The sequence below is a fragment of the Nonlabens sp. MB-3u-79 genome (assembly GCF_002831625.1).
In the GTDB taxonomy this organism is placed as follows: Bacteria; Bacteroidota; Bacteroidia; order Flavobacteriales; family Flavobacteriaceae; genus Nonlabens.
The window spans coordinates 1,095,756-1,153,426 of the sequence record NZ_CP025116.1; the positions used below are offsets into that span (position 1 = coordinate 1,095,756).

44 protein-coding genes and 3 tRNA genes (2 of these 47 cut by a window edge) are annotated in these 57,671 nt (G+C 37.9%); 26 read left to right on the top strand and 21 right to left on the bottom strand.

The features are described from left to right. From CW736_RS04940 to murI, 5 genes are all read left to right on the top strand, one after another. Positions 1–98 carry the 3' portion of a FeoB-associated Cys-rich membrane protein gene (locus tag CW736_RS04940; protein ID WP_101012850.1) on the top strand. The gene continues 34 nt to the left of window position 1, outside the view, so 98 of the gene's 132 nt are visible here — the last part of the coding sequence; its start codon lies off the left edge, out of view; its stop codon occupies positions 96–98. Between the two features lie 277 nt (positions 99–375). Further along, complete coding sequence (locus tag CW736_RS04945) at positions 376–1,038, top strand: succinate dehydrogenase cytochrome b subunit (RefSeq protein ID WP_101012851.1); 663 nt, start codon at positions 376–378, stop codon at positions 1,036–1,038. Between the two features lie 7 nt (positions 1,039–1,045). After that, positions 1,046–2,956: a fumarate reductase/succinate dehydrogenase flavoprotein subunit gene (locus CW736_RS04950; protein ID WP_101012852.1), complete on the top strand. Its 1,911-nt coding sequence runs from the start codon at positions 1,046–1,048 to the stop codon at positions 2,954–2,956. Positions 2,957–3,093: 137 nt separating this feature from the next. Continuing rightward, a complete protein-coding gene (locus tag CW736_RS04955) occupies positions 3,094–3,837 on the top strand; it encodes a succinate dehydrogenase/fumarate reductase iron-sulfur subunit (protein WP_101012853.1) in 744 nt (247 codons plus the stop codon). Between the two features lie 97 nt (positions 3,838–3,934). Continuing rightward, on the top strand, positions 3,935–4,720 hold the full coding sequence (gene murI / locus CW736_RS04960; protein ID WP_101012854.1) for a glutamate racemase: 786 nt from the start codon (positions 3,935–3,937) through the stop codon (positions 4,718–4,720). A gap of 212 nt (positions 4,721–4,932) precedes the next feature. Here murI and CW736_RS04965 read toward each other — a convergent pair whose 3' ends face one another. From CW736_RS04965 to CW736_RS04975, 3 genes are all read right to left on the bottom strand, one after another. After that, entirely contained in the window at positions 4,933–5,667 is a 735-nt protein-coding gene (locus CW736_RS04965; RefSeq protein ID WP_101012855.1) for a LytR/AlgR family response regulator transcription factor, read from the bottom strand. A gap of 4 nt (positions 5,668–5,671) precedes the next feature. After that, positions 5,672–6,286: a hypothetical protein gene (locus CW736_RS04970; RefSeq protein WP_101012856.1), complete on the bottom strand. Its 615-nt coding sequence runs from the start codon at positions 6,284–6,286 to the stop codon at positions 5,672–5,674. A gap of 68 nt (positions 6,287–6,354) precedes the next feature. Further along, a complete protein-coding gene (locus CW736_RS04975; protein WP_101012857.1) occupies positions 6,355–8,667 on the bottom strand; it encodes a histidine kinase in 2,313 nt (770 codons plus the stop codon). 200 nt (positions 8,668–8,867) lie between these two features. On the opposite strand from CW736_RS04975, the gene CW736_RS04980 reads away from it, so the two are divergent. From CW736_RS04980 to CW736_RS05005, 5 genes are all read left to right on the top strand, one after another. Next, positions 8,868–9,899: an SIMPL domain-containing protein gene (locus CW736_RS04980; protein ID WP_101012858.1), complete on the top strand. Its 1,032-nt coding sequence runs from the start codon at positions 8,868–8,870 to the stop codon at positions 9,897–9,899. Positions 9,900–10,505: 606 nt separating this feature from the next. Next, complete coding sequence (locus tag CW736_RS04990; RefSeq protein WP_232735424.1) at positions 10,506–11,699, top strand: hypothetical protein; 1,194 nt, start codon at positions 10,506–10,508, stop codon at positions 11,697–11,699. Between the two features lie 96 nt (positions 11,700–11,795). After that, positions 11,796–14,414: a DNA mismatch repair protein MutS gene (mutS, locus tag CW736_RS04995; protein ID WP_101012861.1), complete on the top strand. Its 2,619-nt coding sequence runs from the start codon at positions 11,796–11,798 to the stop codon at positions 14,412–14,414. 80 nt (positions 14,415–14,494) lie between these two features. Beyond that, positions 14,495–14,566: transfer RNA gene (locus CW736_RS05000), tRNA-Gly, on the top strand. A gap of 59 nt (positions 14,567–14,625) precedes the next feature. Next, positions 14,626–14,711, top strand: a tRNA-Leu gene (locus CW736_RS05005). A gap of 151 nt (positions 14,712–14,862) precedes the next feature. Here the strand turns inward: CW736_RS05005 and CW736_RS05010 are convergent. Genes CW736_RS05010 through ricT form a run of 5 tightly spaced genes read right to left on the bottom strand, consistent with a single transcriptional unit; the run spans position 14,863 to position 21,489 of the window. After that, a complete protein-coding gene (locus CW736_RS05010) occupies positions 14,863–16,560 on the bottom strand; it encodes an ABC transporter ATP-binding protein (protein ID WP_101012862.1) in 1,698 nt (565 codons plus the stop codon). Beyond that, positions 16,538–17,248, bottom strand: a complete 711-nt coding sequence (locus tag CW736_RS05015; protein WP_101012863.1) for a 3'-5' exonuclease — start codon at positions 17,246–17,248, stop codon at positions 16,538–16,540. The genes CW736_RS05010 and CW736_RS05015 overlap by 23 nt, the downstream gene beginning before the upstream one ends. Further along, positions 17,248–19,608, bottom strand: a complete 2,361-nt coding sequence (locus CW736_RS05020; protein WP_101012864.1) for a penicillin-binding protein 1A — start codon at positions 19,606–19,608, stop codon at positions 17,248–17,250. Before CW736_RS05020 ends, CW736_RS05015 begins: the two co-directional genes overlap by 1 nt. Beyond that, positions 19,595–20,092 (bottom strand): gliding motility lipoprotein GldH, encoded by a 498-nt coding sequence (locus CW736_RS05025; RefSeq protein ID WP_232735425.1) that lies wholly within the window; start codon positions 20,090–20,092, stop codon positions 19,595–19,597. The genes CW736_RS05020 and CW736_RS05025 overlap by 14 nt, the downstream gene beginning before the upstream one ends. Next, complete coding sequence (gene ricT / locus CW736_RS05030) at positions 20,092–21,489, bottom strand: regulatory iron-sulfur-containing complex subunit RicT (RefSeq protein ID WP_101012866.1); 1,398 nt, start codon at positions 21,487–21,489, stop codon at positions 20,092–20,094. Before ricT ends, CW736_RS05025 begins: the two co-directional genes overlap by 1 nt. 311 nt (positions 21,490–21,800) lie before the next feature. On the opposite strand from ricT, the gene CW736_RS05035 reads away from it, so the two are divergent. Next, a complete protein-coding gene (locus tag CW736_RS05035) occupies positions 21,801–22,556 on the top strand; it encodes a universal stress protein (protein WP_101012867.1) in 756 nt (251 codons plus the stop codon). A 265-nt stretch (positions 22,557–22,821) separates the two neighbouring features. Here CW736_RS05035 and CW736_RS05040 read toward each other — a convergent pair whose 3' ends face one another. From CW736_RS05040 to CW736_RS05065, 6 genes are all read right to left on the bottom strand, one after another. Beyond that, positions 22,822–23,325, bottom strand: coding sequence for a YceI family protein (locus tag CW736_RS05040; protein ID WP_101012868.1), 504 nt, complete (start codon positions 23,323–23,325; stop codon positions 22,822–22,824). Between the two features lie 513 nt (positions 23,326–23,838). Next, a complete protein-coding gene (locus CW736_RS05045) occupies positions 23,839–24,540 on the bottom strand; it encodes a hypothetical protein (protein ID WP_101012869.1) in 702 nt (233 codons plus the stop codon). 172 nt (positions 24,541–24,712) lie between these two features. After that, positions 24,713–25,588 (bottom strand): hypothetical protein, encoded by an 876-nt coding sequence (locus CW736_RS05050; protein ID WP_157810884.1) that lies wholly within the window; start codon positions 25,586–25,588, stop codon positions 24,713–24,715. Positions 25,589–26,096: 508 nt separating this feature from the next. Next, a tRNA-Asn gene (locus CW736_RS05055) sits at positions 26,097–26,170 on the bottom strand. A gap of 108 nt (positions 26,171–26,278) precedes the next feature. Beyond that, positions 26,279–27,580, bottom strand: a complete 1,302-nt coding sequence (rseP, locus tag CW736_RS05060) for an RIP metalloprotease RseP (RefSeq protein ID WP_198519344.1) — start codon at positions 27,578–27,580, stop codon at positions 26,279–26,281. A gap of 102 nt (positions 27,581–27,682) precedes the next feature. Next, positions 27,683–29,629 carry a M1 family aminopeptidase gene (locus tag CW736_RS05065; RefSeq protein ID WP_101012872.1) on the bottom strand — a complete coding sequence of 649 codons (1,947 nt, stop codon included), beginning with the start codon at positions 29,627–29,629 and terminating at the stop codon, positions 27,683–27,685. 85 nt (positions 29,630–29,714) lie between these two features. Between CW736_RS05065 and CW736_RS05070 the strand changes: the two genes are divergently transcribed. Continuing rightward, positions 29,715–30,401 (top strand): SCO family protein, encoded by a 687-nt coding sequence (locus tag CW736_RS05070; protein WP_101012873.1) that lies wholly within the window; start codon positions 29,715–29,717, stop codon positions 30,399–30,401. Between the two features lie 101 nt (positions 30,402–30,502). Beyond that, positions 30,503–31,435: a DUF3078 domain-containing protein gene (locus tag CW736_RS05075; RefSeq protein WP_101012874.1), complete on the top strand. Its 933-nt coding sequence runs from the start codon at positions 30,503–30,505 to the stop codon at positions 31,433–31,435. A 164-nt stretch (positions 31,436–31,599) separates the two neighbouring features. Here CW736_RS05075 and CW736_RS05080 read toward each other — a convergent pair whose 3' ends face one another. Next, positions 31,600–34,011 (bottom strand): outer membrane beta-barrel family protein, encoded by a 2,412-nt coding sequence (locus CW736_RS05080; RefSeq protein ID WP_101012875.1) that lies wholly within the window; start codon positions 34,009–34,011, stop codon positions 31,600–31,602. Between the two features lie 91 nt (positions 34,012–34,102). Between CW736_RS05080 and lepA the strand changes: the two genes are divergently transcribed. After that, the gene (lepA, locus tag CW736_RS05085; protein ID WP_101012876.1) at positions 34,103–35,902 is read left to right on the top strand and encodes a translation elongation factor 4; all 1,800 of its coding nucleotides are present in this window, start codon (positions 34,103–34,105) and stop codon (positions 35,900–35,902) included. A gap of 164 nt (positions 35,903–36,066) precedes the next feature. On the opposite strand, the gene CW736_RS05090 is transcribed toward lepA, so the two are convergent. Further along, positions 36,067–37,917 carry a cation:proton antiporter gene (locus tag CW736_RS05090; RefSeq protein WP_101012877.1) on the bottom strand — a complete coding sequence of 617 codons (1,851 nt, stop codon included), beginning with the start codon at positions 37,915–37,917 and terminating at the stop codon, positions 36,067–36,069. A 117-nt stretch (positions 37,918–38,034) separates the two neighbouring features. Between CW736_RS05090 and CW736_RS05095 the strand changes: the two genes are divergently transcribed. From CW736_RS05095 to CW736_RS14030, 5 genes are all read left to right on the top strand, one after another. Then, positions 38,035–38,886, top strand: coding sequence for a universal stress protein (locus tag CW736_RS05095; protein WP_317044417.1), 852 nt, complete (start codon positions 38,035–38,037; stop codon positions 38,884–38,886). Next, on the top strand, positions 38,883–41,099 hold the full coding sequence (locus tag CW736_RS05100; protein ID WP_101012878.1) for a SulP family inorganic anion transporter: 2,217 nt from the start codon (positions 38,883–38,885) through the stop codon (positions 41,097–41,099). Before CW736_RS05095 ends, CW736_RS05100 begins: the two co-directional genes overlap by 4 nt. 75 nt (positions 41,100–41,174) lie before the next feature. Continuing rightward, entirely contained in the window at positions 41,175–42,029 is an 855-nt protein-coding gene (locus CW736_RS05105; RefSeq protein ID WP_101012879.1) for an MBL fold metallo-hydrolase, read from the top strand. Between the two features lie 25 nt (positions 42,030–42,054). Then, entirely contained in the window at positions 42,055–43,680 is a 1,626-nt protein-coding gene (locus tag CW736_RS05110; RefSeq protein WP_198519345.1) for a S8 family peptidase, read from the top strand. A gap of 332 nt (positions 43,681–44,012) precedes the next feature. Next, complete coding sequence (locus CW736_RS14030) at positions 44,013–44,210, top strand: hypothetical protein (protein WP_157810885.1); 198 nt, start codon at positions 44,013–44,015, stop codon at positions 44,208–44,210. Here the strand turns inward: CW736_RS14030 and CW736_RS05115 are convergent. Beyond that, positions 44,207–44,791, bottom strand: a complete 585-nt coding sequence (locus tag CW736_RS05115; RefSeq protein WP_101012880.1) for a riboflavin synthase — start codon at positions 44,789–44,791, stop codon at positions 44,207–44,209. The two genes, CW736_RS14030 and CW736_RS05115, sit on opposite strands and share 4 nt — an antisense overlap. A 59-nt stretch (positions 44,792–44,850) precedes the next feature. Here CW736_RS05115 and pdxA point away from each other — a divergent pair, with 59 nt between their 5' ends. The 7 genes from pdxA to CW736_RS05150 all read left to right on the top strand — a co-directional run bounded on the left by pdxA (position 44,851) and on the right by CW736_RS05150 (position 53,409). Then, on the top strand, positions 44,851–45,900 hold the full coding sequence (gene pdxA / locus CW736_RS05120) for a 4-hydroxythreonine-4-phosphate dehydrogenase PdxA (RefSeq protein WP_101012881.1): 1,050 nt from the start codon (positions 44,851–44,853) through the stop codon (positions 45,898–45,900). Between the two features lie 62 nt (positions 45,901–45,962). After that, positions 45,963–46,505 (top strand): YceD family protein, encoded by a 543-nt coding sequence (locus CW736_RS05125; protein WP_198519346.1) that lies wholly within the window; start codon positions 45,963–45,965, stop codon positions 46,503–46,505. Positions 46,506–46,507: 2 nt separating this feature from the next. Next, a complete protein-coding gene (rpmF, locus tag CW736_RS05130) occupies positions 46,508–46,705 on the top strand; it encodes a 50S ribosomal protein L32 (RefSeq protein WP_101012882.1) in 198 nt (65 codons plus the stop codon). A 151-nt stretch (positions 46,706–46,856) separates the two neighbouring features. After that, positions 46,857–47,852, top strand: coding sequence for a beta-ketoacyl-ACP synthase III (locus CW736_RS05135; RefSeq protein ID WP_101012883.1), 996 nt, complete (start codon positions 46,857–46,859; stop codon positions 47,850–47,852). A 20-nt stretch (positions 47,853–47,872) separates the two neighbouring features. Next, the gene (accB, locus tag CW736_RS05140) at positions 47,873–48,352 is read left to right on the top strand and encodes an acetyl-CoA carboxylase biotin carboxyl carrier protein (protein ID WP_101012884.1); all 480 of its coding nucleotides are present in this window, start codon (positions 47,873–47,875) and stop codon (positions 48,350–48,352) included. Positions 48,353–48,498: 146 nt separating this feature from the next. Then, positions 48,499–49,848 carry an acetyl-CoA carboxylase biotin carboxylase subunit gene (gene accC, locus CW736_RS05145; protein ID WP_101015036.1) on the top strand — a complete coding sequence of 450 codons (1,350 nt, stop codon included), beginning with the start codon at positions 48,499–48,501 and terminating at the stop codon, positions 49,846–49,848. 153 nt (positions 49,849–50,001) lie between these two features. After that, complete coding sequence (locus tag CW736_RS05150) at positions 50,002–53,409, top strand: hypothetical protein (protein ID WP_198519347.1); 3,408 nt, start codon at positions 50,002–50,004, stop codon at positions 53,407–53,409. Between the two features lie 34 nt (positions 53,410–53,443). On the opposite strand, the gene CW736_RS05155 is transcribed toward CW736_RS05150, so the two are convergent. The 4 genes from CW736_RS05155 to CW736_RS05170 all read right to left on the bottom strand — a co-directional run. Continuing rightward, positions 53,444–53,986, bottom strand: a complete 543-nt coding sequence (locus CW736_RS05155) for a TlpA family protein disulfide reductase (RefSeq protein ID WP_101012885.1) — start codon at positions 53,984–53,986, stop codon at positions 53,444–53,446. Between the two features lie 864 nt (positions 53,987–54,850). Further along, on the bottom strand, positions 54,851–56,221 hold the full coding sequence (gene radA / locus CW736_RS05160; RefSeq protein WP_101012886.1) for a DNA repair protein RadA: 1,371 nt from the start codon (positions 56,219–56,221) through the stop codon (positions 54,851–54,853). Next, a complete protein-coding gene (locus tag CW736_RS05165; RefSeq protein ID WP_101012887.1) occupies positions 56,222–57,397 on the bottom strand; it encodes an alpha/beta hydrolase in 1,176 nt (391 codons plus the stop codon). A 30-nt stretch (positions 57,398–57,427) separates the two neighbouring features. After that, positions 57,428–57,671, bottom strand: partial view of a YbhN family protein gene (locus CW736_RS05170; protein WP_101012888.1) — the 3' end only. It continues 740 nt past the right edge of the window; the window shows 244 of its 984 coding nt (coding positions 741–984); its start codon lies off the right edge, out of view; the stop codon is at positions 57,428–57,430.

The window sequence follows — 57,671 nt, forward strand, 5'->3', positions numbered from 1 at the left end:
TTGCTGTAGCAGCAGTGCTTTGGCTTTTTAGAAAATCATTTTTCCCTAAAAAATTCAAATCTTCTGATTGTGGTGATGGAGATTGTGGTTGTCATTAAAATTTAGTATTGTTAGACTTGATACCTATAGATTGCTATAAAATTTATAAGGAACTTGTAGAGATGCCATAGTGGACTAAAACGCCGGTTTTTCTTTTCTAATAAATTCAAAGACAAATTGTTATAATTGTTTATTTTTGATATGATAGGAACGTATTTCTAGCGTATTCTAGTTTCTTTAAGACTAGTGTGTTCTACGATTAGGAAAATGATTCTGTTGTCATAACCAATTAGCAGATTTCTTTTAAATAATAATTGGTATTAAATAATAGTATCAATGAATGTACTCTTCTGTAGAAAAAACATTATTGCTGTTACAGGATTATTTTTATGTATTTTTTTAATCGTCCACCTCAGTGCCAATGCGATCCTTATTTTTCCTAAAGAAGTCGCTCGAGGATGGTACAATTCCTATTCCACAACCTTAAGAGAAAGTCCCTTAATTAAGATCGTAGCTTATCTCTTATACCTGTCTATTGTTCTTCACGCTCTATATGCCTTATTGATTACCATAAGAAATAGAAAAGCAAAACCACAGAAATATGTTATGGATCATAGTTCAGAAAACAGTACTTGGGCCTCTAAAAACATGGGATTCCTTGGGGTACTAATTTTGGTTTTTATCATGATACACTTGGCTAATTTCTGGGCACGTATCAAATTAGGCTTAGGGGAATCAGTAGGCGTTGATGCAAAGGGGAATAAGGATGTTTATGAAGTCACTTATTCCTTGTTCCACAACATCTATTTTGTGTTATTTTATGCTATATGTGCTGTACCACTAGCTTACCACTTGCATCACGGGTTTAAAAGCAGCTTTAAAACCTTGGGGTTTTACCATAAAAAAGGTACTGCAATTATTGCCAAAGCATCTTTAGTATACGCTATCATTATGGGGGTAGGATTTGGTCTCATTCCAATTATTGTTTACTTTAAATAATTAGAAAATGAAATTGGACGCAAAAATCCCTAAAGGAAAACTGGAAGATAAATGGAGTAATTATTTAATGACTTCTAGACTCATCAACCCAACAAATAAGAAAAAACTCCATGTCATTGTCGTTGGTTCTGGATTATCTGGAGCCGGTGCGGCAGCTACTCTAGCAGAATTGGGTTATGAGGTAAAATGCTTTTGCTATCAAGATTCTGCCAGACGAGCACATTCTGTAGCCGCTCAAGGAGGAATCAATGCTTCAAAGAATTATCAGCACGATGGAGATAGTGTGTACCGCATGTTTTATGACACACTTAAAGGCGGCGATTTTAGATCCAGAGAAGCAAACACTTATAGACTCGCTGAGCTTTCAGCCCCATTGATAGATCACTATGTGCAGCAAGGAGTCCCTTTTGCTCGAGAATACGGAGGCACTTTAGTTAATAGAAGTTTTGGAGGCGTACAAGTACAGCGCACTTTTTATGCAAGAGGGCAAACCGGCCAACAGCTGTTACTGGCAGCTTACTCGCAATTGTACAAAATGATACGAGCTAAAAAAGTAGAAATGTTTCCTCGTAGTGAGATGTTGGATCTGGTGGTTATTGATGGAAAAGCAAAAGGTATTATCATACGGGACTTAGTCACTGGTGAATTAAAACGCTATGCAGCAGATGCTGTGGTACTGGCTACTGGTGGCTATTCTCGTGTTTTCAGATTGTCAACCCTAGCAATAGGCTGTAACGGAAGTGCTTTGTGGAAAGCGCATAAAAAAGGGGCTTATTTTGGTGCGCCTAGTTTTACACAGATACACCCTACTGCTTTGCCGCAGTCCAGTGATGCCCAATCTAAGCTTACCTTAATGTCGGAGTCTTTGAGAAATGATGGGCGTATTTGGGTTCCCAAAGTTAAAGGAAACACAACCGAAGCAAATGCTATTCCTGAGGAAGAGCGCGACTATTATTTAGAGCGTCGGTATCCAACTTTTGGAAATCTAGCTCCGCGAGATATCGCCTCGAGAGCCGCTAAAGAGCGTTTGGACGCCGGTTATGGCGTAGGACGCTTAAAGAATGCCGTCTACCTTGATTTTAAACACGCCATTGATAAACTCGGGTTGGAGACCATCAAAGATCGCTACGGGAATCTCTTTAAGATGTATAAAAAAATTACCGGCATCGATGCGTATACTACGCCAATGCTCATCTCGCCAGCAGCTCATTTTTCAATGGGCGGGCTCTGGGTAGATTATGAATTAATGACGACCATTCCAGGCTTGTATGCTATAGGAGAATGTAATTATTCTGATCATGGGGCTAACCGTTTGGGGGCAAATTCATTGCTTCAAGCAAGTGTAGACGGTTACTTTATATTACCCAATACCATTAATAATTACCTAGCAGGAGAGATCAAAAAGGAGCAGCCTACTGTAAACGATCCCGCTTTCGCGAAAGCGGAACAACAAACTCAAGAACATATAGATCAACTACTAGCAGTTCAAGGAACTAAAACCGTGGATCATTTTCATAGAGAACTAGGTCAAGTGATGTGGCAAGAATGTGCCATGAGTAGAAATCAAGATGGGCTTATAAAAGCCATTGCTCAAATCAAAAACATTAGAAAGGAGTTTTGGAAGGATGTCAAAGTTACGGGTCATGATAAAGAAATGAATACAGAGCTAGAAAAAGCCTTGCGCCTTGCTGATTTTATAGAGTTGGGAATATTAATGTGTACCGATGCATTGCAACGTGAAGAATCTTGTGGAGCACATTTTAGAGAAGAATATCAAACGGAAGAAGGAGAAGCAGTGCGTGTAGATAAGGATTACAGTTATGTTTCTGCTTGGGAATACGATCAGGGCAACTTTAAATTACATAAAGAATCCCTAGAATTTGAATTTGTAACAGCTTCATTGAGAAGCTATAAGTAATAGGTTTTTTAGTCATAGCAGACAAGTTGTTAGCTTAAGGATGACACCAATTACTTAAAACAGTAAAAATAAATTTATAGTTGTAGCTTAAAGAGCTCTATTACACAGCTCATCAGTCAACCAATAACTAAGCAGTTATGAAAGTAACATTCAAAATATGGAGGCAGGAAGGACCTCAAGATAAAGGCGCTATAAGAGACTATGTGGTGGATGGCCTCACGGAGGATATGTCTTTTTTGGAAGCTTTAGACCACCTTAATGAGTTGTTAGTCCTCCAAGATGAAAAGGTGATTGCGTTTGAATACGATTGTCGAGAAGGTATTTGTGGACAGTGCGGGGTGTTTATAAATGGACGTGCTCATGGACCTCATGATCATATGACGACTTGCCAATTGCATATGCGTAGTTTTAAAGATGGCGACAGCATTGTCGTAGAGCCCTGGCGAGCAGCTTCATTTCCAGTCATTAAAGACTTGATTGTTGACCGCTCTTCTTTGGATAGAATTATAGAACAAGGGGCATTTATTAGTTCCAAAACAGGAACAGCTCCAGAGGCAAACACGATCCTTATCTCTAAAGAAGTGTCAGATAGAGCCATGGATGCCGCGGCTTGTATAGGTTGCGGTGCTTGTGTAGCCACTTGTAAAAACTCCTCTGCTGCTCTGTTTACATCAGCAAAAATCAATCATTTAAACAGTTTACCACAAGGTAAGGTTGAAGAACATCAACGCGTCCAGCAAATGACCTATCAAATGGAAAAAGAAGGCTTTGGGAGTTGCACGTTTACAGGTGCTTGCGAGGTGGAATGTCCAGAAGGTATCTCCCTACTAAATATTGCCGAAATGAATGCAAGACTAATTAAATCTAAGGTATTGGGGTAAGGTGAGTCCTGACCAGTAGGGTTTTTTAAAAAACCTACTGGTATTTTTTGAGGGTCAAAGATACTTTGCTCTAGTAAAACCACTACTTTTATGCCTTATGAACAGCAATCCAATAGGTTTTTTTGACTCTGGTGTGGGAGGAACAAGTGTATGGAAGGAAGTAATTGAATTATTGCCTCACGAAAACACCATCTACCTAGCCGACTCAAAATATGCGCCTTATGGTCGTAAATCTAAGGAGGAGATTATCAAGCTCTGTATTAAAAACACCGAGTTTTTATTAAGCCTAAACTGCAAACTTATCGCAGTTCCCTGCAATACAGCCACTACTAATGCTATTTCTTATTTGCGCGCTCATTACGACGTACCTTTTATAGGGATTGAGCCGGCTATAAAAACTGCAGCGCTTAAAAGCGACACTAAAAAAATAGGTATTCTGGCTACTAAAGGAACCCTGTCGAGCAAACTTTTTAATGATACCCAAAGAGAATTTACGCAACATGTCAATACTATTGAAATAGTAGGAACTGGAATCGTAGAGTTAATAGAAGCAGGTAAAAAAGACAGTGAAGAGATGCGAGATCTTTTGGTAAGTATTACGGAGCCGTTCATGATCTCTGGGATCGACTATTTGGTTTTAGGCTGCAGCCATTATCCTTATGTAAAAGAAATGCTTCAAGAACTTCTTCCTATACGAGTGCGCATCATTGATTCTGGAGCCGCAGTGGCAAGACAGACGGTAAATATTTTAAAGTCAGAAAGCTTATTGAATCCAAGTGATAAAGCTGGAAAGCACTTGCTATATTCTAATCTACAAACAGAAACTCTAGATTATTTAACTAGAGAAATAGCAAATAGAGAGGTGTCGTTATTGGATTTTTAAACCTATTTCTAAAAGGTTTATAGAAGTCAACATGCCAAGCATTTGTATTGAAAGCTATGATTTCATAAAGGATCAAAAGCTCTTTTCCTTTTTTACTAGCATCCCACGAGTGTAGTTTGCAAAAGGAGAGGAATCCTAGGGCGCGCAAATTGGAACTTGCAGAAATTTAGCCGAAAAGATGAAGCTGTTTGATCCAAAGAAAGCATTTTTTTCTAACTAAAATACCGGAACAAACCCAGCTTTTTACTCGGACTTACAGGAAGTTCTACTGTTCCTAGTATCACACTACCACCTTTGCCTTTTTTATAAGCGGTAACATGAGAAACATTGATGAGGTGGGATTTATGAATACGAGCAAAACCTTTATCAGACAGCATGTCGTCAAAGTGTTTTAAGGTTTTAGAAACCAGTTTTTTGTCATTTTCCAGATAGATATGCGTGTAATTGTCGTCTGCACTGCAATAGATGATGTCTTTTATAGGCAGTACTTCAAAACCTTCTTGGGTAGGAATAGTGATTTTATCAGTGAGCTGTGAACTGTTTTGTTCTTTGATGCTGAGGTCCACATTTACTTCGTTTTCACGTTCTTTGATGGCCCTAACTATTTCTGTTGCTTTGATCAGTTCATCGATATCAAGAGGCTTGGTCAGGTAATAAGCCGCTTGCTGATTCAGCGCATCTTTTGCATATTGATCGTAGGCCGTTACAAAAACAGTTTCAAAAGTGCGGTTGGGTAATTTATCTAGTAAATCAAAGGCAGTTCCATAAGGCATTTCTACATCTAGAAACACCAAATCTACCTCTGTTTTTTGAAGCAATTCAAAAGCCTCTTCTACATTAGTTGCTTCGTGAAGTACTTCCACTTGCATACAGTATTTTGATATATAGTTCTTTAAGATCTCTCTCGAGATCTGCTCGTCTTCTACTATGATGGCGGTTAGTTTCATGGCTTTATTCTTTTTTCCAAATGTTGAACTCGCTCCTAACGATATCTAATATTTCACACATAAATTGCAACTCATCTACTTCTGGGTATTTTTCTAAATAGTAATCTGGATTAGCATAACTAAAAGAATTAGTCTTGTTGTAAGCCCTAATTTCAATGTAGAAAGATTCTCCATCTACTGCATAGAAATGTGAGCTTGAAGTATAATATTCTTTATAAGACTTTCCTCTTTTATCAATTCCTTCATCAATCTCGATATCATTCCTTTTCTCTAATTTCCAGCCTATTTTACTCATGGTTGGTAAATCAAGAGCATAACTTCTTAGAAAATTTTGGAACACAAAATCAGAATCGCTTTTTGGTTTTATTTCCTTTTTAATAATTTGAGGTTCCACAGCATTAAAATGTTCAAAAAATTCAGAATTCCATTTTTTGGAATTATCCTGAAACATTCTGAGCATAGAAGAATAATTCGTGATTCCACCGCCTTGATAAATACGAATTTCAGTATCATAAGAAAGGGAATCAGGTAATTTTAAACCTGAATTGATTTCAGAAATATTTTGTGCCTTCAATCCAATAGAGAATAATAGAAGTATTAAAAAGTATACAATTTTCATAATCAAAGCTTGTAAGTAATCTGATGAAATTCAATTTTCCTCATTCCTCATTCCTCATTCCTCATTCCTCATCCCCTAATCCTCACAACAACCTCAGTTCCTACATCTGGAATTAATCCAGCATTTTTTACTTCCATATCGATCTTACAATCATGCAACTCGTTTAATAGCGCCACACGGTTTTTGATATTGCCCAACCCTTTAGAATCTCGTTTCTTTTGATGCTCTGTTTTTATGGCCTTGGATTTTTCTCGACCGATTCCATTATCGGTTATGGTGACTGTAATTCCTTGTTCCGCTTTCGCGAAAGCAACATTTAAAAAACCTTTTTCTTTTTTATAACGCAATCCATGCCAAACCGCATTTTCTATGATAGGTTGCAGCAACATAGGCGGCACTTGTATTTTAGTATCTTTTAAAGAAGGGTCGACATCTAAAGTAAAGTCAAATTTATCTTTAAAACGTTCGTGCTCCAGCTTTAAATACAAGCCCAAAAGATCTATTTCCTTTTCTAGCGGTATAAAGTCCAGCTCGCTATTTTCTAAAACGCTACGCATCAATTTAGAAAAATCTGCCAGGTATTTGTTGGCCGCACGTTCGTCATTTTGTGCGATATAGTTATTTACAGAATTGAGCGCATTAAAAATAAAATGCGGATTCATCTGACTGCGCAATGATTTTAAAGCGAGTAAATGGTTGTTGATTTTTTGCTGCTTGTTGTTGCGGTACATAAAATACGCCAGCGTGAGCAACAAAAGACTCAAGGCAACAAGCGAATAAATGATCCAGCGTTGTCGCTGGTTCATTTCCTGTGTAAGCTTGCGCTCGGTATTGATCAAGGCAATTTTATTCTCGGTAAGCTCGCGATCTTTTTCTAAAGTAAGGATCCTGGTCTGTTTAGAAACCAGTTCTTTGGTTTTTCTAGAGCTTTCTTCTAATTCATTTTCTTTCTCTAGGTACAAGGCATCAACCGTGTTGATATACAATTCATTATAAGCCAGTGCTGTTTTAGTATTTCCCGCTTTTTTATTGAGTTCATACAGACTTTTTGCAGCGTCCTTTTTTACTTCTAAGTCGTTATTTTCTGTTGCTTCGTCCAGACTGGATTCATAATAGGTGATCGCCTCTTTAATCTTGTTTTGGGACTTTAAAGCTTCGGCAATGTTGAGTTGTTCTTTTTGTTTGGACAAGCGATTTATTCCATTTGAGGTGGAAGGCTCATAAGAATTTCCTGTAACTCTTTCTTCTATCTCATCCTCAGCTATCGCCACCTCGTTTAAAAAACCCTCTTTATTGGCAATTTTTTGTGGAGCTTTAGCTTCGTCGCTTTTAATATCATCCAGGATTTCAATATTATTCTTACGCAAGGCAATTTCCTTGTCAAACTGAGAGTTGCTTCGGTAAAAGTCGGCTGTTTGTGATTGGGCAACAACATTAGCCGTACGGCCTTCTTTTTTAGATTCTTGAATAGCTCTATTGTAATAGGCCTCTGCTTTATCCACCTGACCTATTTCATTTAATAGCGCAGCGATTTTTGAATTGATGGAAGTCACTTGTATGTTTAAACTGGCGTTTTGAGCAAGTTGCAGCGCCTGTTTATAGATTTGCAATGCCTTGTCGCTATCGTTTGTTTTAGCGTAAGCAGCAGCGAGACCCGTCAGTCTTTTTATTTCTAAAGTATTAGAACCTCCCGTGCTTTGCTTCTTTTTTGATCTACTAGTATTGGAAACATCTGCAGCTAAATAAGCGGCAATGGCTTCTTGGTAATTACCATTGAGACGCAGCATGTCTGCTTTTTTTATGACAAGAGAAAGGCTGCTGTTGAGCTCCTCTGCCTGTGTATAATTAGCAATAGCTAGATCGTATTGTTTATTAAAGCTATAAAGGTCGCCTAGTTTTTCATAAGCCGCACTTTCTTGGGTTTTGGTAAGTGATTTAGGGTTGTTAGATAAAGCAGCAATAAGGAAATCGGCTGATTTTTGTGCGTCTTTTTTCAGAAAGATTTGTGCGCTATCCATGGCCACTTGATAAGGAATAGGGCTGCGCTTTTTTTGATCTTGCTCATCACTTTGCACGCGTATTTCTATATCGTCATTACTTCTGATACGGTAATAAACGGTCTCAAAATTAAGACCTCTGATAACAATTTCTTCGCCCATATTTGCTGGTAAACTAAATTTACCGAGAGCATCTGTAGTTGCATAACGGCCCATTTTCCCTTCTATATTCACTCCAGAAATAGGCGCTCCGCTTTCACTCAATACACGTCCCTGCAGTACCATATTGGTCTCTGCAGTTCGCGGCGTTGCGAACTCCTTGTTTTGTGCCACTGCTATTTGAAAAGTAAAAAGCAGGAATAATAAAGTGATTGTGTGTTTCATCAGGCTGTAAACTTAGTCATAAAAAAATATATGATTCCTTTCAAAACCCTTCTTTAGGTCGGTATAGACGGTGTTTTGCACGCTTTCGCGAAAGCGGACTCATCAAGAACAACTCTACACTCATTCAAAGGCTATTTTCACTCATTGGGCCTATGTAAAGGTTTTTTATACCAATAGATTTGATTCAAAATCAACAGAAAATGAAAACGATCATCACCTCTATTCTCTTGTTTGCCGTACTTGTTACGAATGCACAACACATGGGGAATTTTAACAACATGGCAGAAGACATGAGTATTTCTAGAGCAAATATTGTAACGAGTATGGTCAATGGCGCTGCTTATGGAAATCCGTATGCTCCACAATATGTAGCTCCTCAACCTAGTAATATGCTCCATATCAATTTGAGATCGCTATACAATGTAGAAGCTACCGATTATACGGCTGTATTTAATATCGTTCAAGTAGGTAAAACTGCCGAAGAAACCACCCAATTGATGAACGATAAAATCGATCTGATTAAAGAAGAGTTGCGTGCCCAAGGTTTTCAGGGACAGTTTGCCCTGGACATGATTTCTTTTGTTCCTCAATACGAGATTGAAGTCACTAAAAAGCTGTTTTCCAAAACCTATACAGAAGTGCCTGTAGGATTTGAATTGCAACAAAACTTATTGATCAGTTATAGAAAAGACAGCGAATTTCAAAAGATCCTTACCGCCTGTGGAAAAGCGGAAGTGTACAATCTGGTAAAAGTAGATTACTATGTAAAAAACCTAGAAGAGGTCTATGAAGATCTTCAAAATAAGCTACTCGCTGAGGTGGCTAAAAAGAAATTATACTACAAAGAATTAGGATTTGATATGAGCGATTACAACGTCATGATGGCCGATAAGAAATATTACCACACGCCTAAAGATTTTTATAAAAGTTACCTGGCTGCCGAAAATGTAAGTATGGAGGCCCTTAAAAATCAAAAAAGTGTGACTACCGTAAGAAAACCTACTTCTTATTATTACGACCCTATTCCGTATAACGGGTATGACGTAGTTGTAAATGCATCGATTACGAAGCCGGTTATCCAATTAGGGATGGATTTGAGTTTGCAATACACCCTCAAACCAGTGGAGAAAAAACCAGAGCCAAAACCAGAGCCTGTAAAAATACCCAATCCTAAAGTCTATGTAGTAAGTCCGAGTGGACCTATTGATATTAAAGAAATACCTAATAATTAATGGAAGCAAAAATAAAATCAAAATCAAAATCAAAACCAAAACCAAAACCAAAACAAAAGACAAAATCAAAAGCTTTTTCTAGTCCTGAAGGGTAGGTTTTAAAAGGGAGGTAAAACTGAAGATCTATTGTTTCCGCACCCTTTAGGGATGGGGAACGGAAACAAAAAATCAAATCAAAAATCAAAACCATTCCCTAGCCCTGAAGGGTAGGTTTTTAAAAGGGAGGTACAACTGAAGATATTTTGTTTCCGCATTCTTTAGGGATGGAAATCAAAAATCAAAAACAAAAGACAAAATCAAAAGCTTTTTCTAGTCCTGAAGGGTTGGTTTTAAAAGGGAGGTAAAACTGAAGATATTTTGTTTCTGCACCCTTTAGGGTTGGGGAACGGAAATAAAAAATCAAAATCAAAATCAAAACCATTCCCTGGCCCTGAAGGGTAGGTTTTTTAAAAGGGAGGTAAAACTGAAGATATTTTGTTTCCGCACCCTTTAGGGATGGGGAACGGACACAAAAAATCAAAATCAAAACCAAAATCAAAATCAAAAACCCTTTCCCTAGCCCTAAAGGGTAGGTTTTTAAAAGGAAACAAAAACTAAAATTTAAACATGATGAAAAATTTAAAAACAATTGCTTTTACATTAAGTGTTACCGCATTAATGGCCTGCAAAGGGACTACGGCTGATAACGGATTAGAAATCGCAACAAACAGGATAGAAGCCCCACAAACTGCTGCCAACATCGCAACAGTAGTAGAAGAGCCGGTAACCATTCAAATAGCCTTACTTCTAGACACCAGTAATAGTATGGATGGGTTGATTGATCAGGCCAAAACCCAGCTTTGGGACGTGGTCAACAAAATGTCTGGGGCGCATTGCAATGAGCAACAAGCTTTATTAGAAATCGCACTTTATGAGTACGGTAACAGCAGATTAAATTCAGAAGAAGGTTTTGTGCGTCAAGTACTCTCCTTCTCCACCGACCTAGACCTGATCAGCAAAGAACTATTTAGCTTAAGGACCAATGGAGGAGAAGAGTATTGCGGTACTGTAATTGGTGCCTCTTTAAAACAATTGGAGTGGAAAAAAGGAAAAAACGATCTTAAAATGATTTTTATAGCTGGAAATGAAGGCTTTAATCAAGGGGCTGTACCTTTTTCTTCGAGTATTGCTCAAGCTATAGAAAAAGACGTGGTGGTCAACACCATTTTTTGTGGAGACTGGAATACGGGGGCACAATTGAAGTGGAAAGAAGGCGCGACTTTAGGAAAAGGACAATACATGAACCTGGATCACAACCAGAAATCTGCCTACGTCGCTACTCCTTATGACGATCAGATTTTGAATTACAACCATCTGCTTAATGATACTTATATAGCTTTTGGCCGTCAGGGGTATGAAAATAAAGCCGTTCAAATGCTTATGGACGAAGCGGTTCAAGAAGTATCTGCACAGGCAAATGTGAAGCGTACCTTAGCCAAGTCCTCTGCAAATTATCGCAATTCCAGCTGGGATCTTGTTGATGCTTTAGATGATGAAGACATGAAGGGAAAAGTGCTTACTGAAGATAATATAAAGACCTTACCAGACAGTATTCGCACTAAAAGTAAGAAGGATATTACCGCTTTCGCGAAAGCGAAAAAACAAGAGCGCATCTCCATACAAAACAAGATCAAAGAACTCAATCAAAAAAGAGATCAATATATCGCGACACAAGCACTCACCGAGACTAACGGATTAGAGTCGGCTATGTTTAAGGCGATCAAGAAGCAATCGGTCTCAAAAAACTACAAATGGGAATAGTGATAAGTAGCTGTTCACTGTTGAAAAATGTTGAGTGGTTTTAGATTGATCACAGTGGCTAAATCGTATTTTTGATATTCATATAAAAGTATAAATTTGGCCACTAATTCAAAGAAGGTAACTCCTTTAATGCAGCAATACAATAAGATCAAGACCAAGTATCCTGATGCCTTGTTGTTGTTTAGAGTGGGCGATTTTTATGAAACCTTCGGAGAAGACGCGATTAAAACAGCACGTATTCTCAATATTGTATTGACCAGCCGTAACAATGGCGGTGATCATGTAGAACTAGCTGGATTTCCATATCATTCCTTAAACAATTACTTGCCTAAGCTGGTAAAAGCAGGGGAACGCGTTGCCATTTGTGATCAGTTAGAAGATCCTAAACAGACTAAAAACATTGTAAAACGCGGGGTAACCGAGTTGATTACGCCAGGAGTTTCTCTCAACGATGAGGTGCTGAGTTCTAAAACAAATAATTTTCTTGCCGCACTTTCTGTCAACAGGAATTTATATGGTGTGGCGTTTTTAGATATTTCTACAGGGGAGTTTTTAGTTTCTCAAGGCTCTAAAGAAGAAGTAGATAAGTTATTGCAAAATTTTAATCCTAGCGAGCTTTTAGTAACTCGAAGCGATAAAAAAACACTGGCAAAAGAATTCCCGTATGATTTACCTTTCTTCCATTTAGACGATTGGGTATTTCAAATTGACTTTGCTACAGAGTCACTTCTCAAGCATTTTAAAGTCAATTCTTTAAAAGGTTTTGGAGTAGAAAAGTTGGATCAGGCGCTTATTTCGGCGGGTTCGATTTTGTATTATCTAGAAGAAACCCAACACGATAAACTGGATCACGTCTCGCATATCTCCCGTATTGAAGATGATAATTTTGTGTGGATGGACCGTTTTACGGTGCGCAACCTGGAATTATACACCCCGTTAAGTCAAGGTGCGGTAACCTTAATTGACGTGATAGATCAGACCACTACTGCAATGGGTGGACGCATGCTCAAACGCTGGATGGCCTTCCCATTAAAAGATGCAGCACAAATCAAAAAGCGGCATGATGTCGTGGAGTTTTTTACCAACTCACAAGAACAACAAGAAGAAATCAGATCCTACCTAAAACGCATGAGCGACTTGGAGCGATTGATTTCAAAAGTTGCAGTAGGTAAAATTTGCCCTAGAGAAGTCGTACAGCTTAAAAACAGTCTGGAAGCTATTATTCCCGTAAAAGAAAAAGCACTGGCTTCAGATAATAAAGCTTTGAATATTATAGGAGAAAGCTTGAATCCTTGTAGTCATTTAATAGCCCTGTTCAAACAAGCTATTGATGAGCAGGCGCCGGTAAATATTTTAAAAGGAAACACTATTGCTCCTGGATACCATTCAGAATTAGATGAGCTAAGAGGCTTAGCGACTTCAGGAAAGGATTACCTGGATAAGATGCTTGCCAGACACGCAAAAGAAACTGGTATTAGCAGTTTGAAGATTTCTAGTAACAATGTATTCGGATATTATATAGAAGTGCGCAACACGCATAAAGATAAAGTTCCAGCAGAATGGACGAGAAAGCAAACTTTAGTCAATGCAGAGCGTTACATCACAGAAGAACTCAAAGAATACGAAGGCAAAATATTAGGTGCTGAGGACCGCATCAACGCTTTACAACAAGAACTTTTTGATACTATAGTTCGGGAGATTATGCCCTCTATTAAAACCATTCAGAACAATTCCCAGTTAATAGGGCAGTTGGACTGTTTGATTTCTTTTGCATCTCATGCCGTGAAGTCTAATTACATCAGGCCAGAACTATTAGACAACGACGAGTTGATCATCAAAAACGGTCGTCATCCAGTCATAGAAAAAATGCTCCCAGCAGACTTGCCTTACATTCCTAACGATCTACAGCTGGATAGAGACAGCCAGCAAATCATCATGATTACTGGCCCTAACATGAGTGGTAAAAGTGCCATTTTAAGGCAAACGGCGTTGATTGTTCTTTTAGCGCAAATAGGAAGCTTTGTTCCTGCCGAAGAGGTCAAGATGGGAGTTGTAGATAAAATATTTACCAGAGTAGGAGCCAGCGATAACATTTCTCAAGGGGAATCTACCTTTATGACAGAGATGAATGAAAGTGCGAGTATCTTAAATAATATCAGTGAGAAAAGTTTGGTACTGCTCGATGAAATAGGTCGTGGGACAAGTACTTATGATGGTATTTCTATCGCATGGGCCATTACCGAATACTTACACGAGCACCCTTCTAGTCCAAAAACGTTGTTTGCCACTCATTATCATGAGCTCAACGATATGACCTCACAATTTGACCGTATTAAAAACTTTAATGTAGAAGTCAAAGAATTAAAAGATAAAGTGCTCTTCATGCGCAAATTAGTTCCTGGGGGTAGTCATCACAGTTTTGGAATTCATGTGGCAAAAATGGCAGGAATGCCACAGCAAGTCATTTCAAAAGCAAATAAAATACTTAAAAGACTGGAAAAGAGTCATAAACAAGAAGATTCTATAGAGGCTATGAAAGCTATTCAGGAAGAAGAAATGCAATTGAGCTTCTTCAACCTAGATGATCCCTTGTTAGAAAATATCAAACAAGAAATTTTACAGGTAGACATAAACACCTTAACACCAGTAGAGGCTTTGATGAAATTGAATGAGATCAAACGCATGCTGGTAAAAAAAGAGAAAGCAAGCTCATAATTTTTCATTTTTTCCTTTGCAGTATAAGGAAAGTTGTTAAATTTGCAACCGCTTTGAAAAGTTTTATACTTTTTAACTTTGCGAAAGTAGCTCAGGGGTAGAGCATCACCTTGCCAAGGTGGGGGTCGCGGGTTCAAATCCCGTCTTTCGCTCTAAAATTTGTTCTTAAAATAAGTTTTTATAATACCAATGATGTGTCGCTGACACAATCGCTCGAGTGGTGGAATTGGTAGACACGTTGGACTTAAAATCCAATGGGTAGTAATGCCCGTACGGGTTCAAGTCCCGTCTCGAGTACTAAAGGCTCCTCTTAATTGAGGGGCCTTTTTTATTTACACCCAAAATTTTTATAAGCTGTTTTGCGGCACTTGACGTGTAACTCTTATCTCGAGCAATTGTGATACGAGTTTATAGGTTGCGCATTTGCAATGCTCGGTAAAAAACAAAATCACCCAGGAATAGCAGCAATCAACTTCTTGGTATAAGCACTCTGCGGATTTTCATACAAGGCATCGGCTTCGTTTTTTTCTTCTATTTTTCCTTGGTTCATGACGATGACCTGATCGCAAAAGTATTTGACTACCGCCAGATCGTGAGAGATGAATAAATAAGAGAATCCAAAATCTTCTTTGAATTCGTTGAGCAGATTCAACACTTGGGCCTGTACCGAAATGTCCAGCGCACTGACGCTTTCATCACAAACGATCAGCTTGGGTTCTAAAGCCACAGTTCTTGCGATTCCTATACGTTGTCGCTGCCCACCACTAAATTCATGCGGATACCTGTTGTAGTGCTCTTCGGTAAGTCCTACGCGTTTTAATAAATGCAGCACTTTTTCCTTTCTATCAGCGTTGTCGGCACCTATTCCATGCCATTTCATAGGTTCTATAATCGCTTGTCCTACGGTAAGCCGTGGATTCAACGAAGCAAATGGGTCTTGAAAGATGATCTGGATTTCCTTTCTCAATTGGCGCATGGCCGCAGCTTTTAAATGGGTAATATCTTGACCTCGATACATAATAGTACCGCTGCTGACGTCCTTCAAACGCAGAATCAGATTTCCTAAGGTGCTTTTTCCACAACCACTTTCTCCTACCAGACCTAGGCTTTCGCCTGGGTAGATATTAAAACTTACTCCATCCACAGCTCTAAAATACTCTTGTTTAGAGAACAGCTTTTTTTGTAATGGAAAATCTTTGACGACATCGATCACTTGTAATAAAGGGGTCTTGTTGTAGATGTTCTTATGCAATTCTTCTCGTTGCTCTTTAGTCACTAACTCGTCAGACACGCTCTGTTCTACAAAATCTTTGATGGTCGGTAAGTTGCGTAGCCGCGTTTTGGTGCTCGGTCGGGAGGCAATCAGCGCTCTTGTATAGGCTTCTTTTGGGTGTTCAAAAATGTCATTTGCCGCTCCTTGTTCTACAATTCGGCCTTGATACATCACTATGATCCTGTCGGCTATGGAGTGCACCAGGGAAAGATCGTGAGAGATAAAAAGAATGCTCATGCCGTATTCCTTTTGAAGCGCTTTAAGCAGTAGTATAATTTCTTTTTGAACCGTTACGTCAAGTGCGGTTGTAGGTTCGTCTGCAATGAGTAATATAGGTTTACAGGCTATTGCCATAGCAATCATCACACGTTGCATCTGTCCACCACTGATCTCATGAGGAAATTTTGAAAAGGTAATTTTGGGTGTAGGAAGTTTTACTTTTTCAAAAAGCTGCAGGACTTCTTTTTGAGCAGCAGCTGCACTCATTTTTTGATGTTGTAGCAGTACTTCCACGACTTGATTTCCACAAGAGATGGTAGGATTCAGGGAACTCATAGGTTCTTGGAAGATCATGCTGATCTCGCTTCCGCGAAAGCGGGACCATTCTCCATCTTCTAGTTCTAATAAATCTTTTCCTTGCAAGGAGAGTTCTTGAGCCGTTATTTGTGCGGTTGTTGAAGGCAAAAGTCCCATAAGAGCTTTGCTGGTAACCGACTTGCCGCTTCCAGATTCTCCTACTACAGCGAGAATCTCATTTTTATAAATATCAAATCCGATGTCGTGCAAGACTTGAACGCGTTGTTTTCCATTAGAAAAACTTACGTTGAGGGCTCTTATAGAGGCTATGGTTTTATTTGGAGATGATTTGCTCATCTGTGAGTATCGATTCTTTGCGTAATTTAAGTATAATTTGTGCTACAGCCACCACGTCTTTTTCACAGTAGGTAGCAATGCGTTGGAGGTCGTGATCTTGGTAATACACATCTCTAACTTGTGAGCCGTCGATGTCATCTTTAGGCGATGGTATTCCTAATATACGGGTCAATAACTTAAGGCTGGTATAATGTTTATAGTCTCCAAACTTCCACAGTTCCAAGGTATCTAAATGCGGGACCTCCCAAGGTTTCTTTCCAAACAGATTCAGCTTTGAAGGGATCTCTATTCCTAGAATTACCATGCGTCTAGCGATATAAGGAAAGTCAAATTCCTTACCATTATGAGCACACATCAAATGATTTCTTCCTGAAAAGTGTTCATTGAGTAATGCCGCAAACTCTTCTATCAACTCTTTTTCTTCTCCCACAAAGCTGCGGGTTCTAAACTGCTGTCCATCGCGATTCACAAAATAACCAACAGAGATGCACACGATCTTACCAAACTCTGCCCAGATACCAGCACGATCATAAAATTCTGCTGGGGTGAACTCTTCCTTGCGCTGGTATTTTGTCTTATCAGCATACAATTGCTGGTCGATTTCTTCCAACTGGTCAAAACGCTCCTGCAGCGGTACGGTTTCTATATCAAGAAACAAGATGTTTGCTAAGGAGAGTTTCGAAATCATTACAGCATGTCTAATTCGTTACTACTACTATTAGGTTGATTAGTTCCTTTTAGAGGATCGTTACCTTGACTTTTTTCATATTCATCGCAGTCTATTTCAATCGAGAGATTTTCTGGCTTTTTAAAAGGCTCTTTAGAAATCTCTAGGGTTTCGTCTGCATACATACGTTTCATATAACTTCCCCAAATAGGAAGGGCCATAGTAGCTCCTTGACCGTATTTAGTGCTTCCAAAATGTACAGATCTATCATCAGCGCCAACCCAAACACCGGTGACTAAATTAGGAACCATTCCCATAAACCATCCATCAGAATTGTTTTGTGTGGTTCCTGTTTTACCAGCTATATCATTCTTAAAATCATATGGGTAATCGGTAATGACTTCTTTATAAAAGTCGGTATTTGCAGCCCAAGAGCTGTTTCCTCTTAGTTTTGCTCCACTACCTATTTTGGTAACACCTTCCATAAGATTTACGGTTACGTAGGCGGTTTCTGGATTCAATACATCCTTGCTTTCTGGCACGTATTGATAGAGTACCGTACCGTTTTTATCTTCAATACTGGTTACCAAAACAGGTTTGTTGTAAATCCCACCGTTTGCAAACACCCCATAGGCAGCCACCATTTCATACAGACTTACATCTGCTGTTCCTAATGCAAGTGAAGGAACTGCCACCATGTTATCAGTGTTTATTCCTAGTTGGCCTGCGCGATCTACCACTGGTTGAGGTCCTACTTCGTCCATTAAACGTGCTGAAATGGTGTTTTTAGATTTTGCCAAGGCCTCTTGTAAGGTCATGACATTACCATAATCACCATTAGAATCTACAGGTGTCCAGTCGTTCATGTTGCCGTGTTTACCTGCAGGAATGGTATACTCTCCATCAGGATATTTTTTACAGGGGCTGTATTTCAATAAATCTATCGCAGCAGAATATAAGAAAGGTTTAAAGGTAGATCCCGCTTGACGTTTACCTAATTCTACATGATCGTACTTAAAATACTTGTGATTGATACCACCTACCCATGCTTTTACATGTCCGGTTTGTGGTTCTAAAGACATCAATCCAGTGTGTAAAAACTGCTTGTAATAACGTATGGAGTCCATAGGGGTCATGATCGTATCTCGTTCTCTAAACTTTGATTTCCAATCAAAAATAGTCATGTCGGTCTTCTCACTAAAGCTCTTGATAATAGCAGCTTCGGCGATTCCTTTTTTCTTCATTTCCTTCCATCGTACCGATCTTTTCATGGCAGAGTTGAGGTTGCTTTCAATTTGTGTTACCGTTAGATCTGTATACGGAGCTGTTTTATTGCGCTTTTGCTGGTGATCAAACTCTGCTTGCAGACGTTCCATATGCGCATAAACAGCTTCTTCGGCCATTTTTTGCATTCTATAGTCTATGGTAACGTTAACTTTAAGTCCATCATTGTAGAGGTTAAAGGGCTCTCCAGTTTCTGGATTGATATGATCTTTAGTCCAAACGGTTAGCCAGGACCTTAGGTTTTCGCGGAAATAAGTCCCCATACCTTCATTATGACTAGCGGAGTTGTAGTTTAATTTTATAGGAATTTCTCTAAGGCTGTCTTTTACCGCCGCTGTCATTTTGTTGTTACGCACCATTTGTACAAATACTTGGTTGCGTCTGTTAAATGATTTTTCTTTAGAAATTTCACGATGCGGATTGTATTGTCTAGGGTTTTTAAGCATAGCAACAAATACAGCACTTTCAGAAACATTTAGTTGACTAGGCTCTTTGTCAAAATAAATATTAGAGGCACTTCTTATTCCTATAGCTTGATATAAAAAATCAAACTCGTTTAAGTATTGAGTGATGATTTCTTCTTTAGTGTATTGTTTTTCTAATCTTGAAGTAATGATCCATTCCCGTATTTTTTGAATCAATCGCTCTAATTTATTGCTACTGGCTTGTTCTGTAAAATAGAGTTTTGCCAGTTGTTGGGTAATGGTACTCGCACCACCTTTAGTTCCTAAAAAGGCAGCTGCTCTTGCGGTTCCAAAACCATCAATACCACTGTGATCCCAAAAACGCTCATCTTCTGTAGATACTAAAGCGTCTACAAGGTTTTTAGGTAAATCATCAAATTTTATGGGTTTTCTATTTTCATTATAGAAACTTCCTAGTGTTTTCCCATCTGCAGTTAGGATTTCTGTTGCCAGTTCTGTCTGCGGATTTTCTAATACGGTGTGGTCTGGTAAATCACCAAAGACTTCCCATGCGGCTAATAAAAACAGAAGAATTACAAATCCTATGCCTACCGCATACATCTTCCAGAAGAGTGAAATATTCTTCTTATTTCCTTCTTTTTCTTGAGCTATTTGTGCTTTAGTTGCTGCCATTTTGCACTTGTTTTTCTATACTATATCCTACTTCGAGTATGCCTTTGAGTTGTGCATCTCCATTTACTTCCCCTGTTTTTCTCATCGCGTGTTTTAAAGCTAGCTGATAAGTTCCGCTTTCGCGAAAGCGGATGCCTTCTTTTAACCACAGCTTATTTTCATATACATCGTTAGAGCCTGACCCTAAAAAGCTGCCGTCAGTCTTTGTCATGCGGTACTCTAATGTATCTGTAACGACTTTTCCTTGCGGAAATTTCATTTGTGAGATCAACCAGAGGTTATTGTATTCATAATCGTGCGTATTGCGCAGGTTAATAAAGAGATTATAGCTTGCTAGGCTGTCTTGAGGGGGGATTTGAAATGTGGCTACGTCTTCAATCGACCAGCCAGTTTGCGGCAAGTCATGGTACTCTGCATTTACTAACTGCTCATCACAGGAGGTGATCAAGGTCATAACTGCCAGAAAAAATAGGTATCTGTTCACTAATCTTCCTTTTTAGGTGGATTGTTGCCATCGTTTTTGCGATTGCGACTTTTATTCTGGTTGGGTCTGGACTTTTTAGGCCTAGAACTCTTGTTCACATCGGTATTTGGATTGGGCTGATCTGTTTTGTTTTCAGAAGCGCCGGGTTTATTTGCACTTCTGTTTTTATGTTGAGGTCTTGGCTTACGCTTTTGAGTTCCTTCTTTAGTTGCAGGAGGATTTGCGGTAGCTGTAGACGTATTAGAGTCTGCTTTGTTAGGATTGTTACTGCTTTTAGTGCGGCGCTTTTTTGTGTGTTTGTTGCGTGATTTAGGTTGGTCAAAACGAGTTAAACTATCCTGTCCTACCACATTTTCAAAGTTCATTTCTTCTTCAACGATGAGCTCGCTAGCATATTCTTCTATGCTGCCAACGGTTTCTTTGGCTTTGTTTTTAGCAACGATTTCATGAACCTGCTCGGTAGTAAGTGCATGCCAGTTCATCCACTCGCCATCGTAACAAAACCACATCAGTCCTTTGAAAATATCTACTTTTTGACAGATAGCGGTTCCTTTTTCTGTATAAAGCTTTTGATTTTGTTTTGGGAAATTACTCAAAGCATCCATATAAGAATCCAGCTCAAAATTGAGACAGCATTTGAGTTTACCACATTGTCCAGCAAGCTTCTGCGGATTGAGCGATAAGTTTTGATAACGTGCTGCTCCAGTGGTAACCGACCTAAAGTCTGTCAACCAAGTGCTGCAACACAATTCACGACCACAAGAACCTATACCTCCTAGACGCGCTGCTTCTTGACGCAAGCCTATCTGACGCATTTCGATTCTAGTTTTGAATTCAGTGGCATATTCTCTGATGAGATCACGGAAATCTACACGTTCATCTGCAGTGTAATAAAAGGTGGCTTTAGACCCATCTCCTTGAAATTCAATATCAGAGATTTTCATTTTGAGTTGAAGACGTATGGCGATCTGACGAGCACGTATTTTCATAGGATCTTCTTTCTCTCGAGCAGCTACCCATTTTTCTACGTCTTTTTCGCTGGCAATGCGGTACACTTGCGGTATCTCGTCATCTATTTTAACGCGTTTGCGTTTCATTTGTACACGCACTAATTCTCCAGTAATGGTGACGCCACCTATATCGTGGCCACTCTCTGTTTGTGTAGCGACAATATCTCCTATTTTGAGTTGTAGGTCATCCTTATTGAGAAAGAATTCTTTACGGCCGTTTTTAAAGCGCACTTCAACGTAAGGAAACTGTTTTTGACCATTGGGCAACTCCATGTTTGCTAACCAGTCAAAAACGGTTAATTTATTACATCCACTTGTTCCACAGGTGCCATTATTTTTACATCCGCCAGGGGCGCTATCACTCGTTCCACAACTATTACAGCTCATTCTTTTATTCTCTATATATTGAAATTGAAACGATTAACTCGTCCAATTGAAGTCATTCCTTGAACCGTAAATATAACAATTAAAAATGTGGGAATATGGTACCTAGCATGCTTGTGAAAAAGATAATAGGAATGGATATATTTTATATATGGTGGCACATCTGATTTAAAATGATTTGAAAACCGATAGAATAATTTGTTTAAGTACTAATTAATCAATAAAATACACCTTCAAAAAGGTCTTTTAGATTAGTTTTACAAGCTCAAAAGAATAGTTAAACCATTTAGTTAATTAGATTTAAAACTTCTTAAATGAAAAACATTTTAGTCCCTATTGGGACAAGAGAAAAAGGTATTAATAATTTAACCTACGCAGTTAATTTTGCTTCGATCACTCAGGCTAGAGTTTATGTGACCTGTATCAATTCTGACGGCACTGCTGAGCAAGTTTTGAGAGATGTTCTTGAAGCTGTCCCAGTGGTAAAAAGTGTGCAAGTAGTTTCAAAAGTTCTTTCTGGTGATATTTTTGAAGGAATACAAGAATTGTCTAGAACGTTAAAAATTGATTTAATAATTCTATCTCCAAAGAGTATTGATATAAGTGACAAGCTTTATTTAGGAAAAGTAACAGGTAAAATTGTGAAGCAAAACGATATCCCGTTACTGATTGTGCCGGCTAATTTCTTGTTTAGAAAACTAGACAAGGTTCTTATGGCGTTTAAAAACGCTAATTATAAGAATGACGATAACTTCTTGATGTTAGAAGATTTTTTAAACATATTTAACTCGCAACTGCATTTACTTCATGTCAACACCCCAGATGCTCCCGAGGAGGCAAAAGTAATATCTAAAGGCTTGATGGGCCGCAGCTCTTCTTTAACGGAGTCTGATAATGCGACGGTTTTTCAAGGTATTCTAGAGCATTATCAGCATATTAATCCAGATATGATTTGTCTACTGCGCAGAAGAAAGCAAAATATTTTTGAGAAAATATGGCAACGTAATGAAATTTTCAAAGAAGAATTTCACACTACAAAGCCATTATTAATATTGAAGGAAAGAGAGTAATCTTTTTAAGTGTGTCTTAGGTACCCAGTTGTTGCTTATGGCTTCCTTACACTTTGTTTTGGTGTGAATCTATTTCAGGACTACACAAAAATATAAATAGAAAAGCCTTTATAGCAATGTGAGGGCTTTTTTAATTTTCAGAGTGTCACTTTCCTGATAAAGTAGAACGTTTTAATCTCTGGTTAAGAAGATTCCATAGACTTTTTGATTTATGCTGATTGTCCATGGTATTATAAAGGGTATCTTATGTGTAAACACTTTAAAGTCATTCAATCTTAAGTTTCATAGCTATAGTCGCTTTGTTTTTCTTTCTCTCCTTTTGAATATTGATATTCCAATCACTCGTATAAATGTTGCCTGTAATATTTATGAAATTGTCCTTTTTTACCGCCATAAAAGTAACCGGTTTTGAAATTCCTTTGATGGTAAGATTGCCTTCTACCTTGTAAGTCCTGTCTTTGTTTTCTTTAATACTGTTGCTCTCAAAATAAATTCGAGGATAGTCACTTCTGTTAAAGTACTTTTCCCACATTAGGTGTCCATCTCGTAAAAAGTTACCCGTTTCTATACTACCGACACTTACGGAGCCTTTAATGATGGATTCTTCAATCTGGGTGAGATCGATTTCAGATTGGGACTGAATATCGCCTATGGTTCCAGCAACACCTTCGCTGTCGAAAGTAAATGTTATTTTAGAATCTGTAGTGTTAATCTTGTTGTTCAATAAAAGTGATGCGCAAACAAGGAGTAGTGCTATTGTTGTTTTCATAGGAGTAGTACGGTTGTTAATGAAATTTTAAAAAAGTCCTCTAAAGAATCACCTGTTCAAAGATTTATTGAGAGGGTTTTGGTCCTCACCTTCGGTAACCTCTTATAGCATCTGTCGTTTTAATCCTTCTTTTACTTTCATTGAATTGCAAGTAAATGAAACCTTTAGAAATTCTTTTATGGTTCAAAACCTTTTTTGTTTGCCTATCTAGGTCAATAGTTTGTGATTAAGGTAAAACCAAAAAATCCCAATCATGGCTGATTGGGATTTTGCTCCTCTTTTCTGATATAAAATCGGAACAGCCATTGGGCTTCTGGCCCATAGACTACGTGGTATAAAAAAACCTAATCATTAACCAAACTACAAAAGGCTATGTAGCACTCAAGTTTAAACCTTAGTTTAACCTACTTGCGGGGTTTTGAAATAGCTGAATGGAAGGAAGACGATATTCCTATGGTATGAAAAAAGCCCCCAGAAGGAGGCTTTTAGTTGTCTTAAGTTGGTGAAATTAATTTACCATTTACCAACCACAGTTCTTGTTTTAGTTTTTACCATTTCGGCATTACCATCAAACTCCTCAATAAATTTATTCCAAGCAGTATTTTTAGCTGACGAAATACGGTCCCTAAATTTCCCCATACTAAATGCGTCTTTAAAAGAATTTACTTCAGATAATACATAATGCGTTTCTCCATTTGTACTTCTTCCAAGATTAAATTGTCCAAATGTCACTCTTCTGTCTTCAGGGTTAGCCTTAGTGTTGTAGTTTTCCCAAGCCGCTGCAAACTTTTGTCCATTTTTTACTTTTAGAATATAAAGATTTTGAACTGGGTAATTTCCAGGTTCTCCAAAAGAAATTAGGCTTCTTCCTGCTGCTGACGAGTGAGTTGTAGTGTATCTATTCAATTTAGAGAGGAACAAGTCCCAACTTAAATCATCTTCTTGAGAATATTGATTACCCATAGCATCTAATGTTCCTGTAAAAGCTATAGTATGCGAAGCATTATTTGAAATATCCTTAAAATGATTTTCAAATAAGAAAACTGTTACTCCCTCTGCTTTGGAATTTGGCGAACTGAAATAATCATTAGTAAGTTTAGCAACGATTTCTTCATCTTCTACGTCTACATTAAAACTGTAACTTGTCCAATAGTTTTCTTGAGCAAATAAATTTAATGTTGTAAGCAGTAAAAGGGATAAAATAATTTTTTTCATTTTAATTGTTTTATGTTTATTTAACAAATGTAAAGTATCTAGACGTCAAAAGTCATACACATAAAAATTAATTAGGATATTCTTTAGCCCTCAGTTTAACCAGCATAAGAGGGCTTGAAACAAATAAGTTAGACCAAGAAGATATGCCTACGGTTTAGAATACTTATATATGTTATAAAGATTCAAGCCATATATTACCAAAATATTCATTAGGCAACCATATTGTTAGATAATCTGTTTCACCTAATTCTTTTAAAGAGCGAATAATTTTTTTTTCAGGGACCCCAAGCAAGCTGCTTCCTCTATTAATATCTAATAATGAATTAGTGTTAGATAACCTTTGGGGTAAAATACTTTCAAAAAAAGCGATAGATAAAATTTTTGAGTTTTTTATTGAATGCTTTGTATTCTTCTCAATTATCAGAGTCCAATTAGCTCCCAAATTTCTATTGACAGAATAAATACCTTGAATCATATCATTCCTATAATATTTGTCATCTTCTCCGATGAAAAATATCCCTGGAACTTTATGTGTTTTAATTGGTGCTATCCCAGTTTGGTAGTACCCACCTTTATTTACGACAAAAGAAAGAACTTTTTCCGGCTTCCAACAAGCAAACTCATAATTATATTGCCCCCCTGCAGACATACCAAAAAACAGTAATGGTAAATCGTTAATATATTTTTTTGAAACAGTTGTACTATAACTTTTAATGGCTGTCAAAAGAACCTCCCCACTTCCTTTAGAAACTTCTCTATATTTAGGTTTGCCTTTTGATACTTCATAATCTTTAAAATGACAAGCAGCTATTAAGAAGTTATGTTTAGTTGCAAAACTCTGCCAAACTGAATCTAGAACAGCTTTTCTACCATCCCAATTAAACCCAGGAACAATAACTAAGACACCTTTATAATCATTATTTGAACTTGGTTTCCAAAATCGAAACTCAGCCAATTCAAAGTTTTGTCCATCGGAATAACTATAATCAAATGTCTGTCCAAAAGAAAAAAGAGGAATAAATAATAATAGTAGAAGTAGTTTTTTCATAACATATTTTAAACCAAATATAGTCAATTTTAGGGTTGTTATTCTGCGCATAATCACCTCCGCTAATCTCTAACAACTGAACTTATAGGAAAAATGAGGTTAAGTGTTTTTACTTGTGCCACCTCATTATAATCCATTGCATTTGTAAGGTTGTGTAGGAAATATTTTAAAAAAATAACAACCGAATGTTGCTGTTTTAAATTTAAGATTTAAATAATTTTTGGCAGGTTTAAATGGAGTAATAGCAATAACCTCTTTTTTAGTTTTACTTCGATTGTTTTACCGACCTTTAACTCTTTCAGATAATTCTTGAAATGTTGTATGAAGTATATCTGAATATATTAAGCTTTTATCAGGAATCAAGAGTTCTCTAAAAAATCATTGTAATTCTACTGCACTACTTATATTTTAAGCCTTCTTGGGCTTATTGCATCAAGTGTAGCGCCTGCTTCTGGCCCATAGACTTAATACCATAAAAAAATCCCAACCATTGCTGATTGGGATTTTGCTCCTCTTCTTGGACTCGAACCAAGGACCCTCTGATTAACAGTCAGATGCTCTAACCAACTGAGCTAAAGAGGACTGTGATATACACAAACTCAAGCTATTTACTTAAGCGATGGCAAATTTACTACGTTTTTTATTTGTGGCAAACTTTTATATAAGAAATATCATTATTTCTTATATAATTTAACCGAACAACGCCTTAAACAAGTCATTTCCATTGGCATACAGCATCAAGGCTAATAAAATAACGATCCCTATGATCTGTGCTTTCTCTAAAAATTTATCTCCTGGCTTGCGGCCAGTAATCATTTCATAAAGTAAAAAAGTCACATGACCACCGTCTAGTGCAGGAATAGGTAATATATTCATGATAGCTAAAACAAAGGAAATCCAAGCAGTACGCTCCCAAAATTTAGTCCAGTCCCAGGTATCAGGATACAGCTTTGCAATGGTTCCAAAACCACCTAACTGACTGGCGCCTTTTTTAGTAAACACATACTTGAACTGTACCACATAATCGTGCATGGTCCAGTACCCATGAGAAACACCAACGCTAACACTCTCAGCAAAATTATAGTCTATATCAGTGGTGGTTAGAAAGTCAGCTGTGGGTTTTATTCTAAACCCTAGGATCCTTTCTTTATTATTTTTAAAATCAATCGTTTTACTCTCTACCACTCCATTTTTATCTTGATATTTAATCTCGAATGGAAGACTATCTGTTATTTTATGGTTGATGGCATAGGTGTAATCTGAATTGTAGGCAATAGGGTAGCCTGCCATTTCAATAATGGTCATCCCTGATTGTAAGCCTATAGAATCGGCTTTAGTTCCTTTTGTTATCTCGCCCACTTCAAAAGGGAATCTAGGTTCTAACGGCCCCATAATATCTGCCTGAAAAACAATATTTCCTATATCTTCTGGGATATTGATGTTTACTGGGTCCCCATTTCTCAACACCGTAACGGTTTCTACATCTCTAAAAACCATTCTATGGATGAGGTTCTGAGCAATGTTTAGGGTGTCACCATTAACTAATAAAACCTGATCCCCCTGTTCAAAACCTATTTCTTCAAGAACTGGAGGTATTCCAAAACCGTATTTATAATCTGCTCCAGTGGCTGTATTAGAACCATTTGCATAAAACAACATGATGTAAATAAAGAATCCCACTACCACATTAACAAAAACACCACCTAACATGATGATGAGTCGCTGCCATGCCGGCTTGGATCTAAATTCCCATTCTTTAGGTTCTTGAGCCATTTGCTCTTTGTCCATGCTCTCATCGATCATTCCAGAGATCTTTACATAACCACCTAGAGGCAACCAGCCTATACCGTATACGGTATCACCTATTTTCTTTTTAAATAGAGAATATTTGATGTCAAAGAATAAATAGAATTTTTCTACTCGTATTTTAAAAAGTCGAGCAGGAATAAAATGCCCCAACTCATGTAAAACAATAAGCAGGGAAAGACTCATTAAGAAATTTATAATCAGAACAACCGTAGGATGCATATATTTTTAATTTAAGAGCCGCAAAAATAGGTCATTCAGCACAGTTGGCATAATGCTATTATAGATTTAGCGTACCATTAGCTTCTTGGTGACCGCACCTTTTTCTGAGGTAAGTTTAATAAAGTAGATACCACTGATTTGTGGCGCAGTAAAAACCATCGCAGGACGAGCCTCCAGTTGGTCTTTATAGTCCAGGATCAATCTTCCATGAAGGTCATATATTTTAAGATCTGTCAAAACACTAGTGTCTGTAATAATTTGAAAAGTATTGGAAGTAGGGTTGGGAAATAGTTGAAATTCCGCTTTCGCGAAAGCGTCACCTATACCAAGTGTAGCCGTATTATTCTTGCTTATAGTGGCAACATCTGGATCTATTTCTACCGTAGCAACGTTAAAAGGAACGCTGATGCTAAAATTTTCATTCAAATTATTGATGTTCAATACCTCCCATTGTTCTTGACCAGTGACTCCAGTAATTTTAACAGGAAGCGCTACTTCAAATAAACTCACAGAGCTATGGCTGGGCAGCTGCTGGTAGTTCATTGTGATTCCAGTAGGTGTTGCTGACCAGTTGATCGTATGCTGCGGATAGCCTTCTCCGTAAATCCAGTCGGCAAAAAATTCGGTCAGATTTTGCCCACTAGTAGCTGCTGCTATAGCTTTAAAATCAGGTGTTTTGGCATAATTAAAAGAAAGTTGTGGGTCGTTCAAGTAGTTTTGAAGGGTTTGTTGGAAATCGGTGTTCCCTATTTTTTCACGCAACATATGCAATACCATGCTGCCTTTATAATAAGATAGATTGCTATTAAACACACGTCCTACACTTAAGGTGTCTTGTGCGGGAACATAAACACTGCCGTTAGTAGAAGTGGTGGCTCTATTATTTGCATTCATACGCCAAGACTTAAAACTGCTGCTTCCGTCCAGATGCTCTACCGTCATTCCTGTAGCATAAGTAGCAAAACTCTCGTTGAGCCATATGTCTTGCCAGCTGCCACAAGTTACCTTATTCCCAAACCACTGATGAGCCAGCTCGTGCGCGATCAAACCCCGACTAAATCCGCCCATAAAACTAATAGTGGTGTGCTCCATGCCGCCACCCCAACCGAATTGTGCATGACCGTATTTTTCACTTCTATAAGGATAGGCTCCAAAGGTGGTTTCAAAGAAGTTCATAATAGGAACGGTCACCGCAGTACTTGCTTGTGCAGTTGCGAGATCTTCGGGATACACATAATTATCTATTGGTAAAGCGGTTGCGCCGCTACCTACCAGATCGGTATATCTGGCATAATTGGTTACCGCAATGGCAATCAGATAAGCTGGAATAGGGTAGTTGTGTTGCCATCTGAATCTTTTTCCAGTGGGTGTTGTTGTTTCAGAAAGGAGCAAGCCATTAGAAACGCCTGTGTTTCCTGCGGGGGTATGTATAATGACTTCTGTTTGATCAATTTTATCGTTGAGGTCTTGTTTGCAGGGCCACCAGGCTTTGGCGCCATAAGGCTCAGAAAGAGTCCATATAATTCCAGCATTATTATGCGTGGTTTGCGCAAAACTTCCAAATCCGCTTGCTATAGGGTTACCGCTATAGGTCACACTTAGACTATCTAAAACAGCATTATTTTGCGTTGCCGGCAGGTCGATAACCAATTCGTCATTTCCATTATTGATATAGGTAAGTGGGACACCTCTTTGTGTTACTTGGCTTACATTCATATTATTAGCCAAGTCAAATGTTATTTGATTGATGGCACCCACCGCTTCAAAATGGGAGGTTACCGTTCCAGAAATAATCGCAACATCTGGGTCTGTATCGAGTTCTAGACGTACGTATTTAAGATCGTAATTTGCAGTAGCTTGATGTATACTGCGTGAGGACGGGTTGATCAAAGAAGATTTTAAGAGACAAGCATCCACACCTGGCTGTGGATAAGTGGTAGTTGTTTGTTGTGATGCTGCTTTCGCGAAAGCGAGAATAAAACAAACTAAAATTAGTATTTTAAAATTCTTCATTTTATAGGGGGTTTCTAGTAAGGAAAGTTACAAAACATTCAATATTAGGATAATTAGGTCGTAATTTTGCAAAAAAGTATCAATTATGCTTCAATTTTTCATTAAAAATAAGTGGCGCGTTCTTTTTATGTTTGTCTTGTGCAGTGCGATAATGGCTGCTTTTCAATATGCACTTACACCAGAAAAAACGCTTCCAATTCTTCAGCCAGATAAGTTTGACCCTTCCCTGGTAGACGACTCTATGCTTTTTGTAAAAAAATACCATAAAATAGCTCCTTTTGAATTGGTAAATCAAAACGGAGACAGCATTACTCAAGACGATTATACGGGTAAGATTTATGTAGCAGACTTTTTCTTTACCACATGTCCTACCATATGCCCTGTCATGACTAAAAACATGATGCTGGTTCAGGAAGCCTTTATAAATGACCCTGAAGTACTGATTTTATCTCATAGTGTAACTCCAGAAATAGATTCTGTAGCAGTGCTTAAAAAGTATGCAGTTAAAAAAGGGGTGATGGATGCTAAGTGGAATTTAGTGACAGGTGATCGCAAGCAAATCTATGACCTAGCTCGTAAATCTTATCTCGCTGCAAAAGACAACAAATACGGAGGAGAATACGCATTGATCCACACAGAGAATTTCTTGCTGGTCGATAAAGAAGGAAGGCTTAGAGGCCGCTCTTATGACGGTACAGATCCAGAAGATGTGCAGAAATTAATAGAAGATATTTACATCTTAAAAGAGAGTTACAAAAGGCAAGATCAGTGATCTTGTAGAAAGGCAGCGACTGGCAGGTATTCCTATATTTTTGTTTTATATTTTTTTTAAAGTATATTTATATTCACTTCACGTTCAACTAATATTCTATTATGAAACAAATACTGTTCAGCCTTGTACTGGCATTTTCAGTAAGCATGTCTTTTGCTCAAACAGAGCAAGAATTGAAAGCCATGAAAAAAGTAAAGAAAGATTCTATAGCTCAGATCCAAGAACGTGTAGATGCTATCCAATCAAAGATAGACGCTATTCCAGGCTGGAGGTATGGCGCTTTTGGAACGGTTGGGGTGAACCTCTCCGAATTCAGCAATTGGTATTCTCAAGGGACTGCTAATGTGTCTTCTGGAACTATAGGGCTGACGATCAATTCTTTTGCAAATCTCAAACAACCTAAATATTTCTGGAGAAACTCCTTGAATGTTAATTTAGGATGGGTAAAATTTGATGATAAAGACGACCCAACAGATGATGCTAGTTTTCAAGAAGCGACTGACGTTTTTAATATTTCCTCTCTCTACGGTTTTAAATTAACTGAAAAAATAGCAATTTCTACATTGGGAGAATACCGTACTACTATTCTTAACAATCTTAATGATCCCGGGTATTTGGATCTTGGAGTTGGTGGTACTTGGACACCTGTTACTAATCTTGTCGTAGTGGTGCACCCTTTGAACTACAACTTTGTATTTGTAACAAACAACCCTGTTTTTGAATCTTCTTTTGGAGCAAAAGTAGTGGCCGATTATACTCGTAGCATAGGTGAGGTGAGTTTTAAATCTAACTTGTCTGTGTTTTATAGTTATGAAAACAGGGATCTTTCTAATTATACGTGGATCAATTCTTTTGGTTACACCCTATGGAAAAATATAGGTGTAGGATTTGAGTTTGGTATAAGAGGTAATAAGCAAGAAGCATTGAACTTTGAAAACAACAACCTAGCTGTTGGGGCGACTCCATTTACATTTGATTCGGTAAATAATAAGCTGCAATCTTATTATTTAATAGGATTGAATTACAAGATTTAAAAGAGCATTTCATTTATTGAAAAAGGCTTTCCATTTCTGGAAAGCCTTTTTTATGCTGGAAAATGATATCTTGAATCAAGAGTATGTTTTATGAAAATAGCGATTTTATTGTAGCTAAAGTCTTGATTAAAAATGCGACTAACAAAGTAGTTCCACCTTTTTTATTAAAGTCCGAGTTCTTTTTTAGTGGTGCGATTTTGTTCTTCAGGAGTAGACAGCTCTTTATTTGCCAGTCTGAAATTACCAAAGTTATAAGTAAAGCCCACACTTACTGTTCTCGTTTCTGGCAAGCTCAGGTAATAATTATCTTGATTTAAATAACGGGTAGTCATTCTTTGGTTTTGGGTTCTAAAAATATCAGTAAAGGCCAGAGATAGTTGTGCTCTTCTATTCCAAAGACTCTTATTAAAACTCATGTTAACGCCTAAAGAATCTCCCCATTCATAAGATCCAAAGAGTATACTAGATAAATAGGTGACGTCTACATCCATAGATAAAGTTCTGTTATCTGCAAGGTTGAATCGGTTAAAGGAGTTGAGATAGAATCCAGTAGTAGAATTGACTACATCTACACCTCCAGATTGAACTGCCCTGGTTTCATTTTCCATGTAGAATAAACTCGTACTGATCCCAGTATACCAGTTGCTATTTACATATTGATATGTGGCAGCGTCTATGCTATACTGTAATTCATAGTTTAAATTGATGCTCTGTGAGTTCAATTCATTAGTTGCATTGTTTTGAAAAGGGACATCGCTCAACAAGTTTTCGGCATACAGAAAATAAGTATTGATAAACCAGGCATTCTTATGATTCCAGCTCAAGGTGAATTTGTTATTGAATGCTGGTTGTAGATTAGGATTTCCAGTATTTGTATTAAAGTCATTTATAAAAGTACTGAACGGATTTAAATCTGCGTATCTAGGTCTGTCAATGGATCTTTTATAGCTTAAGGTGTAGGAATTGTTCTCATTAAATTGGTTGGTCAGTGCTAGATTAGGGAATAATTCTAGGTATTCTTGAGTATTCACTTGGCCTTGAGACTGTGAGACTCCGTCTACATCAGTTTGCTCTGCTCGCAACCCAGCAGCAAAGGACCATTTTTCCCAACTGCGATCTAGTTGCGCATAGGCAGCATAAATATTTTCGTCATAAAGGAATAAATCAGATAATGCGGGGTTAAGAATAGAGCCACTATCGGTATCAAAGAAATTTTGGGAACTGCTTGAAGCAACGTTGGAGAATTTTAAACCAGTACTAAAGGCATAATTTCCTAAGGAGGTATTGTAATCTAATTTTGCCGTATAAATATCGATTTCTTGAAGGGCATCAGTTAAAAAACTGTTTGTTCCTGTTGTAGCCTGATTGTTGTCAAAAAAGCGGGTGCTTAAATCTTGCAGTTGATCACTATTGGTAAAAATATAATTTCCCTCTAAAGTTAGAGAAGCACCGTTCTCATTAAGACTATGTTGCCACTGTGCGTTTACAAAACCATTAGTTCTATTTTTCTCAAATTGAGAGTCGGTGTTAAATCCAGAAAAGCTGGTCCCTGCATGAGGTAAAATGAGCGTTTGGTTTTGATAATTGACATCGTTATTTTGGTTGGTGCTAAAATTACCAGAAAAGCTTAAAGCATTTTTCTTATCTACGCTAATATCAACAATGGTATTGAAGTTATGAGCGGCACTGCGATCTACTTTTTCTAGTTCAGTGAACCACCTCTCTGACCTACTGCCATCTGGATTAAAAAAGCCTATTTGTGAGTCGTCAAACTTGAAGTCTTTTCTAGGGCTAAAGTTGTAATTGGCATACACATTAAGCCAGTTATTCTTGTAAAAATGTGAGGTTCCTATCTGGTATTTAGTAAAGGTTCCTTGAGTCCACGAACCGTTTACATTTCCTTTATAACCTAATGAAATGCCTTTAGAAGTATTGATGTTGATCACAGCAACACCTTCTGCATCATAACTCGCCGGCGGATTTGTAATTACTTCTACACTCTTGATATTGTCAGCGCTATAACTGCGTAGTAAGCTGCTCAGTTCATCATTGGTCAGGTACACACGCTTGTTATTGATATAAATTACTGCGGGCGAATTTTGAACCATGTAGGTTCCTTCCATTTCAAAGACCCCTGGAGTCTTTTTTAACAGGTTTTCAGTGTTACCAATGCTTAAGATGGTATTTTCTACATTAAAAACTAATCTATCAGTCTTTTTATCTATGGTAGGTTTGCTTGCGGTTACCACAACCGCCTCAAGTTGTTCGGGGTCTTCAGCAAGATAGAAATCTCCTATTTTCCCTGAGCCAGTAATGTTTTGCTTTCGCGAAAGCGTAACATATCCAACAGAAGAAATCTGAAAAGTATATGCTCCTTGTTGAAAATCTTTGAATTCAAACTCTCCTTTTTCATCTGTTGCTGTTGCTTTGTAAAAGGTACTGTCTGGCATTTTAAAAGTCACAACGGTGGCGTAGGGTATAGCTACTTTCTCTTTAGTCCATACGTTTCCTGTAAGATCATTTTGTGCAGTCGTACTAAGGACTAGGAGAAAAATAAAAAAGGGTAAATATTTCATTCTAAAGAATTTAAAGACGAGCTAAAATACCAAACCTCATCAAAACTTCCCGCGATGTTTTAGATTATATTTGCACACTATTGAAAGGACTATGAAGAATATACGTAATTTTTGTATCATCGCACATATTGATCACGGGAAGAGTACGCTGGCAGACAGGCTGTTAGAGGCTACTCAAACGGTTACAAAACGGGAGTCTCAAGCTCAGCTGCTGGACAGCATGGACTTAGAAAGGGAGCGCGGAATAACGATTAAATCACATGCGATTCAAATGGATTATACGGCTCCAGATGGGGAGCAATATATTTTAAATTTGATTGATACCCCTGGACACGTTGACTTTTCTTATGAGGTATCGCGTTCCATAGCCGCCTGTGAAGGCGCCTTACTTATCGTTGATGCTGCACAAAGTATACAAGCACAAACTATTTCTAATCTTTACCTAGCTTTAGAAAATAACCTGGAAATTATCCCTGTGCTTAATAAAATAGACCTTCCTAGTGCCAACCCAGAAGAAGTAACAGATGATATCGTAGATTTATTAGGGTGTGACCCTAGTGATGTTATTCCTGCAAGTGCCAAAACCGGACAAGGAATTCAAGAAATTTTAGATGCGATTATAGCAAGAGTTCCTGCTCCTAAAGGGAATCCAGACGAGCCGTTACAAGCGCTTGTTTTTGACTCCCAGTACAACCAGTTCCGTGGAGTAGAGACTATTTTTAGAGTGATAAATGGCTCTATAAAAAAAGGGCAACACATTAAGTTTGTAGCCACAGGAGAAAGCTATCATGCTGACGAGGTGGGTACTTTAAAACTCAATCAAGTTGCTAAAAAAGAAATAAAAACCGGCGATGTAGGCTACCTCATTACCGGTATCAAAGATGCCAAAGAAGTAAAGGTAGGGGACACGATCACTGACCACGCCACGCCAACTACAAATCCTATAAGTGGATTTGAAGATGTAAAGCCTATGGTATTTGCGGGTATTTATCCGGTAGATACAGAGGATTACGAAGATTTGCGATCCAGTATGGAAAAACTCCAGCTCAATGATGCTTCTCTAGTCTTCCAGGCAGAGAGTAGTGCGGCGCTAGGTTTTGGATTCCGTTGTGGATTTTTAGGTATGTTACACTTAGAAATTATCCAAGAACGACTGGAACGCGAGTTTGACATGACTGTGATTACTACAGTTCCTAACGTGTCTTATCATGCCTATACTCATAAGAATCCAGATGAGATCCTTATCGTAAACAACCCAACCGACCTTCCAGAGCCTTCTAGTTTGAATAGAGTAGAAGAACCTTATATCAAGGCGACTATCATTACTAAATCTGATTTTGTAGGGAATGTGATGTCATTATGTATCGAGAAACGCGGTATTGTGACCAATCAAACTTACCTCACCACAGAGCGTGTGGAATTGACTTTTGATATGCCACTTGCCGAAATCGTTTTTGACTTTTACGACAGGTTGAAGACGGTGTCTAAAGGCTACGCCTCCTTTGATTACATGCCTATCGGGATGCGGGAGTCAAAGTTAGTACGAGTAGATATATTATTAAACGCACAAACGGTGGACGCTTTGAGCGCATTGATCCATGCTGATAATGCTTATAATATCGGTAAAAAAATGGTAGAAAAACTGCGAGAATTGATCCCAAGACAGCAATTTGATATACCCGTACAAGCGGCTATAGGAGCAAAAATCATATCTCGTGAAACCATCAAAGCTTTGCGTAAAGATGTAACAGCAAAATGTTATGGTGGCGATATCTCTCGTAAACGTAAACTTCTTGAAAAGCAAAAGAAAGGAAAGAAACGCATGCGCCAAGTGGGTAATGTTGAAATTCCACAAGAGGCATTTATGGCGGTTTTAAAATTGAATGATTAAGCACTAGATAAGAATATGGCTTTTGCGAAAGCTACTACAAAAAAGTCTCATCAATTTGATGAGACTTTTGTTGTTTAGATTCTATTTCATTCACCTAATCCATCTATAAATGCTGCATGAATTCACGACGCATTACGTCTTTTAGGAAATAAAATGTTTTTTGTTTAGGATGGCTTCTCCTCCATAACGACTTCACCAGTGTCTTTTTCTACAATTTGTTTTCCTAGGTAAGCGAGTACACTTCCTTCTTCAATCTCTAAATTGAGAGCCATGGACGGTATGATATCGATCTTATTATCCTTTCTTACAAATAGAGGTATGATATCGTTATCTGTCTTAGTAATTTCTATAAGTCCTTTAAAATGATCTTGAGACCTGATTGTGATCTCATGAATTTTACCGTGATAGCGTGCCACCTCCATCATGTTTACATAATCGTCTGTCGCAGAAAACAACCCAGCATCAGAGTTTTTATTAGGGTTATTGATCTCGTTAGAATGTACTAATCTGTACGCTCCATTTTCACCAAAACGGTCGCTGAAACGTTCAAGAGCGTAGTCATTAATTTGTGAATTACCGGTAAGCGCTAACAAAAACCCAATGTTGTTAAATTCAATATCGTCTGATATGGAGTCTGAATAAATGTCGGCGGTTATAGCATCCAGTCCTTGTTCCTTTGCAACACGTATATTGCTTGCATTGGTATCTACTAAAACGACACTGCGGCCATGATCCTTTAGGTAGGAAGCAATAATTCTAGAGAATTTTGAGGCCCCTACGATCATGATCCCGTTAGATTTCTTAAGGAATACACCTACCATTTTTGCAAACAGTCGCGCGGTGGTAGCATTGAGCAATACCGTACCGAGGACGATCATAAAAACGAGTGGTGTGATGTATTCTGCTCCTTGAACTCCCTGAGCGACTAATTTAGATCCGAATAATGAGGCGATACCAGCAGCAACAATACCACGAGGTCCTACCCAAGAAATAAATAGTTTTTCATTTAATTTCAAACCGCTATGGGTTGAACTAGCAAACACACCAAGGGGCCTAATGACAAAGGCTATGATCGCAAATAGAACTGCGGTTTCCCATCGGTAGATCAAGTAAAGGTCTTCCATGTTGATGTTTGCAGATAGCAATATGAAGAGAATAGAGATCAACAGTACACTCAGAGATTCTTTAAAGTAAAGCAATTCTTTAAGGTTGGGTAAATTCATATTACCCATTACCATTCCCATGACTACTACGGCCAGTAATCCAGATTCATGTGCAAAAGAATCGCTTAGCACAAAAACGCCAAGCACTGTTGCAAGAGTAAAAACATTTAACAAATAATGAGGGATGAGCTTCTTTTTAATAGAGAAGACCAAGGCATGTGCAAAAGAAAAACCAAAGGTAAACCCGAATAAAACAATCTTACCAAATTCTTCTAAAGCAACTAAAGTGAATTCTCCACCAGCGCCCGCACTAATAAATTCAAAAACCAATACAGCAAATAAGGCCCCTATAGGGTCTATAAGAATCCCTTCCCATTTCAATATAGAACTCAAGTCTTTTTTAAGAGGAATATTTCTTAGAATAGGAGTAATTACGGTAGGTCCTGTTACAATGATAAGAGCAGAGAAAAGCAGAGAGATCTTCCAGCTCAATCCAAAAATATAATGAGCCGCCACGCCACCACCTGTAAAAGTGATAAGTACAGCGATGGATATTAATTTACCGATTACAGGTCCTGTATTTAGTATTTCGGTACGTTTTAGGGTGAGTCCGCCTTCAAATAAGATGATGCTTATCGCCAGGGATACAAAATAAAATAAACTGTCTCCAGGGAACAGGCCTTTTTCTCCATTCCATATGGGCTCTATAATCTTAGCGTCCATATATAATGTAGCGATAGGTCCTACCAGTAGACCTATAATAATAAGTGGTAAAATAGCCGGGATTTTAAACCTCCATGCCACCCATTGTGCCAGTATTCCTAATATGATAATTCCTGCTAACTCTAGCATGTTTTAAATTTTGAGGAAAATTACGACCTTTTTTACAGGTTTTATAATTGTTCCGCTTTCGCGAAAGCGAAATACGCAATAATTAAGCCTATATTTATGATTTTTAACAAATATTAAGTGTTGACTGATCCCTCATTTAAAAATATAGCGATAGGAATCGCATTTTCCCCTACCTTAGAAGCAAACGTAAGTGAAGCCGCTAGACTAAGCTGTATGTTGGGAGCAAAATTATTACTTATTCACGTAGGTAAAGGAAGCCCAGAAAAAATTCAGATCATTGATCAATTTATAGGAAATTGCAATCAATCGCAATTATCTTACGAGCTCGTTTTTAAAGAAGGAGAGCCGGTCGATGTTATTTTAGAAGCGGTTCAAGAATATCATATAGACTTACTTTTATTAGGAGCATTAAAAAAGGAAAAATTTGTAAAGTTTTACCTAGGTTCTATCGCTCGTAAAATTACAAGAAAAGCTACTTGTTCAGTACTTTTAATTACCAATCCCAGTGTGGTTAGAAAACCATGCAAGCACGTAGTAGTTAACAGTCTAAAAGATACGCATACCGAGCGCACCATAGGAACTGCTTTTTATGTAGCCCACAGTCTGGGCAGCAACCAACTCACTATTGTAGAAGAAATAGAAGACCAAAAAATATCTATTAAAATTGATGATGATCAAAGTTTGCGCAAAGCAAACCTGCTTAAAGAAAAATTAAAAAGGCAAGAGGAATCAAGAGTGCGTGGGATTTTAAGTCATATTCCTGAAGAACAAAAGGAGGGGATGTTTATAGAAACACAAGCTATTTTTGGAAAACGAGGTTATTCAATAGGTCATTACGCACAAATAGTACGTGCCGACCTTCTTGTTATGAACGGCCCTAAGAAATATACTTTTTTAAGCAGATTTTTTCCACACGATCTAGAATATATTTTAAAAGAATTACCTACAGATGTACTCATAGTAAGATGACGAAGAAGAAAACAGACATTAAAGGATTTTTTAAGTCATTGCCCAAAAACATTTTTAGTGGTTTTGTTGTAAGTCTTATAGCATTACCTTTAGGGTTAGGGCTTGCTATGGCTAGTGATGCACCACCTATTTCTGGTGTCATTGCAGCAGTGGTAGGCGGTGTTTTAGTTTCTATTTTAGGAGGCAGCCATGTCACTATTTCTGGACCTGGGAACGGGCTGGTAGGAGTTATATTAGTTGCTGTGGCGACCTTGGGGTTGAATGGAACCTATGCAGCAATCATATGTTCTGGAATATTGCTTACCATTTTAGGATTTTTAAGAATGGGTAAATTGGCAGATTTCTTTCCGTCCAGCGCTATTCAAGGAATGCTTGCTGCAATAGGCCTTATTATTCTGGGCAAACAGTTCCATATTATGATGGGCAATCAAATAAAGTTAGACGGCAGCGTGGATTATTTACTCGCTATTCCTTCTACTGTAATAGGTGCTTTTTCTTATGATCACTCCGGTTTTACTTATGCAGCAATCGCCGGTATTCTAGCATTAGGTATTATGGTTTTTTATCCTAAAATACGCAACAAATACTTTCACCTTATTCCAGCACCCATGTGGATCGTACTGATCTCTATAGGATTCAGCTATTTTTATGAATTGGTATTGCAGCAGCCGCACCCTGTAGACCCTGCTTATATGATCGCCGATATTCCTACTGGAGCTCAAATCATTTCTGATATTCCCATTCCAAATTTTGATCTGTTGGGATCTTTTAGCTTTTGGGGAAGTGTTCTTGCAATTACCTTGATCGCCAGTATAGAGTCTTTATTAAGTATCAAAGCGGTCGATCAATTAGACCCTGAAAAAAGACGATCTAATGTCAATAGAGACTTAAAAGCATTAGGTCTCGCTACTATAGGAAGCGGATTTTTAGGAGGTCTTAATGTAGTTACGGTAATTGCACGCAGTTCAGTAAATGTAAATAATGGTGGTAGCAATCGCTCTTCTAACTTTGCACATGCTACGTTTTTGGTGATTTTTATATTGCTGTTTAGTACGCAGCTCACTCGTATTCCATTGCCGGCATTGATGGCCATATTGGTTTATACCGGTTATAAACTGGCCTCACCAAGAAATATAGCTAAGATTTTTAGGATAGGTAAGGAGCAGCTCCTTATTTTTTCCACAACTTTACTGGTGACCCTATTTGTAGGTTTGATTTCAGGGATTTTGGCAGGTGTGTTGATGACATTTGTTATTCATGTGATTATTAATAAAGACTTGGAGCTTTTTATCAAAAACTGGAGCAAGCCTAATGTGTTGATGTTGAAAGAAAAGCGAGGGGATCAACATTATTATATCAACGTAAAACACTATTGTACATTTTTAAACTTTTACAAACTCAAAGAAAAATTAAATGCCATTCCAGAGACTGAAGACGTGGTTGTAGACCTTTCTCTCTGTGAATTTGTTGACCATACCGTAATGGAAAATTTGAGTGCTTATCAAGATGTCTTTCACAAACGAGGTGGGCACCTGGAATTGATAGGATTAGATCTTCACGGTACAGAATCAGGACATCCTTTTGCTTTAAGGAGGTTGATTCCTGGAATTCCATTCCTAACGGATAACCTAACTAAAAGGCAGACCACGCTTCAAGAGATTGCTGATAATTACAGTCTGAATTATGAGGCTGACGTAAAAGAAGATACAGAGGTGCTGGATGATTTTAGATACTTCAGAACCAAGCGTATTGAAAAAATATACAACAGGCTATTCAATAAAGATGCTTCTTTTTCAGTTTTTGATATACATTACTCTGAAGGGGAATTTATTGCCAAAGAAGACGTGCGTACCACTATGCTTCATATAAAATTTGATCATCAGATTCCAGAATTCACCTTAGATAGTGAAGGCTTTCTCGAGCGCGTTTATGCTATTGCCGGTTACAACGATATCCCAATAGATAATCATTCTGATTTTTCTAAGCGCTTCTATTTGTTAGGTGATGAACCCAAATTAGTTCAAGACTATTTTACTGATGATCTGGTACGATTCTTTGAAAGCAACACCTATTACCATGTAGAGTCTGATGGTATTTCTTTACTGGTATTTAAATCCCAACGAACCGCTGGAGTGAAGGAAATCAAACAGCTGCTAGACTTTGGTACAAGACTCTCTAAAATTGTGGTTAAAGAAGAAGCCCAGCAAGCTTAACGTCCTCATTTAAATAGGTATTAATCTCTAATGCCTTTGCGTTTATTAGAGTTGATTTTGTATTTTGCATGACCTATGAAAATACACGCTATTGAATCCGGTAATTTTAAGTTGGACGGCGGTGCCATGTTTGGCGTAGTGCCTAAAACTTTATGGACCCGTACAAATCCAGCAGACGCAAACAACATGATTGATATGGCAGCACGATGCCTTCTTATCGAGAATGGAGACCGATTGACACTTATAGACACCGGCATGGGAAATAAGCAGTCAGAGAAGTTTTTTGGCTACTATTATATGGACCATAGATTTGATCTGGACAGCTCACTAAAGGAAAAGGGTTTTTCCAGGAATGATATTACAGACGTATTTTTGACGCACTTGCATTTTGATCATTGTGGAGGCGTGATTAAGAAAAGTAGTACAGGAGATTTTTTAGAGCCCGCTTTCGCGAAAGCGATATGCCACACCAACTCCAGTCACTGGAACTGGGCCGCAGAGCCCAACGACAGGGAGAAGGCTAGTTTTTTAACAGAAAATATAAAGCCTATAGAAGAAAATGGACAGTTGAACTTTATTTCTCAAAAAGGAACTTATGAGAAAAAAAACGAAATGGACTTTGATATTCTATTTGTAGACGGTCATACAGAAAAAATGATGATTCCTCATATTCATATGGGAGAAAAGACATTTGTGTTTATGGCAGATTTACTGCCTACAGTAGGACACTTGCCATTACCTTATGTGATGGGTTACGATACCAGACCTTTACTGACACTAGGAGAAAAAGAAAAATTTCTTAATGAGGCGGCAACAAAAGGTTATTACCTGATACTGGAGCATGACCCTTTTAACGAAATCATCACGGTAAAACACACCGATAAAGGGGTGAGACTAGATCAAACCTTTACTTTTAAAGACTTATTTTAAAAATTAAATTAATAATAAATAACAAATGAAGTATTCAATTTTTAAATCGACTTTGTTAACCATTGCAGCAGCAGGTTTATTAGCTAGCTGTGGTAGTGGTGGAGCAATAGTCTCGCCGCCTATAGGAAATATAGACAGCACACCATTAAAAACGCAAGCACTTACTGAAGAGCAGGCAAGAAACTGGAAAGACTATGATCTTGTAACAGATACCATTCCTGGAATGAGTATCAATAAAGCTTACACAGAACTGCTCAATGGTAAAAAAGGTAAAACCGTCGTGGTAGCCGTAATTGACTCTGGTATTGATATAGAGCACGAAGATCTGGATGGAGTGATCTGGACCAATACGGATGAAATCCCTAATAACGGGAAGGATGACGATAACAATGGTTATATCGATGATGTTCACGGATGGAACTTTCTAGGAGATATCGTTGATGAAAACTTGGAATACGAGCGTATCGTAAGAGATAAAGCTATGCTGCCTGCAGACATCGTTGCCAAAGCTCAAAAAGAATACGATGCTAAGGTAGAAGCGGCTCAACAAGAGAAAGCATTCTATGAGCAGCAAATTGCAGCGGTAGAAGGGTTTGACTCTAAACTAGAAGCAGCTACTGGGAAAAATGAGTATACCTTAGAAGATGTAAATGCAGTTGAAACTGGAGAGGATGAAGAGCTAGTGCAAGCTAAAGGAATTGCACAAAGAGTTTTTCCTCAATACGAGAATTTTAAAAACTTAAAAGACTTATTACAAGGTGAAGTGGATGGGCTTACAGCTCTTCTTAATGGGGATAAGTTAAAGACCAACTACCGTAAAGACCTCCTCAATGATGATCCTTATGTATGGGATACCCCAGTATACGGGAATAATGAATATTCTGGTCCAGATCCAGAAAAGGCAGATGCGTTTCACGGGACACACGTGGCAGGAATTATCGCTGCAGAGCGGGATAACGGCCTAGGGGTGAATGGTGTTGCAAATCATGTAGAAATCATGGTATTAAGAGCTGTTTCTCAAGCAGATGAATACGACAAAGATATCGCTAAAGCCATACGTTATGCTGCAGATAATGGAGCAAAAGTAATTAACGGAAGTTTTGGAAAATACCACTCTACAAATGCACAATGGGTTTGGGAGGCTATCAAATATGCCGAATCTAAAGATGTACTTTTTGTAAATGCAGCTGGTAATGAAGGAATTGACACAGATTTTACTCAAGTATATCCACAAGATCAAGTTCTTGCTGGTGCAGAGATTTCTGACAATTTTTTAACCGTTGGAGCATTGAATTTTGAATATGGCTCTGGTTTAGTTGCAAATTTTTCTAATTACGGTAAAAGTAGTGTGGATGTATTTGCTCCTGGAGTAGCTATTTATTCCACAGCTCCTAATAATGAATACCGCAATGCAGGTGGTACTTCTATGGCTTCTCCGGCTGTAGCAGGGGTAGCTGCAGTTATTAGATCTCAATATCCCAAACTTACTGCTTCACAAGTAAAGCATGTAATTATGGACAGTGGCTTAACAACTAGTGCTAGAGTAGTCTTAGGTGGTGATGCAGAAGATACCAAAGCATTTGGTGAAACAACAGTTTCTGGTAAGATGGTCAATCTTTATAATGCATTAATTATCGCTTCTAGAATATAGTATATCAGAATCTTTGAAAGTAGGATATAGCGGTCTGTTTTAATTTTAAAACAGACCGCTATATTTTGATTAAAGAGGTCTTTTTTTTTAAAGAAAAACTAAAACTGATGTTTTTACGTTTAATACAGCAGGACGTATCAGTTTCTGTATGTTTGAGCAGGCTGTGTTTAGTGATAAAGGTTCACTTAATTCTATTCGTCGATTTTAATTACCCTTTAATAAATTAAAAACATCGACGAAATACAGTAAATAATAATAAAATGAATAGATGACATATCTTTTTTGCCGGAGTTCTTTTTAATTTCTACTTTCGCAACTGCATAATGATGAACATGATTTTAACAAATTTTAACTTTTTTTGCTTGATGTTGCTGCAGCGGGTTCCACCGACTCCTAATGCAACTGGAAAAATGGGTCCTACTCCGCCTGGAGATGTAGTGCCTTTAGATACTAATGTTTGGATATTATTGATCATAGCTATTCTTATGATCTTTTATGTAACAGTACCTAGATTAAAGAAAACAGTTTAAAGACTCATTAGTCTTTTTACATACTTTCCTATTACGTCAAATTCTAGATTCACTTGATCGCCTTTTGATAAGGTTTTGAACCCTGTGTGCTCATAGGTGTATGGAATGATAGCAACAGAAAAGGAATCGAGTTTTGAACCGACTACAGTAAGGCTTACTCCATTAATACAAATGCTTCCCTTCTCAATGGTTACGTTGTTTAACTTTGAATCGTATTCAAAACTAAACACCCAGGAACCGTCCTTATTGATCACTTCTGTGCAGGTAGCCGTTTGATCTACGTGTCCTTGAACAATGTGTCCGTCTAATCGGGCATTCATTTTCATAGCGCGCTCTATGTTTACTATATCACCTTCTTGTAGATCGCTTATATTAGTTTTATTTAAAGTTTCCTCAATCGCTGTTACCGTATATTGATTTCCATCAATGGAAACAACGGTAAGACAGACCCCATTATGAGCAACGCTCTGATCAATTTTTAATTCTGAAGTTAAGTCACAAAGCAAACTCAGATGTAAATTAGTGCCCTCTTTTTTAAGCTGGACAACTTTTGCGGCACTCTCAATGATTCCTGTAAACATAACTGGCTAAAAAACTTTACTTTTATACTTTCAAAAATAAGGCATAAATAGCGCATTACATGAATAAGGAAGAGAATATCAAAGTAGGTATTACGATAGGGGATCCTAATGGAGTAGGTGGAGAGATAATACTAAAGGCATTTGAGGATCCTAGAATGTTAGAAATGTATACTCCAGTAGTTTTTGCAAGTACAAAACTACTCTCCTTCTATGCAAAAACATTTGATTTGAAAACTAAAATACACGGTATTACCTCATTAGACGAGGTAGTTCCAGGGAAGTTTAATGTATTGCGATTAATAAAGGAGCCATTTACAGTACAATGGGGAGAGGTGAGTACAGAAGCAGGAAAGCTAGCTATAAGAAGTTTAGAAGCTGCCACTGCTGCTCTTAAAGAGAATAAAATAGACGTATTAGTTACGGCGCCTATCAATAAAGAATCAATTCACTCAGAAGACTTCACATTTCCAGGCCATACCGATTATTTAAATCAAGAATTGGAAGGAGAAAGCTTAATGTTTATGGTTTCTGATGAATTGCGAGTAGGTTTGCTTACAGATCATGTACCTGTAAAAGATGTCCCTTCCACTATTAATGAAAAATTAATTAAGACCAAGATAGGAACGATTAAAGAGTCTCTAAAAAAGGATTTTGGAATTAGTAAGCCTAGAATAGCTGTTTTAGGAATTAATCCTCACGTAGGAGATAATGGTGTTATAGGAACAGAAGATCAGGATACACTTATTCCTGCTTTAGAGCAATTACGAGAAGACGGGAATATTATTTTTGGCCCCTATGCAGCAGATTCCTTCTTCGGAAATAAAAAATACAAAGAATTTGATGCTGTTTTAGCAAGTTATCACGATCAAGGATTGATCCCGTTTAAAACCATAGCCTTCGGTCATGGGGTTAATTATACAGCGGGACTTAGTCATGTAAGAACCAGTCCTGATCATGGGACAGGCTTTGATATCGCTGGAAAGGGAACTGCAAATCCAGAATCATTTGTCGCTGCAATTGATGCAGCAATCGTGATATATTTAAAGCGTAAAGAGTATGATATCTTGAATGAAAACCCGTTGAAAAAACTTTCTCGCAAACGAAGGTGATATTAACACTAGGTTTTTAATAACTTTTATTATCTTTGCCCGCTCTTTGAAAGAGTAGTATTATGGAACTCAAGGCTTTTATTTTATCCTTTGCCGGATTAAAGCAAGGGAAGCACCAGTTTAAGTACGAGGTCGATAACACGTTTTTTGAAAATTTTGGATTTGAAGAGTTTAATAGTTCATCACTAGTAATTGATGCAGAGCTGGATAAAAGAAATACCATTATGGATCTTTTTTTAAAAGCTACTGGGTCAGTTAATTTAAATTGTGATGTTACTAATGAGCCATTTGATCTAGACATAGATGCTTCTATGGATTTGGTCATCAAATTTGGAGATATTTTTAATGACGATAATGAAGATTTATTGATCCTTTCACATGGAGACTATGAATTCAATATCGCTCAGTATGTGTATGAAATGCTAGTGCTTTCCATACCTCAAAAAAGAGTTCATCCAGGTGTTGAAGACGGTTCTTTAGATTCAGACGTTTTAGATAAATTGGAGGAATTAAGAGTTTCAATGCCAGAAGAAAAAAGTAACAGTAACGATATAGATCCCAGATGGGACGCATTAAAGAAATTAAAAACGGATAATAATTTATAGCCATGGCGCATCCTAAGAGAAAAATCTCGAAAACGAGAAGAGACAAAAGAAGAACTCACTACAAAGCTACAGTTCCACAAATTGCTACAGATTCAACAACTGGTGAAGCTCACCTTTATCACAGAGCGCACTGGCATGAAGGAAAACTGTATTACAGAGGTAATGTAGTTATAGACAAAACTGAAGTAGCGGAGGCTTAATTCACAATTAATTATTTCGTAGAAAACAATTGCTTTCTATATGAAATCAAAAAAAATGACACGTTTTTATTAAAAATGTGTCATTTTTTCTGGTTTCTAGAGCTTTTTTATTAGCTTTCCACGCGCTAATTAAATCATTAGAATCCCCAGTATGAGTAATATTAAAGCGGCGATAACGGCAGTAGGTGCCTATGCTCCAGAGTATAGACTTACAAATGCCATTTTAGAAACCATGGTCGACACCAACGACGAATGGATCACTTCTCGTACCGGAATTAAAGAACGCCGTATCCTTAAGGATAAGGATAAAGGAACATCTTATCTCGCTATTCAAGCAGCACAAGACCTTATTAAGAGCGCAAATCTAGATGTCTCTACTATAGATTTAGTTCTCGTGGCAACGGTAACACCAGACATGCCAGTCGCTTCTACAGCAGCTTTTGTTGCATCAGAAATAGGTGCTGTAAATGCATTCTCTTATGATTTAATGGCAGCATGCTCAGGCTTTCTATACGGTATGAGTACCGCTAGCAGTTACATAGAATCTGGTCGTTATAAAAAAGTATTGCTGATTGGGGCAGATAAAATGTCCTCCATTATAAATTACGAAGACCGCGAGACTTGTATCATTTTTGGAGATGCCGGTGGCGCAGTTCTTTTTGAACCTAATTTAGAACCTTATGGATTTGAGGATGAAGTCCTGCGCAGTGATGCCATAGGACGTAATTTTCTCAAAATAGATGCTGGAGGATCTTTGTTGCCAGCCTCTCATGAAACGGTAGATAAGAAACAACATTACGTTTTTCAGGATGGGAAAAACGTTTTTAAATATGCAGTGTCAAAAATGGCCGACGTTTCAGAGGAAATCGTGGAGCGCAACAATCTTACCAATGAAGACATTAACTGGCTGGTGCCGCATCAAGCAAACAAACGCATCATAGATGCAACTGCAAGAAGAATAAATCTTTCAGCAGAGAAGGTGATGATGAATATTCATAAATATGGAAATACCACCAGTGCCACTTTGCCACTATTATTAAAAGAGTACGAGACTCAGTTAAAAAAGGGAGATCGCTTAGTATTTGCCGCCTTTGGTGGTGGTTTTACTTGGGGGTCTATTTTATTAACTTGGGCTTACGATAGTTAAACTTAATAACCACACTATTTATGGACATTAAAGAAATACAGAACCTAATCAAATTTGTTGCTAAATCTGGAGCAAGTGAGGTAAAATTAGAAATGGATGATATAAAAATCACCATCAGAACAGGAAGTGATGCAGATGTTACTTACGTATCCCAGGCACCTCCTATGCAAATGGCTCCAGTTCAACAAGCAGCTCATGCGCCAGTTGCTAGTGAGACTCCAGCAGCGACAGCAGCTCCGGCAGCAGAAAGTATTGATAAATACGTTACTGTAAAGTCTCCTATAATTGGAACCTTTTACAGGAAATCTTCTCCAGATAAGCCTTCTTTTGTCGAGGTAGGAGATAGTATTAAAGAAGGTGATACCTTATGTATTATCGAGGCGATGAAACTTTTCAACGAGATTGAAAGTGAAGTTTCGGGTACTATTGTAAAAGTGCTTATTGATGATTCTTCTCCGGTAGAATTTGATCAGCCATTATTTTTAGTAGATCCTTCTTAATAGGAGAAGAATTTTTTATGTCTTAGTGTTGGTTTTGCCGCTACTTTCTTACCGCTTTCGCGAAAGTGAAACAAAAAAAGAAGTTGGTGCTGAATTTAATTCAGTGCGAAAGTGAGCTAACCAGCCCTTATCTAAAAAGAAACATGATGTTTAAAAAAATATTAATAGCAAATCGTGGTGAGATAGCCCTTAGGGTTATACGAACTTGCAAGGAAATGGGAATTAAAACAGTAGCGGTATACTCTACTGCTGATGCCGAAAGCCTTCACGTAAAATTTGCTGATGAAGCAGTTTGTATAGGTCCACCACCTAGTAATCTATCGTACTTAAAAATGTCTAACATTATTAGTGCAGCAGAGATTACAAATGCAGACGCCATTCACCCTGGATATGGATTTCTTTCTGAAAACGCAGATTTTTCTCGTATTTGTGAAGAACACCAAATCAAGTTTATAGGCGCTAGTGCTGAGATGATCTCCAAAATGGGAGATAAAGCTACAGCAAAGAAAACTATGAAAGAAGCAGGTGTACCTTGCGTTCCAGGATCTGAAGGAATTATTGCAGATTTTGAGGAATGTATTAAAACTGCAAAAGAAACCGGTTATCCGGTAATGCTTAAAGCTACTGCTGGTGGTGGTGGTAAAGGAATGCGTGCTGTGTGGAAAGAAGAAAATCTTCAGGACGCATGGGATAGCGCCCGTTATGAGTCTAAAGCAGCCTTCGGTAATGATGATATGTATATGGAGAAACTCATTGAAGAGCCACGCCATATAGAAATCCAGATCGTAGGCGATAGCTATGGAACAGCATGCCATTTAAGTGAGCGTGATTGTTCTGTACAAAGACGTCACCAAAAGCTTACGGAAGAAGTGCCTTCTCCATTTATGACCAAAAAATTACGTAAGGAAATGGGTGAAGCTGCGGTAAAAGCAGCAGAATACATTGCTTATGAAGGAGCTGGGACAGTAGAATTTCTTGTAGATAAGCACCGTAATTTCTACTTTATGGAAATGAACACTCGTATACAAGTAGAGCACCCTATTACAGAGCAGGTCATTGACTTTGATCTTATTAGAGAGCAAATTTTAGTTGCTGCGGGAGTGAAAATTTCAGGGAAGAACTATGAACCTTCATTACACTCTATTGAGTGCAGAATAAATGCAGAAGATCCTTATCACGATTTCCGTCCTTCTCCAGGGAAGATTACTACATTACACGCACCTGGTGGTCACGGTGTTCGATTAGACACTCATGTATACGCTGGATATTCCATCCCGCCTAATTATGACTCGATGATTGCAAAGTTGATTACGACTGCAAGAACACGTCAAGAGGCGATTGATAAGATGAAACGCGCACTAGATGAGTTTGTCATAGAGGGAATTAAAACTACGATTCCTTTTCACAGACAGCTTATGGATGAGCCAGATTATGTAGCTGGGAATTATACCACTGCATTTATGGATACCTTTAAAATGAAGCCTTTATCTGAATAAAAGGATTTTTACTTATATAAAAACCTATCTGTCAACCTCAGATAGGTTTTTTTATGCAATTAATTGTCATTTTATGTTTCTGTACTGGCTATTTGAAATATTTTTGAAGATGTTCTGTTTTAAGTAATACCAGTATATTTAAATGGTATAAATATGAAGTTGAAGTTGTTTTTTATTCTGGTGTTTTGCTGCTCAATAGGTGGTGCACAAGAATACAGCAACTTGAAAAAAAAACGTCTTGCAGTTAGGGATTCGATCTCCCTAGATTCTATAAGTATCAGTCCAGCCTATTTTAAAGTAGTGGATAAAACAGGTAAGACTATCGATAGTTCTAGGTACAATATTAACTTTTCCAGCTCCATTTTAACCTTTAAAAATAAAACTGAAATAAGTGCCGATTCTATAGATGTCACCTATTTGCCACTGCCTGATTTTCTTACCAAGACCTATCAATTCTACGACCCAAGTATTATTTTAGATAATGACAGTAGGCAAGAACAATTAGTAGCTTTACAGCAACCTACAGCAGTAAACACCTTTATTCCTTTTGATGGTTTGCAAACTTCTGGAAGTATTACCAGAGGCGTGCGGGTGGGAAATAACCAAAACAGTGTAGTAGATTCTGAACTGGATTTAAGAATCACAGGAAAGCTAAGCGATAAAGTATCACTGAGAGCTTCCATTCAAGATGCAAACGTACCGCAAACCCAAAATGGATACTCTCAACGACTGGATGAATTTGACCAAATATTTATAGAACTGTACAGTGAAGACTGGAATATCAGGGCAGGAGACGTAGACTTGATACAAGAGAATTACCAATTCAATAATTTTTCCAAACGCGTTCAGGGAATTTCGGGACAGGTGCGATTTAATGGAGACGACTCTTCTGGTTATGCAGGAGCTTCAGGAGCTTTAGTTAGAGGGACTTTTAACATCAGCCGATTCACTGGTCAGGAAGGGAATCAAGGTCCGTATAAGCTCACCGGCCAAAACGAAGAGTTGTTTATTCTAGTAGTTTCTGGTAGTGAACGTGTTTTTGTAAATGGTGTTCCTTTAAAAAGAGGAGAAAATCAAGATTACGTGATCGATTACAATGCCGGGGAAGTGCGTTTTACTCCTACATTCCCTATTACTAGTGAAATGCGTATTTCTATAGAATACCAATACAGCGAGCGTAATTTTACCAGATTTATAGGATATGGGACAGGTGGCTTTAAGTCTGATAAATTTCAAATAGATTCTTATGTCTACACAGAAACCGATGCAAAAAACCAGCCATTACAACAAAACCTAAGTGAAGATCAAGTAGCTATTTTAGCAACTGCTGGAGATGACCGAGATCTAGCCATTGCGCCCAGTGCCATACCAGATGAGTTTTCTGAAAATCAAATTCTTTATCGTAGAGAGGTACTGAACGGTGAAGAGCGGTTTGTTTTTTCTCAAGATAGAACGCAGCAACTTTTTAATGTGAGATTCAGCTTTTTAGGTGAAAATCAAGGGGATTACCGACTCATTAATGATCAGGCTATTGCAAATATTTATGAGTATATCGCCCCTATAAATGGGGTGTCTCAGGGAAGTTACGATCCAATCATCCAGTTATTTACTCCAGAAATTTTAACTATTGCTGGAATTAAAGCTAGTTATGAGGCTGCTACAGGCACTAAATTATTTACAGAGCTGGCAGCCAGTAATAAGGATTTAAATAAATTTTCTTCTATTGATGATGATGACAATAAAGGTGTAGCAGCAAAACTCGCTCTAATTCAACAACTACTCAAAAAAGACAGTTTACAGTCTTTAAATGTGACGCTTAATACCGATTACATTCAAGAGAATTTTAGAAATGTAGAACGTGTTTATAATATTGAATTTAATCGAGACTGGAATATAGAAACAACGCAAGGAAGCCAGTTGTTCACCACGTTGGGACTTAATTATCAATTAGATTCTACCATAACGGCTTCGTACCGATTGGAGCATTTAGAATTTGATAATTTTTATAATGGAAATCGTCATGAAATTGCTGCTACTTATCAAGACAGTTTATGGCAGGCTCGCTTTCGCGGAAGCGTACTAAGCACAAAATCTACAGAACAAGAGTCTGAATTTAATAGAGTAAATGCTGACGTATTAAGAAAAATCAACAACTACTATGTAGGGACGCGATTAGAAAGTGAAAATAATCAGCAACGACTTACTGCTACAGATGAGCTTACTGGTCTATCTCAAAAATTCACTGGATATGAAATTTATGCAGGACGAGGTGATACCACAACGACCTTTGTGGAGATAGGCTATAGAAATAGAACCAATGACAGTTTGAGAGATGGCATCCTTTCTAGGGTAAATAGTTCTAATAATTATTACATCAAATCTCAACCTATTAAAAATAAGGTGAGTAGTTTGCGTATTTATGCTAACTATAGAAAATTAAAAAGTGCTCAAGAGGGATTTTCAGATGAGGTTTCTTTTAATTCTAGACTACAGTATAAACGTAAGATTTATGACGGTAAAATATTGTGGAATACTACTTATGAGACCAATAGCGCTCGTATCCCAAGACAAGATTTTACTTATGTAGCTGTAAATCCTGGACAAGGAACTTTTACATGGATCGATTATAATGACGATGGCATTCAGGACCTCAATGAATTTGAAGTAGCTCAATTTCAAGACCAGGGCAGCTTTGTGAGAGTCTTGTTGCCCAATCAGGTTTTCTTACCCACGCATCAAAATAAATTTTCTCAAACCTTGACCCTCAACCCGATTTCTTGGACTGATGAAAAGGGGTATAAAAAAGTGCTGTCTAGATTTTATAATCAGACCAGTTACCTCATTGACCGCATGGTCGCTAGAGAAGGAGAAAATTTTGACTTGAATCCATTTCAAAGCAGCGACAATCAACTGGGATTGAACCTTAGCTTTAGAAACAGTCTCTTCTTTAACAGAGGCAAGCAGTATTTTACTACTAATTACACCTATTTAAGTACTGCAAATGAGAACTTACAAAGCATAGGGAGTATATCCAATGAGATAGAAAGTCATCAATTTCGATTTTTACATAAGATCGAAGACACGTGGTTGGTAACCATAAATGCACAATCAGGAATTAACGCGAGTAGTAGTGAAAATTTTGCGAATAGAAATTACGAGATCAACGATCTGTTGTTCAAGCCACAGTTGTCTTATTTATTTGATAATAGCAATAGGCTAGAAGTGTTTTATCAATACCAAAGCAAAGATAATCAGATCAATGATACGGCTACGTTGGGTCAGCAAAATATAGGTCTGGGATGGGCATTTAATAAAGCACAAAACTTTGCCGTTAATGGGGAGATTAAATATGTAAAAAATGATTTTGAGGGACAAGCTTTTTCCCCAGTGGGCTTTCAAATGCTGGAAGGCTTGCAGCCGGGCACTAATTTTACATGGAATTTATTATTTCAAAAAAACATAACAAAGTTCCTTGACTTGAATCTAAGTTACAGTGGTAGAGGCAGTGAAACAGCAAGAACCGTGCATAACGGTAGCGTGCAGCTGAAAGCTTATTTTTAGAAAAAACAGGCTTTCATTACACCAATGCGATAACCTAAATAGCCAGAAACCCATCAATAGTGGTTTCCAGATCTTTGTCACTTGGTCTTCTGGCGTTATCATCTATCAGACGGCCATTTTTATCAAATAACATGTACCTAGGAATGGAGCTCACATTGTTGTCTTGAAACAATTTTGCTTTAGGATAATTACGGGCTAAAAAACTATTCTCTAAGAGATTAAAATTTCGAGCAGAGCGCTCCCACTTTCCCGGATCTTGATCTATAGAAACAAATAAGAAAACCACATCTTTATCCTTGTATTTTTCTTGTAACTTTTCAGAATAAGGCATCATGGCTTTACAGGGGCCGCACCAGCTCGCCCAGATATCTAGGTAAACAATTTTCCCTTTATGATCAGCTAGGATTTGATCGATGTTGTAATAATTATCGTCAAAATCAGTTAAATGAACCATGTCATTGCTAGAGATATCAGTCTCAGCAAATTTTATTAATGGTTTTTTCTCTGGAGTTTCCGCTTTTTTTTCTCCACAACTGCTGATTAAAATTGCGGTAATAATTATAAATAACTTTTTCATAATATGTTTTAATTTATATCTCAACACGGGCAGACTGAAGTCTGCCGCTGGGAATCTTTTTTGTCGCTTTCAGCGTTTTTTTATGTAGCGGAATAAATTCCGCTTTTTTCACTTCAATGCGACTTAATTTTTAATCTATTATCGCGTTCAGCAGACTGAAGTCTGCCGCTAGGGATTTATTTTGTCGCTTTCAGCGTTTTTTTATTTAGCGGAATAAATTCCGCTTTTTTCACTTCAATGCGACTTATTTTTTAATCTATTATCTCCTTCAGCAGACTGAAGTCTGCCGCTAGGGATTTATTTTGTCGCTTTCAGCGTTTTTATTTAGCGGAATAAATTCCGCTTTTTCTAGTGTGTTTCTTCCAGAAAATTTAATTTTTCCTCATTCCTCATTCCTCATTCCTCATTCCTCATTCCTCATTCCTCATTCCTCATTCCTCATTCCTCATTCCTCATTCCTCATTCCTCATTCCTCATTCCTCATTCCTCATTCCTCATTCCTCATTCCTCATTCCTCATTCCTCATTCCTCATTCCTCATTCCTCATTCCTCATTCCTCATTCCTCATTCCTCATTCCTCATTCCTCATTCCTCATTCCTCATTCCTCATTCCTCATTCCTCATTCCTCATTCCTCATTCCTCATTCCTCATTCCTCAGACTGGCATTTTTGTTCAAGTTCAAAGTGAAATCTCACCCTTTAGGGCTGGGGAAAAGATTTCGCTATTCTACAAAGCTCATTGCGGAATAAATTCTGCCTAAGGGAATCTATTTTGTCACCTATGGCGTTCTTTTATTTTCATCTGAATATATTCGAAGTTTTTTCAAGTTCAATTTCGAGTTCGAATTCAAGTTCAAATTTGAGTTATGAAAACAAATATCTAACTAAATCTTCAATTTTTGAAAAGGCTTGTACTTCAGTTCCTATATTTTTAAAGGTTTGTTTTCCTGGAGCGATAAAAACTTTTTCAAAACCTAGTTTTGCCACTTCATTCACTCGTTGTTCCATACGGCTTACCGGTCGTATTTCGCCGCCTAATCCCACTTCGGCACTGAAGCAGTGTTGTGAAGAAAGTTCTATATCAAAATTAGAAGAAAGAATAGCAGCTACAACGGCAAGATCTATTGCCGGGTCATCGACGGTGATTCCCCCAGTAATGTTGAGAAAAACATCTTTTTGACCTAGTTTAAAACCAGCTCTTTTTTCTAAGACGGCAAGGATCATGTTCAATCGTTTCAGGTTGTAACCGGTCGCACTACGCTGTGGTGTTCCATAAACGGCTGTACTTACTAATGCTTGAACTTCTATCATGAGCGGTCGCATTCCTTCCATAGTAGCAGCAATAGCAGTACCGCTTAGATTTGCCCCGCGTTGTGAGATTAAAATTTCACTAGGATTAGTCACTTCTCTCAATCCATGCGCTAGCATTTCATAGATTCCTATCTCATGTGTACTTCCAAAACGGTTTTTAAGAGCTCTCAAAATCCTATAGGTGTGATTGCGATCTCCTTCAAATTGCAGGACCGTATCCACCATGTGTTCTAGAATCTTAGGTCCAGCAATATTCCCGTCTTTAGTAATATGACCTATTAGAAGTACTGGGGTATTGGTTTCTTTAGCAAATTTGATGAGTTCACTGGTGCATTCTCTAATTTGTGAAACACTACCGGGCGAGCTTTCAATATGATCGGTCTGTAGGGTTTGAATAGAGTCAATAATCAAGACATCTGGTTCTACCTCAGTAATTTGTCTGAAGATATTTTGGGTTTTGGTCTCGGTAAGAATATAGCAGTTTACGGCTTCTTTTTTTATGCGATCAGCACGCATTTTAATTTGTTGTGCACTTTCTTCTCCAGACACATAAAGTGTTTTGTAGGGCAAGTTGAGGCATACTTGGAGCAGCAATGTAGACTTCCCTATTCCTGGTTCTCCACCTAAAAGGGTGATGGATCCAGGAACGAGTCCACCACCTAGAACTCTGTTAAACTCTGCATTTGTAGTGTCCATTCTAGGACTTTCGGCAGCATTTATTTTTGAGATGAGTTGTGGTTGAGGGGCACGCTTTCGCGAAAGCGGAACATCTGCAACACTACTTTCCCAAGATTTTTTAGTTTCTTTTTGAACGATCTCTTCTACCAGAGTGTTCCATTCTTTACAGGTCAAACACTGTCCTTGCCACTTGGAATGTTGGCCGCCACAATTCTGGCAAAACCAAGTCGTTTTCACTTTGGCCATCTACTCTTTTTCTTTTATTTGAAGCAGCTCTATTTTATCGAGCACGTCATCTTTATTAATTCCCACGGCAGGTTCCAGCCCATAGGCAATATTAAATGCTTTTATCGCTCTAGAAGGTCTTCCAAGGCCTTCATATCCTATGCCTTCTATAAACCGCCCATAAAGCAGAGTTGGGTATTCCTTATCAGCAAGAACACCTATACTTATGAGTTGATCCCAATCCTTTTTGGAGGCTACATAGTCCGAAATAGTAACAAGATCTACAAGACGTAACTTCATATCCACGCCATAGACTTCTTTGATCATACGGTACTTTTCTAGAATGCGGTCCATAACGCTGACCATGCCTTTTTTATTTTCTAGGCCTTCAAATTTTGCTTCTTCCGCCAGATCTTCAATAAGGAGTTTTTCTTCGTCTATGAGCTGGTATTCATTAAAAATAAACTCCAGTCCGCGAGGGATAGCATGAGTGGCAACGGTGTATTTATTAGAGCCTTTTATAGCTTCATGTTTGAGGTGTAAATTTTTCTTGGTACCAAATAATGAGTCGGTTTCTTTTGTGATGAGCTCGTTGAGCAAATTATCATTCTCTGGGGTGGCCACATAGAAATAGTTGTATTCTTCTAATTGGCTTATTTTACTGATCAAGTTTTCTTTAATCAGGGTTGAATATTCTGGAGCAATTTGAATAAATGCGTTTACGGGTATTTTTTTACGCATGATGTAGAAACTAGCAAGATTTGCGGTGATGTCTTTTCCTACTATTACAGTAAACGGCGCTACTCGATACTCATCTATCATGGTCTGTCTTATTTCCATAACAAAGTCCATAAATTTGAGTGACTGAGGCTCTGGAAAACCAGATTCTCGATTGATTTGGGTTTCATCATAACGACTTTCTCTCTGGTTGATACCTATCACAAAAGATTCTGGCATTTGATCCCAGTAAGAAAGATAGTCTACTGTTCCAGCAACCGGTTCAAAAAGAAAGTCTCCATCGAGAACAATTACTAACGGATACGTCTTTTCAGGATTTGCAGCATAATTACGCGGTTTTAAGATCTTTACATTGCGTTCTTCTCCCAAAACATCACTAGGAAAAGCTCTATATAAAGCTTGAGAAATTGCCAATTGACTTATAAATAAAGCCATTATGAGCACTATAAATTTTTTCATCAAACAAAAATTAAGAAGCGAAATTTACAATTATTTACCTGAAAGACTGCCTTTCAAAGATAATAATAGAAGAGATAGTGACCCATAAACTAATACCAGAATGGTTTGGGACAACCATAAAATCCATCCAAAAGAGGTTCCTAATGGTTCTGAAATACCAAAAACCAGCAGTACCTGAGCTATAAAATAGGGATAAGCACCAAAGCCACCATTAGTAAAGGCTACCGCAAAACTACCAGCTACAAAGGCACATAAGATGGCGCTTATAGGTATA

Coding starts and splice junctions, on each gene's coding strand:
- CW736_RS04945 (WP_101012851.1), top strand. CDS start 376: ATGAATGTACTCTTCTGTAGAAAAAACATTATTGCTGTTACAGGATTA.
- CW736_RS04950 (WP_101012852.1), top strand. CDS start 1,046: ATGAAATTGGACGCAAAAATCCCTAAAGGAAAACTGGAAGATAAATGG.
- CW736_RS04955 (WP_101012853.1), top strand. CDS start 3,094: ATGAAAGTAACATTCAAAATATGGAGGCAGGAAGGACCTCAAGATAAA.
- murI (WP_101012854.1), top strand. CDS start 3,935: ATGAACAGCAATCCAATAGGTTTTTTTGACTCTGGTGTGGGAGGAACA.
- CW736_RS04965 (WP_101012855.1), bottom strand. CDS start 5,667: ATGAAACTAACCGCCATCATAGTAGAAGACGAGCAGATCTCGAGAGAG.
- CW736_RS04970 (WP_101012856.1), bottom strand. CDS start 6,286: ATGAAAATTGTATACTTTTTAATACTTCTATTATTCTCTATTGGATTG.
- CW736_RS04975 (WP_101012857.1), bottom strand. CDS start 8,667: ATGAAACACACAATCACTTTATTATTCCTGCTTTTTACTTTTCAAATA.
- CW736_RS04980 (WP_101012858.1), top strand. CDS start 8,868: ATGAAAACGATCATCACCTCTATTCTCTTGTTTGCCGTACTTGTTACG.
- CW736_RS04990 (WP_232735424.1), top strand. CDS start 10,506: ATGATGAAAAATTTAAAAACAATTGCTTTTACATTAAGTGTTACCGCA.
- CW736_RS05010 (WP_101012862.1), bottom strand. CDS start 16,560: ATGAGCAAATCATCTCCAAATAAAACCATAGCCTCTATAAGAGCCCTC.
- CW736_RS05015 (WP_101012863.1), bottom strand. CDS start 17,248: ATGATTTCGAAACTCTCCTTAGCAAACATCTTGTTTCTTGATATAGAA.
- CW736_RS05020 (WP_101012864.1), bottom strand. CDS start 19,608: ATGGCAGCAACTAAAGCACAAATAGCTCAAGAAAAAGAAGGAAATAAG.
- ricT (WP_101012866.1), bottom strand. CDS start 21,489: ATGAGCTGTAATAGTTGTGGAACGAGTGATAGCGCCCCTGGCGGATGT.
- CW736_RS05035 (WP_101012867.1), top strand. CDS start 21,801: ATGAAAAACATTTTAGTCCCTATTGGGACAAGAGAAAAAGGTATTAAT.
- CW736_RS05040 (WP_101012868.1), bottom strand. CDS start 23,325: ATGAAAACAACAATAGCACTACTCCTTGTTTGCGCATCACTTTTATTG.
- CW736_RS05045 (WP_101012869.1), bottom strand. CDS start 24,540: ATGAAAAAAATTATTTTATCCCTTTTACTGCTTACAACATTAAATTTA.
- CW736_RS05050 (WP_157810884.1), bottom strand. CDS start 25,588: ATGAAAAAACTACTTCTACTATTATTATTTATTCCTCTTTTTTCTTTT.
- rseP (WP_198519344.1), bottom strand. CDS start 27,580: ATGAGTCTTTCCCTGCTTATTGTTTTACATGAGTTGGGGCATTTTATT.
- CW736_RS05065 (WP_101012872.1), bottom strand. CDS start 29,629: ATGAAGAATTTTAAAATACTAATTTTAGTTTGTTTTATTCTCGCTTTC.
- CW736_RS05070 (WP_101012873.1), top strand. CDS start 29,715: ATGCTTCAATTTTTCATTAAAAATAAGTGGCGCGTTCTTTTTATGTTT.
- CW736_RS05075 (WP_101012874.1), top strand. CDS start 30,503: ATGAAACAAATACTGTTCAGCCTTGTACTGGCATTTTCAGTAAGCATG.
- CW736_RS05080 (WP_101012875.1), bottom strand. CDS start 34,011: ATGAAATATTTACCCTTTTTTATTTTTCTCCTAGTCCTTAGTACGACT.
- lepA (WP_101012876.1), top strand. CDS start 34,103: ATGAAGAATATACGTAATTTTTGTATCATCGCACATATTGATCACGGG.
- CW736_RS05090 (WP_101012877.1), bottom strand. CDS start 37,917: ATGCTAGAGTTAGCAGGAATTATCATATTAGGAATACTGGCACAATGG.
- CW736_RS05100 (WP_101012878.1), top strand. CDS start 38,883: ATGACGAAGAAGAAAACAGACATTAAAGGATTTTTTAAGTCATTGCCC.
- CW736_RS05105 (WP_101012879.1), top strand. CDS start 41,175: ATGAAAATACACGCTATTGAATCCGGTAATTTTAAGTTGGACGGCGGT.
- CW736_RS05110 (WP_198519345.1), top strand. CDS start 42,055: ATGAAGTATTCAATTTTTAAATCGACTTTGTTAACCATTGCAGCAGCA.
- CW736_RS14030 (WP_157810885.1), top strand. CDS start 44,013: ATGATTTTAACAAATTTTAACTTTTTTTGCTTGATGTTGCTGCAGCGG.
- CW736_RS05115 (WP_101012880.1), bottom strand. CDS start 44,791: ATGTTTACAGGAATCATTGAGAGTGCCGCAAAAGTTGTCCAGCTTAAA.
- pdxA (WP_101012881.1), top strand. CDS start 44,851: ATGAATAAGGAAGAGAATATCAAAGTAGGTATTACGATAGGGGATCCT.
- CW736_RS05125 (WP_198519346.1), top strand. CDS start 45,963: ATGGAACTCAAGGCTTTTATTTTATCCTTTGCCGGATTAAAGCAAGGG.
- rpmF (WP_101012882.1), top strand. CDS start 46,508: ATGGCGCATCCTAAGAGAAAAATCTCGAAAACGAGAAGAGACAAAAGA.
- CW736_RS05135 (WP_101012883.1), top strand. CDS start 46,857: ATGAGTAATATTAAAGCGGCGATAACGGCAGTAGGTGCCTATGCTCCA.
- accB (WP_101012884.1), top strand. CDS start 47,873: ATGGACATTAAAGAAATACAGAACCTAATCAAATTTGTTGCTAAATCT.
- accC (WP_101015036.1), top strand. CDS start 48,499: ATGTTTAAAAAAATATTAATAGCAAATCGTGGTGAGATAGCCCTTAGG.
- CW736_RS05150 (WP_198519347.1), top strand. CDS start 50,002: ATGAAGTTGAAGTTGTTTTTTATTCTGGTGTTTTGCTGCTCAATAGGT.
- CW736_RS05155 (WP_101012885.1), bottom strand. CDS start 53,986: ATGAAAAAGTTATTTATAATTATTACCGCAATTTTAATCAGCAGTTGT.
- radA (WP_101012886.1), bottom strand. CDS start 56,221: ATGGCCAAAGTGAAAACGACTTGGTTTTGCCAGAATTGTGGCGGCCAA.
- CW736_RS05165 (WP_101012887.1), bottom strand. CDS start 57,397: ATGAAAAAATTTATAGTGCTCATAATGGCTTTATTTATAAGTCAATTG.